Here is a 54,670-nt window from a genome sequence, read left to right on the forward strand (position 1 = left end):
TGTCTTCGTGTACGCCTCGGCGTCCGTCAGCACCTGACGGGCGAGGCCGGCGTCGCTCACCACCACACCGACCCGCGGCACCCGCACCACCGGGCCGCGGGCGGCGACCGCGCGCATCAGCCGGTACGCCACGGGATGCGCCGCCGTCTGCACCCGCCGCTCCCAGCGCTCCCCATCCTCCACCCGGGCAAGGTAGCGCCCGTCAGGGAAAGAAGGGAGACCGGGTGCCGCACCAGCCACGACGAACCGGTGCTGATCCGCGGTCGAGCACAGACTCAGGAGTACGCGACCGGCGATCCCGCCGGCCGGCAGGTGTGGACCCGCAGTCGGGGCCATCGACGCCCAGGGATTCCAGTGCGCTCGGGTACGCGCCCCGGATCACGGGCCTCTTGGGCCCGCGGTCGCCCGCCCCGCCGCCCCGCGGCCCCGATGGCGCCGCTCCGCGCTGCCGAGGACTTCGGTGAGGTGGTGGTCAGATTGCGTCCGGGGCTTCCGCGCGGTCCCGCACGATGATCTTGCCCGTGTTCTGGCCGCGCAGCATGCCCAGGAACGCGTCCACGATGCGCTCGAACCCGTCAACCACCGTCTCGTCCAGAGCGAGCCGGCCGCTCTGCAGATGCGGCACCGCGAACTCGTACAACTCCTCCTGCACGTCACGGTAGTTGCTGACCAAGAACCCCTCCATGCGGAGGCTCTTCTCCACGATGTCGGCGTAGTTGAAGCGCGGCGGCGGCGCGTCGGGGGTGTTGTACTGGCTGATTGTGCCGATGCGGACGATGCGCCCGAACTCGCGCAGTGCTCCCACCGCGGCGGCCAACTGCTCACCGCCGACGTTGTCGACGAACACGTCGATACCGCCTGGCGCGGCCTTGCCGAGCAGCTCGGCGGCGGGCCCGTCGTGATAGTCGAAGACGGCGTCATAACCGACCTCCCGCGTGAGATGGTCGGCCTTCGCCGCCGAGCCCGCGCTGCCCACGAGCAGTCCGGCGCCGAGCAGCCGTGCGAACCGCCCGGTGGCCGTGCCGACCCCACCCGCGGCGGCCGACACGAACAGGTCCTCACCCTCCTGGAGCCGGGCGATCCGGGTCAGGCCCACATAGGCGGTCAGGCCGGTGCCACCGAGGGTGCTCAGGTACGCGGTCAGGGGGACGCCGTCGAAGCGGGGCAACTGCCGGATCTCCTCGGGCGTGACCACGGCGTGCGTGCGCCAGCCCTTCCGGTGGAACACGATGTCGCCCTCGGCCAGATGGGGTGTGCGCGAGGCGATGACCCGCCCGATGGTACGGCCCTCCAACGGTGCGTCGAGCGCGAAGCCGCCGGGTATGTCGTCCATCATTTCGCGGTGATAAGGGTCGACGGACCAGTAGAGGTTTTCCACCAGCGCGCTGCCGACTGCGGGGTCCGGAAGCGTGGACTCGACGAAGGCGAAGTGCCCGGCGGTGGGAAAGCCGTACGGGCGGGCGATCTGGTGCACGGTGAGCGCGGTGTCGTTCATGACCGGACCGTAAAGCGGGAATGCGCCCGGCGGGCAGCCGGTTGGGCTCATGCGGCACCCCGTTCCATGAGCAGTTCTCATACATTGAGGTGAGCGCCCCGTGGCCCGCACGACCGATTCCGATCTCGGCCCGCCCGAACTCCGCGTCCTGGTGGCGGTCGCGGACGCCGGCGGCTTCTCGGCCGCGGCCGGCACACTCGGTCTGACCCAGTCCGCGGTCTCACACTCGGTTCGCGGCAGCGAGCGCAAGATCGGTGCCGTGCTCTTCGAACGCGGCCGCGCCGGCGCCCGCCCCACCCCTGCCGGGGAGAAGGCCGTGGCGTACGCCCGCCGCATCCTGCGCCTGCTGGACGTCCTGACCGCCGAGGCGCGCGGTGCGGCCGGGGCCGACGTGGCGGAGGGGCCGCTGCGGATCGCGGTCTTCCGCAGCGCGGCTCTCCACCTGCTGCCGCCCGTCCTCGATCGGCTGCGCGCCCGGCATCCCGGGATCGATCCGCGGGTGCGGATCGTGCGCGAGGTGGGGCGCGGCAGCGCGGGCGAAGTGGCCGACGGGAAAGCCGATATAGCCATCGCCACGCTGGGCGGCTCCGTGCCGCTTCCACCAGGTCTGGCCGCGAACGGGCTTTTCGAGGAGCCATATGCCCTCGTGTACGCGGCGGGACACGCTTCCCCGCGTTCGCTGCCGTTGGTCGACTGGGCCGAGAACTGTGGCTCGTACACCCGCGACTGGTGGGCCGCACAGGAGTGGATCCCGAAGGCGACCGTCGAGGCGGAGGACGACGGAGCGGTGCTGTCCTTGGTGAGCGGGGGCCATGGAATGGCGATCATGCCCGCGCTCTCCCTGGTCGGGGCACCGGACTCGGCCGAGATCGCCGACCTCGGCCCCGAGCGCCCGACACGCCAGGTCGGCTACGTCACCACGTCCCAGATGGCGGGATCCGCTGTGGTCCGCGCCTTCGTGAGGGAACTGCGGGCCGCGGTACCTCGGGACAGGAGCTTCCTCGGCTGCGATGCTTGATGCCCGGGTCCGCGGAAGTCTTTCCTGTCGTAGCGGGCGCTGGGGCCCCCGCGAGTCGCCGGTCGATGGGGTGCCGCGTGGCCCTGTCCGGGCTCAGGCGCATACGCACACCACAACCGTGCGACTCGCGCGACACACCGGTGAGCCGGTGACGGGCACCGAAGGTTGCCATCACCCGCGGTGGCGGAGTGGTGTGCCGGTCGACCAAAGGGGAAAGCCCCGCCGGACGCGGGTCCGGCGGGGCCTTCCTCAGTTCGGGTCAGCGGGAGCCGACGGGAGTGATCGAGGTGAGCCCTCCTTCGCCCGTCTCGCCCCGGAGCTCCGGAAACGCCGACAGGAAGCGGTCGGCGAGCGAGGAGCTCATCAGCAAGCGGTCCGGGAGGGGCGGCAGGTTCTCCCCGTCGTACAGCACCGGTGAGTCCCAGTCGCCGGGGTCACCCGCGCCTCTGCGGTCGACGACCACGGCCCGGGTCGGTACCGGAAGTGCGGCGGCCGTGGCCAGGACGGCCGCCTCCACCGTGTCCGACTGCTCCGTGGTGAGCCCGTCCAGCCACAGGGTCTGGATCTCGCAGCCGAGCGGTTCGTAGACGTACTGGTCGACCACGTCGATGTCGGCGGACAGCCACCAGTTCGTCGTCAGGGACGCGATCCGCAGTCCCAGCAGCCGACCGAGTTCCTCCGGACGCAGGAGGACGTCGTCCCCCTCGACGTCGAGCACCACGGCCGCGCCTTTCGCGGGGTGCACGAGACTCAGACCGTGCGCCTCGAACAGCTCCGCCTGTGCGGCGAGGACCGGCGTGGCTGCCGACTCGCGGTACCAGCGGATGTATCCGTCACTCATGGTCAGCAGTCCGGCAGCGTGAAGATGTGCACATTCTCGTCTCCGAAGACCTTCTTGGCCTGCTTGATGGCCGATTCCGGGGTGTTGTCGGCGAGGTAGTAGACCGCCTTTACGCCCGCCTCGTCGGCCGCGTACTTGTTGATCTTAAGCTTTTTGCCGAAGTCGGCCGGATTGGCCGCCTTGGCTCCACCGCCGACGTACACGTACTCACCGTTGGGGCCGATGACGTCGAGACCGCTCGAACCGACATTGGGCATGACGATCTTGATGTCCTGGCCCTTGTCGTCCTTGGCGACCTTCCCGCCGACGAGCTTGGCGATGTACTCCTCACGAGCCAGACCGAGGTCTCCCGCCTCCTTGCCGCCACCGCCCGACGCGGCCGCCAGGGCGCGCTGCGAACCGAACGCCTTCGCGGCACTCCTCGCCGCCGGGCCGCTCTTCTTCCTGTCGGTCACACAGGCCGGGAGCTTGTTCCATACGTCGTCGATGACCTCCTCGCCCTTCTCGACCAGCTTCTTGGCCTTGGCCGACTTGTCGAGGAAGTCCTTGATGCCCCAGATCGCCTTGCCGATCTTCGGGAGCTTGCTGACGATGGCGGCTGCCTTCGTCCAGGGCAGGTTCTCCACGACCGCCCACAGGCAGGTCGGGATGTCCGGGTCGTCCCAGCACTCCTTGATCTTCTCGGCGGCGATCTCAACGAGGAGCTCGGCGCCGTTCTCCATCAGGTAGTCGAGGAGGTCCTGCTGGGCCAGAGCCCGGGCCGCCTCGTACTCGGCCGGGCTGATGCCCGCCGCCTCGAGCGCCTTGCGCTCGGCCGCGTCCAGGGAGTAAGGGTCACCCTTCTCCTTGGCCTTGGCGGCTTCTTCGCGTTCCTTGCGTTCGAGTTCGCGCTGGTACTCCTCGGCGCGCTTGGCCGCCTCGTCGGCTTCCTTGGCGTAGGTGCCGGCGTTCTTGGCCGCGGTTTCGGCGGAGGCGGCGTGCTTCTCGGCCGACTCGGCGAAGGTGTTGGCGTCGGCGGCGTCCTTCTCCGCCTGGGTGGCCGCCCCCTGCGCGACACTCGCTTCCTTCTCGGCGAGGGTGGCGGCGCTGTTCGCGGCCGCTGCGTGGTTGTCGGCCTCGGCGGCGGCGCCACGGGCACGGGCTGCTTCGGCTTCGGCCTGGGTGGCGGCGTTGCGTGCGGCGGCCGCGTCGGCGAAGGCCTGGTTGGCGGCCGTGCGGGCGAGTTTGGCATCGGCCTGGGCCTGGGCGTCGGCCTCGTTGGCCCGTGCCGCGGCGGCCCGGGCCTTGGCGCCGTCGTCGGCGGCCTGGGCGGCGGACTTCATCGCCGCTACCGAGGAGCGTGCCGCGTCCGCGGACGAACGGGCCGCTGCCGCGGCGGCCTTGAAGGCGGGTGCGACCTGGGCGTTGGCGCGGGCGGCGGCGGCCTCTGCCGCTTCGGCCGCCTTGAGCGCTTCCGCCGCTCTGGCTTCTGCCTTGGTGACTTCTGCCTGGCCCATGGCCTGGGCGGCCTTGGCCACCTCGGTGGCGAAGTCGGCGTCCACGTCCGTGCCGGTGAACGGCGCGGTGAGGGCGATGGCGGTGTTGGCCGGGTCGGCGATGCCGGCGGCGGTGGTGCGGGCCGAGGTGGCGGCCTGGACGGCGATGGTGGCCTGGAGGCGGGCCATGGCCGCTTCCCGGGTGGCGCCCTCGGCCTCTTCCTTGGTGCGGTTGGCCGCCTGGAGGGCGTGGTTGGCGTGGATGGCGGCCAGGCCGGCCAGCCGGGACGCCTCGTGGGCGGCGATGCCGGCGCGGGCCTCCTGCGCGGTGGCCTCGGCCGCCTTGGCGTTCGCCCGCTGGGCGGCGGCCCGGGTGGCGGCGGCCTCGGACTCGGCCCTGTTGGCCGCCGCGTTCGCCGCGAAGGCGGCCGCTTCGGCCTTGTTGGCCGCGGCGTTGGCCCGTGCGGCGTGCGCGGTGGCCTCGGCGGCCGCCGCTCGTGCCCGCGCGGCGGCACCCGCCGCCTCGATGGCCGCCGAACGGGACCGTACCGCTGCCGCGGAGGCCTGGTCGGCCGCGCCACGAGCCGTGCCGGCCGCCGTCCCGGCCGCGGTCGCGGCGGAGCGGGCCTCGGTGGCCGCCGCGCGGGCGGTCTCGGCGTGCTCGGTGCCCTTGGCCTTGGCGGCCAGCGCCTCACTCGCCCTGGCCCGGGCGTCTTCGGCCTTGTGGGCGCGTTCGGCCTCCACCGCCTTGTTGCGGGCGGTGCGGGCCTTGGCTTCCTCGCCCCTGGCCAGTTCGTCGGCCTTGGACGCGATGCCTTCCTGGGCCTGCGCGGTGGCCCGCTTCTCGGCCGCCACGGCCGCGGCGGCCTGTGCGTCGGCCCGCTTGGCCGACGCGGTACGGGCCTCGGCCTCGGCACGCGCGCGTGCCGCCGCGGCGATGTCGCGTTCGCGTTCGGCCCGCACCCGCGCGGCCGCCGCCAGATCCCGCTCGCGCTCGGCGATCGCCCGCTGCGCGGCGGCGATCTTCGCCTGGCGCTCGGCCTCGATCCGCGCGTCGCGGGTCTTCTTGGCGTGCTCCCAGGCCTGCTTCTCGGCCTGCTCGGCCGCGATCCTCGCCTGGCGGGCCTTGGCCGCCGCGTCCGCGGCGATCTTGGCCTGCTTGGCTGCCGCCTCGGCCAGCCGGGCCGCCGCCTTCGCGTGCTCCTCGGCGTTCGCCCGCCACTTCGCCGCCTGCTGAGCGTGCAGCTCGGCCTGGTTCTTCGAATTGAGCCCGGCCGCGTCGGCGGCCGTGGCGTCCACCGCGTGCCGTGCGGTCGCCGCCGCCGTGGCCGCCGCGGTGGCGGCACCCTCGATACCCGAGGCGACCTCCGCCCACTGCACACCGTGGGTCAGCCCGGTGGCGACCAGCACATCGGCCTGCACCTTGGCCTGCCCGGCCGCGACCTGCGCCGCCTTCGCCGCACCCTCGGCTATACCCACCTGCCGGGCGACCTCGGCCTTGACCGGCGCGTAGTCCGACAGACGCTTCCCGGCCTTGTCGGCCGCCAGCATCCGGTCGGCCTCACGCGACTGCGCGGCCGCCGCACTCATCGCGTTCGACGCGGTCTTCAACGCCCTGACCGCATCCCCATGCGCGGCGATCAGCTTCGTACGCGCCTCGGCGGCGGTGGCCGCCTTCTGCGCCAGCTCCCGCAGCCGCTCCGCCGCCTCGGCCGCCTCCTTCTGCGCCTTCTCGTGCGCCGCCCGGTCATCCGCGTCCTTCTGCGCGGCGACCAGGTAACCCTTCTCCAGGAACTCGGCGATCACCTGGGCGTCACCCGTGGCCAAAGCGGCCTGCGCGGCCCGCTTCACCTCCGGGCCACCCACCGCGACGAGCATCTCGACCCGCTTGCGGTTCTCCTCGGCCCGCTGCTGCTCGTTCTGCTCGGTGGCCTTGTCCCGCTGCCTGGCGATGTCCGCACCGAAGGCCAGGAAATCGGCCCGGTCCCGGGCCGTGCCCTTCAGGACCCGTTCGACCTCCGCGTTGAAATGCGGACCACCGGTCCCGCGGAGCGCCTCGATCTTCCGCCGGTTCTCCACATCGGCGGCGTCCCGCTTGTCCTTGGCACGCTGCCGCGCCTCGGCCTCACCACGCTCCAGGAACTCCCGGATCGCGTTCGGATCGGTACTCGCCAACGCCGCCTTGGCGGCCTCGCGGACCTCTTCCTCCTCGTCGAACTCCGCGAAGTCCTCCACCAACTGCCGGTCACGCTCGTCACTGATCCGGTCCAGCTCGGACGTGGCGGCGGGCGCCGGGGCGGTGTCGCTCTTCGGCTCCACCGCCCCCGCGAGCCTGTTCAGAGACTGGAGCGTCCGCGTCAGCGACGCCTGCTCTGTGCGTACGGAGGTTGCGGCGGCGGCCTCACCGGCGACGGTGCCCAGCACCGCCACGGCGACCGCCGCGGACACGGCCTTCCGTACATGTACGGCCACGCCGACGCGCAGCCCTCCGGCTCTGGGCCGGACTCTTCCCCACACGGGAAACCCCCTAGACGAATGATCGAGAATCCCGCCCCGGTCACGGGCGGGTGGTCGGTGCGCCGAGCGGCGGGCCATCGGGGCACCGGAGCCGGCCGGACTCCCGGCCGGCTCCGGTAACGGGCCGGCCGGGTGCTTCCCCGGCGCTGTCCCGGGTTCAGCTCCGGGTGTCGCCCCGGGTTGGGCTCCGGGTGCTTGCCCGGGCGTTGCCCCGGGTTCAGTTCCGGGTGCGGCTCTCGCCGTCCTGGGCGCGGTCGAACATGGCCTTCCAGAACGCGGCCGCCTCGTCCGCCGCCTGCCGCTCCCCGGTCCAGGCGGCCTCGTGGTCGTCGGCGGTGCCGGAGATCGCCTGCCAGAGGCGCTCGGCGGACTCGCGGGACAGCCGGGCGACGGTCCGCCAGTTGTCCGCCTGCGCGGCCGCGGCGGCCTGTTCTGCCTGCCAGGCCCGCTGCGCCGCACCGGCGTGCTCGGAGACCGCCTGCCAGGCGCGTTCGGCCTCGGCGCGGGCGCGTGCGGCGTCCGCCGCGCCGGCCACGGCCGCCTCGGCCGCCGTGGCCTGAGCGATCAGCCGGGTCAGCGTGTGGTGGCGTACGGCCTCCGCGTCGGCGATCCGGGTCCGGTACGCCGTCAGGTCCAGCGCGGCCCCGGTGGCCCAGCCGTAGCCGAAGAACTCCGCCACGTCGGTGTCCGTGGCTCCCGGCCGCAGCGCCCACTGGGCCGCGACCCGCACCTGCTCGCCCGGGTCCTGCGCGCCAAGAGTGCGAACGAACTCGCGGTCGGCGGCGGCGACGTCCAGCCGTTGCAGCTCGCCCGCCTCGCGCGCGGCGCGGTCGCGGCGCTGTGCCTCGGCGTACCCGGACGCGACGAACGCGGCCTGCTCGGCGACGGTCCCCTTGAGGGCCCGCGTCGCGGCCGCCCGCACCTGCGGGGAGAACTCCGCCGTGTGCGTGGCGATCACCCGCTCGCAGAACGCCTTGTTCCGGGCGCGGGTGTCGCGGGCGCGCTGCTTCGCGGCGTCGAAGCCGCCTCCGGGGGCGAGCCACTCGAGGAGTGCCTGGTCCCCGCGGGAACTGCGCAGCGCGTTCCACGCCGAGGTGCGCACCTCGGCGGCCGGGTGGGTTTTCGCCATCGACGTGACCCGCTTGCGGGCCTCCTCGATGGCGGCGGCCAGCTCCGGCGACAGCGCCTGCTGCGGCGAATCGGCCGGTACGGCGGTGACGGTGGCCGCCGCCTGCCGCGGTGCGGCGGCCGGGGTGGTACCCGCCCACGCCGGTAGGCCGCCCGCGAGGGCGATCGCGCCGGCAAGCGTGCCGACGGTCACCGCCCGCGCGCATCTCCACTGACGACTCAACTCAAGACCCCCTCGGGAATGAAGTACGGTTCACGGCCGCCGGGGCGGGACCGTGCGTACGGTCCCGCCCCGGCGCGACGTTCAACGGCGCGTCCGTGCGCGCCGTCCGGCCGGTTCACGCGACCGGCCGGACCTGCCACAACTGGGCGTCGGAGCGGTTGCACGTGTAGAGCTGCGCGTCGATGCCGTTGTCCTGCTTGGCGCTCGGCACGTCGACGCACATTCCGTCGGCGTGCGCGGGCTGGAGCTCGTACAGCTTGCGCACGGGGTCGACCAGCATCATCCGCCAGCGCTGGTGTTCCCCCTGACCGCAGGTGAACTGCTGGACGGCAGCGCCGTTCTTGACGCCCTTCGCCTGGATCTCGAGGCACTTGCCGCTCTTGACGTTGCGCAGCTCGAAGGTTCCGCTGCGCGCGGCGACGGCGTTCCACTTCTGGGAGTCGGTTGCGTTGCAGGCGTACTGCTGGGCGTTGATGCCGTCCGTGGTCTTACCGCCCTCGATCTCGAGGCACTTGCTGCTGTGGGCGGCGGTCAGGGTGATGACCTGCTGGTCCGCCTTCATGCGGGCGATGGCCTCCGCCCGCGCCGCGGCCGCGACGGCCGCGGCCTCGCGGGCCGCCTCGGCGGCGATGACGGAGGAGGTGGGCGTGCCGGGGTCACCGTCGGCCTGGACGGCGGTGGCCGTGCCGGCGAGGACGGCGACGGCCGCGCCCGCGGTCAGGACGGCCCGGATGATCCGAGACATGTGGGGATCCGTTTCTCTCGCGTGTACGGGGCTCAGGCGGCCGTGACCGGGTGGATGCGCCACTGCTGGGCGGGCGAGCCGTTGCAGGCCCACAGACGCGCGGTCGCACCGTCCGTCTTGCTCGCGGACTCGACGTCCAGGCAGCGGTTCGTGTCGGCGGCGAGGTGGGCGGGCCGCAGCTCGTACAGCTCCTTGGCGATGTCGACCATGACCAGGCGCCAGCGCTGGTTGTCGGCCCCCACGCACCACCACTGCTGGACGGCCGTGCCGGTCTTGATGCCGGCGCCCTCCACGTCGAGGCACTTGCCGCTGTGCCCGAAGCGCAGCTCGAAGGTGCCGGCACCGGTGGGCACCATGTCGACGCGCTGGTTGACGGCGTCGTCTGCGCAGGTGGACTGGACGGTGTTGACGCCGTTGCGGAGGCTGGCACCGGGGATGGTGAGGCACTGGTCGCTGTGCGCGGCCCTGAGCTGGACGCCCGGGGCCACCGCCACGGCGGCGGCCGCGGCCCTGGCGTCGGCGGGGGCCACGGTGGCCGTGGACACCGTGGTGGCCGTGGGGGTCGACGGGGTTCGCGCCTCGTCGGCGACGGCGACGGTCACGCCGCCGGTGAGCGCGGCGATACCGGCCGCCACGGCCAGGGCGGATCGGACGATCCGGGACATGGGGTGCTTCCGTTCTTCTCAGGTCTGAAGGGAGAGAGCTCGGCGGGAGGCGGCCGGCGCGCGTGCGGGGCCGGCCGCCTCCGGCGCGGTCAGCGCGCGAGGGGGGTGACGATCTTCCAGGACGCGTCCTGGGCGAAGTCCTTCTCGGCGTCGAAGCGGTTCTTGGCGCTCTTGTTGGCCACGTACAGGTCGCCGTAGTACTCGCGCAGGAAGCGGCCCGGCTGGCCGGCCGACTCGAAGGAGGTGCCGGAGCCGCTCAGGCCCTTCTTGGCGCACCAGGTGGCGTCCTTGCGGAACTGCGTGCTGTTGTCGCTCGCGGCCATCCTGACCCGGAGGTCCTTGTGCGTGAGGAAGTGGCCGATCTTGCGGGAGGACTCGAAGGACCAGCAACCGGGCTGGCCGTTGAGCGCGGGGACGACGATCCAGGTGCCGTCCTCCCGGTCGGTCTGCTTGGACGCGGCGGACAGGGGGGCGATGAACGCCTCCCCGGCGTCGGGCGAGGACTGGCGGATGTAGAAGCCCGCCGGCTTGCCGCTCGCCGGCTGGAAGGACTGGCGCTTGGCACGGTGCTGCCCTTCCATGAGGAACCGCGCGACGTCCTCGTCGGTGCCGGCCAGGGCCTTCTTCGCGGCGGCGACCAGGTTCGGCTGGACGCCGGTCTTCTCGGCGGCGGCCTGGATCTGAATCGCGAGGCGGCGGTTGGCCTCGGCGATCTGCTTGCGGCGCGCCTCGTCGTCCTTCTTGTACGCCTCTTCGGCGCCGGTGTGGATGAACTGCTTCCACACGGCCGGGTCGGGGCTCAGGACCGCGCGCTGCGCCGCCGCGTAGAGCTCGCTGCCCTTGGCGTCGGCCGGGGCGACGCGCAGCAGTTCGCGGATGAAGTTGTCGTCACTGAGGGCGAGCATGGCGTCGGAGGGCGTGATGCGGAAGAGCGCGGCCGCGTTGGTGCGGGCGGCGATCTCCTTGCGGCGTTCGGCCTCCGCGCGGTCCTTCTCCTCCAGTTCCTTCAACTCGTTGGCGACGTCGCGCTGGTGCGCCTCGCGGGCGCCGTTGGCGATGAACTCCTGCCAGGCGGCCGGCTCTCCGGCCAGGGCCGTCGCGGCGGCGGCGCGGACCTCGGGCCCGGCGGCCTCGTGGCGCATCACGGCGCGGATGAAGTTGTCGTCGCTGAGGTCGAGCAGATCGGGGCTGTTGGGGATGCCGACGGCGATCAGCGCCTGGGACTTGGCGAGCCGGGCGGCACGCGCGGCGTCGGCCTTGTCCTTCTCGCGCTGCTTGTCGACGGCGTACGCCTCGTGGATGCCGGTGACGATGAACTGCACGTGGTCGTCGGCCGATTCGCTGCTCATCGCGGCCTCGGCGGCCTGCCGCACCGCGTCGAAGATCTCACCGCCGTCCCGGGCCTTCTGCCAGAGGGCGTGGATGAAGTCGTGGTCGCTGAGCAGCAGGACGTCCGGGCTCGGGTCCAGGCGGACGACGGCTGCGGCGTCCACGCGCTGCGTGTCGGTGGTGCCGATCCCGGCCGCCGCGGCCGGAGCGGCCGGCGGGGCGGCGATGGCGGCCTGCGGCGCGGCCACGGCGGTGACGGAGGCGACCGCGGTGGCGGTCACGAGCCCGCGCGTGACGGCTCTCCGCACGCGGGCGGAGTTCGAGTTGCTGTTCTTCATTCGGGTTTCGGTCCCCCTGCTAGGTCCCGCACGCGGTTCCCCACGCGTGCCAGGTGGTCGGGGCGCAGTCTTGAAGATCACCCTGGGGGAGTCAAAGTGGAATTGACAGCTCCTGTCCGATCACCCACCGGTATGGCTGCTTAATAGCTCACTTGAGGCCAATCTTTGACTGAAAGATGACTTGAACGGACTGGGTCAGAACTCACGAGTAACACGGAATGCAACACTCCATATGTGATGCGGCCAGAGAGTACGGCAGCGCGCAGCGCCTCCGGCACGCCTCCACCCCAGGCGGCACACGGCGCGTCCGGCCCCGGAGTCCGGCCCGATGTCGCCGGTCCGCATCCGTGCGGATCATGTGAGGAAAAAATGTGGGCCGGTACACATCAACAAAGCCACCTTCCTGATGCCTTATCATGTGCCGCCAAACGCACCTCTGCCTGCCGCACACCGGCCTGGGCCGTGCACGGGCCTGGTGAGAAGCCCCCGATGCCCCGGCTTCCCGGTCGCCCGGCTGCCCCCGCCGCGGGCTGACCCGACCCCCAGTCCTCACGCTCTCCCGCGGCCTGCACCACCAACTCCAGATGACCACGTTTCAGGAGAGAGTCCACGACCCGCGGATTGACTCCTCCGTAGGAGTCTGCCTGCCACTCAAGATCTTCGACGTTCACCGAAGCAGAGTAGGAGCCACCACTGACAATGCGGTGCGCAGCGCCAGGCGCTGACACAGACCGTGAGGCGGCACTCCTGGAGCGACACCAACTCCACTCACTCAAGCACCAGAGTCTGGCAGGAACAGCGCACCCGTCGAATGACGCTCCCCGCCATCTGGCGCCAGCGGCTGGACTCCGGCGCGGCGCCAGGCGTACGCCAACGACCTGGACGCCGAGCGCTCCCTGATCGCTGTCACGGCTATGCCCAACCGGTCGAAGGCGGACCAGGGCCCGGCCGAGTGGATGCCGCCGGCCGCCCGTCAGCACTGCGCGTACGTCGCCGACTGGATCGCGACGAACTGCGCTGGCAGCTCACCGTGGACGACGCCGAGCGCCAAGCCCTCGTCACGGCGGCCGCCCACCGCCCGGGGGCACGGTGACGTACGAGCCGGTACCGTAACCCGTCGTCGGGATCGCCCTCCGGGTGAGCGCCTTGTCAGCCCCGCCCCCGCCTCCGCCTCCCGCGATCTGAAGCGGAGGCACAGGCGTATACGGCCAGCGGCCGGGGCCCGTAGTGCGTGATGCCAGCCGGGTAGGGGAGCGCGCTCAGGAAGCAGACGGCCGGCACCGGCATGGGGACCCCACATTGGCTTCGGTCTTACCCGCAGCGCCCAGCACCCCGCAGCAGCCCGTCATGCTCCCCGCCGCAGGCTGCCCAGGGCGGGAGGCCGGGGCGTTCGCCTGCCGTCATCCGCCACCACGAAGGTCATGGCGGGCAGTTCGCCGCCTACCAGGGTGCAGCCCTGAGGGGGCGCCGTCATAGGGCGGGACGACCATGGAATCCTTGCGGCAGCGCCTGCCCGTGCAAGGGTCACCTCCCATCATGCCCGTCGGCCTGGCAGCGGGCCTCACTCAGTGGCGCAAGTACGACGACAGCCAGGGCCGGCTCCGGGAACGACAGGCGCAGCGCAAGAACCCGGTTGGTCATCCGGTACTCCCGCAGGGACGCCGCCCGCATGCGCGGCCCCGCCGCCTGCCGGTCCGCCGGCGGACCCGGCCGTCGCCGCGCTGCGCCGCGTCGCCGACGATCTCAGGCTGGAGCTGGCGGAAAACGCGTGGCTGGGACTTTGCTCAGGGCGCACCCCGATGTGCACGGAAATCGGGAACCCTAGCCTTCCTTTTGAGCGGGCCGGAGCACAGGTTTCCGGCGGCTCGGCCCTGTACGGACGAGGTTTCCAGCAGGGCGTCGCGTTGTTCGGTTGATCTGGGGGCAGCTCGTCAATGCTGATCGGATTGAGGACTCACCGTGCCGTCACCGCAGGTGTGGTGGCGGTACTTCTCGGCACTGGCTTCCTGGCTGGCACGGCTGGCCAGGCTGAGGCGGTGGTGCCTGTTTGCGTGAAGGCCACCTCGGTGTCATGGGGTGCAGGACACGGGCCTGTGCCGTCGACGTCGGGAGGCTCGCTCAACTGCCAGCTCGGGCCGGGCAACAGCGGTGCCGGGGTGAAGGCTCTGCAGGCGGCGTTGAAGCTGTGCCACAAGAAGAACATCGCAGTCGACGGAGTTTACGGCGACAGGACCAAAAGTGCCCTCGCGGCGGTCCAGCGAAACAGCGGCATCAACGACGACGGCCTCTACGGCCCGCAGACACGCAACATCATCCTTTGGGACGTCACCGAGAAGACGCCCGCAGGAGGCACCTGGAAGTACTGCGACCGGCTCTGACATACCGGACCCGCTCTTCCTGTCGAACCATCGCACCATCTACGGAGGTACACCCATGTCCATCATCACCGGAGCCCGGCGCGTCGCTGCTGCCGGACTCGGCTCCGTACTGCTCGCGACCGGAGTGGTCGCAATGACGGCCACCCAGGCCCAGGCCGCTACCCCCATCTGCACCAAGACCGTCACCAAAACGTGGACGGACGGGTACGGCTACAAGTTCTCCGGCCCCGTAGCCGCTTCTTCGACCGGATCCCTGAACTGCCAGATGGGACCGGGCAACACGAGCTCGGCCGTCAAGGCACTTCAGAACTCCATCAACCGTTGCTACAACTTTGCCCGGATTGACGTGGACGGCATCTACGGCTCCGGGACCAAGGCTGCCGTAGCCAAGGTGCAGCGCTACCACGGCATCTCCGACGACGGCCTCTACGGGCCGAACACCCGGGCGGTCTTCAACTGGATCATTGTCGGCTCCCAAGGACCGGCCTGCCAGGACTTCTGAGCCAGACACGGAACTCACCCGACAGTGAGGCAGATCCTTTCGTACGGCACGAGATTGAGAGGCCCGCTCTGTGGGTTGGGTGTCCGGGCCCGTCGTTCCCGGCTCTCAGCCAGGGCACATGCCGATGTCGTGGGTTCCCAGCGAGTAAGTGAAAACATGAAGAGGCTGGCACTGCCCAGTGGTGGTGCCAGCCTCTCGCTGGGTGCTCTCGGGCGGCTCGCGGGTGAACACCTCCTGTTCGGCGAGCTTCAGTGCGTGTGGGAGCACTCTCCCGCGCGCCGCCTCCAGTCAGTGAACCGTCCGTACCAACGCCACGGAACGGAGGCTCGTGTGGTCAAATCCCGGCCTGGGCCATGTCGGCAGTCAGGAGAACTGCTCATGGGAAGTCCGCTCGGTAGGACGGTGCCACCAGGCCCGCTTCGTAAGCGAGGATCACGAGTTGTACCCGGTCACGGGCGTCGAGTTTGGCGAGCAGGCGGGTCAGATAGGTCTTGGCGGTGGCGATGCTGATACAGAGCTGGTCGGCGATCTCGGCGTTGGACAGGCCCTTGCCGACCAGGGTGAGCACCTCACGTTCCCGGTTGGTGATGCCGTCAAGTTCTTTCCGTCGTGGCGGCGTCGCTGTGGGGCGGGCGGCGAACTCCTTGATGAGTCTGCGGGTGACGCTCGGTGCGATGAGAGCGTCCCCGGCGGCGACGGTACGGACTGCGGCGAGGATGTCGTCCAGGGCCATGTCCTTGACCAGGAACCCGGATGCGCCGGCGCGCAACGCTCCATAGACGTAATCGTCGTCGTCGAAGGTCGTCAGGACAACAACGCGTGCGGTGCTGGTGCCCGTGGTGATGAGCCGGGTGGCCTCGATGCCGTCCATGCCGGGCATCCGGATGTCCATCACCACCACGTCCGGGGCGAGGTCCCCGGTCAGCCGGACCGCTTCCGCGCCGTCGCCGGCCTCGCCCACGACCTGAACGTCCGCGGTGTCGGTGACGACCATCTGCAGGGCGGCGCGGATCAGGGGCTGGTCGTCGGCGAGTACCACGCGGATGGTCATCCGGCTCCTGCCTTCGCTTCTGCTCCGGTCCCCGAGGCGGCGGGCACCGGCAGCCGTGCGGCCACCCGGAAGCCGCCACCCGGACGCGGCCCGGCGGTGAAGCGGCCGTCCAGCAAGGCGACCCGCTCCCGCATACCGACCAGGCCGAAACCGGTCTCCGTGTTCTTCGTGTTCGTGCCGCCGCCCTTCCCCCGGTCGGCGACCTCGATGACGAGCTCGTCCTCGCGGTATTCGACTCTCACCTGGCAGCGATCAGCGCCCGCGTGCCGTACGACATTGGTCACCGCCTCTTGGACGATTCGGAACGCCGCGAGGTCGATGTCCGCGGGGAGCGGGCGGCGCTTGCCCTGCCACGACACCTCCACGCGGACACCGGCGGCCGTGGTCGTCGCGGCGAGCCGTTCCAGATCCGCCAGGCCGACGGCCGGCTGCAGAGTTGCCTGTGTACGGCCCTGGTCCTGGCCGGTTGGTTCCCCCTGATCCTGGTGAGCAGGCTCCTGGTCGGCCTCTCGCAGCGCGCTCAGCATCCGCCGCAACCCCGCCAGCGTCTCACGCCCCACGTGTTCCACGGTGAGCATCGCCTCCCGCGCCCTGGTGGGCTGTGTCTCAACAACTCGGGCCGCGGCACCGGCCTGCAGGGCGATGATGCCGATGCTGTGGGCAACCGTGTCATGCATCTCGCGGGCAATGCGCAGCCGTTCGGCCGTGACCGCCTGGGCGGCGGCCCGGGCGTGGAGCTCCGCGGTGTGGACACGGGCCTGATGTACCGAGTTGCCGATGAGCCACGCGATGACCACCGTCAGGGCCACAAATGGTTCGGAGGCGGTGCCGGATTCTCCCCCTGTGATCCACCGCAGGACGAGGTAACCAGCGAGCACGCCCAGCGCCCCTGCGGCCGCGGTGATCGCGGTGCGCCGCGGACGGGTGGCCGCGACGTAGCAGAGGGCGACATCCACCCCCAGAAACTGCAGGGGCAGAACTTCGTCCTGCCGCCAGGCCACCGACGAGACGACCGTGGCGGCGATCACCAGACCGTACGCCGCCGCGGCCCTGCGGCGCAGCAGCGCGCTGCCGGCCAGGACCAGCAGGAAGGCGAGGGCAAGCAGTGCCCGGGCTCCGAGCGAATCGAGACCGTCTCGGGGATAGCTGAGGGAGTACTCATGCGGGGGCGGCATGAGGACGTACTCGACGATGGGCTGCACTGCTGCCATGCACCAGACCAGCGCCGTCCACAGGCCCGGCGGTATGCGCTTGAGCAGCGGCAGCGGCAGCGGCAGCGGCGGTGAGGCGGGCATGCCGAGATCGTAAGCGCGGACCCTCAACCGGTCATCGGCCTGAGGTCGTACAACCAGGGTCGACACCCGCGACCGGCCAATGTCAGCACCGGTCCGACGACGAGCGGGGGCGCCGAACGGCACCGTGGGCGCCGTGATCGAAGTCAACGAACTCACGAAGCGATACGGCGGCACGACAGCCGTCAAGGACCTGACCTTCACCGTGCGCCCCGGTCAGGTGACCGGATTCCTCGGACCGAACGGCGCCGGCAAGAGCACCACCCTCCGGATGATCCTCGGCCTGCACGAGCCCACCAGCGGCACGGTCACCGTTGGAGGCCGGCCCTTCCGCGACCGCCCTCGCGGCCTGCGTCATGTCGGTTCCCTGCTCGACGCGCACGATGTGCACGGCGGACGCAGCGCGGCGGCCCATCTGTCGGCCTTGGCGCGCGGCAACCGCATCCCGCGGCGCCGGGTGGACGAGGTGCTGAGGGAGGTCGGTCTCGCCGAGGTCGCCCGGCGCCGCATCGGCGGATTCTCGCTCGGCATGAAACAGCGGCTCGGCATCGCGTCGGCCCTGCTAGGGGACCCGCCGGTGCTGCTCTTCGACGAGCCGCTCAACGGCCTGGATCCGGAGGGGGTGAAGTGGGTGCGTGAGCTGTTCAGGCGGCTCGCGGCCGACGGCCGCACCGTGTTCGTCTCCAGCCATCTGATGTGGGAGATGGAGCACACCGCCGACCATCTGATCGTGATCGGCCGTGGCGAGCTGGTCGCGGCGGAGAGCCTCGCGAAGTTCTCGGCTCGCGGCGCCCGGAAGAGCGTCACCGTGACCACTCCCGCCGCGACGGCCCTGAGGGACCTGCTGACGGCCGAGGGCGCGGTCGTGCACGCGGAGGGCGAGCAGCTCACCGTGACCGGCCTGACCGCGGTCCGGATCGGCGAGATCGCCCGGCGGCACGGTCTCCCGCTGCATCAGCTCAGTACTCGGTCCGCCTCGCTGGAAGAGGCCTTCATGGAGCTCACCGCCGACCGTGTCCAGTTCCCTGGAGGAGACCCCCGATGACCGCGACCACGAACACGACCACGGACGTTCCCGGCGGCGAACGCGCCGCCCGCGAACCCGCGCCCGCTTCCGCGACCTGGTCGCCGCCGAGTGGATCAAGCACCGGTCGCTGCGCTCGACCTGGATCGCCTACGGGGTCACCGCTCTGGCCGCCATCGGTTTCAACGCGGGCATCGCTTATGACACGTACAGCCACTGGACGCTGCAGGTGTCGAAGGACCGCGCCGCCTTCGTCGGAGACGGGCTGGCGCTGCAGCAGGCGTTCAATTCGAACGCAGCCCTGCTCATGGCGCTCGCCCTCGGCGCCATCGGCGCCCTGGTGATCGTCGGGGAGTACAGCACGGGCACCATCCGGACGACGTTCGCGGCCGTCCCGGCGCGCGGTTCGGTGATGGCGGCCAAGGCGGTCGTCGTCACCGTGGTCACGACCGTCTTCGGCATGGTTGTCGCCGGGGCCTCGTTCGCTCTGACGCAGGCCATTCTCGATCGCCGGGACGCGGGCGTCTCCATCGGCGACCCGGGAGCCTTCCGTGTCGTCCTGGCCTCCGCCCTCCTCGCGCCGGTGTGCGCGCTCGCCGGCCTCGCGCTCGGCGCCGTCATCCGGCACACCGCTTCCGCCGTGATCACTTCGGTGGTGGTCATTCTCGTGCTGCCGCTGTTCCTGACCGACGGCCGCCACTGGTCGGCGGTCGTCGGGCACACCCTGCCGTACCGTGCGTGGCTGCGGCTCGTCGATGTCAACTACTCCCCGATCGCCTTCCCGTGGACCACCGGCGGAGCCTGGACCGTCTACACGGTGTGGGCATGCGCCGCATGTGCCATCGCCGTCACCAGCGTCCACCGGCGAGACCAGTGAGTGGTCAGACGTTGCAGAGTGGCTGAGTAGGTGTTTTTTGAACGCTGGCCGCGAGGTGTGTCCGGCCGGATGATCTGGGGCGTGGCGTCTGGCGGGATGGGGCGGCGGTACTGCCGGGAGTGTGGTGATCCGCTTCCGTCGTCGATGGCGGCGGAGGCTTCAGCGAGGCGGGCAGCGGGTTGCTCGGACGTGTACGGACGGCTGGTCGCAGCCGGGGCTGGACCGGCCTGGCTTGAGCGGGTCCTTCCCGCCCACCACGGTTGTCGGGAACCACCGCCTGTTGCCTGAGTCAGCCGGTAGTCGGGTGGCCGCCGGACCACTACGACGTGGGTTGGGAAAGCGCGTTCCCGATGTGTTCGGGCTCGGAAGCACGAAGGTCTGCTTCCAGAAGCCCGAGGCGGGGACGAATCTCACCCCTCGGCCAGAAGATCACCCTCTACGGCGTCGGATACGACGACCGGTGCCCGAAGGGGATCGGCGACCGGAGGGAGACGCCTGCACCGCTTCCCACTGGGGACACCAACGAGTCGTCGACTGCCTCGGGCGGCAGCGCCTGCTACCGGAACTGTGCCGCTGCCCGAGCGGCCGGCGCCGCCCCGATTCGTATCGGTGGTGCCGGCTACCGGGGCGCTCTGGATGGCGACAAGGACGGCGTCGCCTGCGACTGACCGCGTCCGCCCCCACCGACGCGGGGTGTCTTCGTACGCCCGCACGTGCACCGGTCGGTACGCATCAAAGTGCAACAACGTTGATCTGATGCCCGTCTGCCCGGAAGGAGGCTCTCGGTGCCTCACCCATTTTTCAGTGCGCGGCACGGTCTGCTACTTCTCGGGTGATGTCGGCGTAGAGGCGGAAGAGGGCCGGGCGGGCTTCGCCGTGGTCTCGGTGGCGCAGGGCGGCCCAGCACCGGGCGATGAGCTCCCGGGCCTGGGTGCCGGGCCATGGCTGGGGCAGGAGTTGAGGCGGCAGGAGTGGGTCGGGTTCCATGGCGCGAGTGAGTTCGGCGGCCAGTTCGACCGCGATCGTGAGGAGTGCGGTGGGGGAGAGGCTGTCGGGGCCGGTGAGCCGGGCGAGGCGGGGCTGGGCGAGGCGGCTGAGGCGCTGGTAGCGGTCGGCGATCTCCCGCAGCGGCCACAGGTGGCGGGCGAGTTCGGCGGGCTCCTGGGTGGCGCCCCTTCGCAGGTCCGTCGTGGTGAGGAGGGTGAGCGCGCCATGGGCGCCGAGGCGGCGGGCCGCTTCTTCGACGTACGGTTCCCAGGTGTTGGCGCAGACGTACAGTCCGCCCTGGAGTGGGGCACCGCCGAGGTGGACGAGGGTCTCGCGCAGGGAGTCCCGGGCCGTGCGCGCCGATTCGGGCACCGCGAAGGCGGCGAGGTGCCAGACACCGTCCCAGGGCGCGAGCCCGGCGTCCTGCTGGAACGCGTGCCGCAGGAAGTCCGCGTTGGGGGCGAGGGCACGCATGGTGTCCGCGGTGGCGTGCAGCTCTGCCTTGCGACCTCGGCCCTCGTGGGTGAACCGGCCTTCGGCCACGAGGCGTTTGACGCACAGCCGCACCTGCTGGTCACTCATGCCCAGGGTGTTGGCGACGGTGTAGAGCTCGTCCGCGCCGACGGTGCCGTCCTCGCGGATCAGCGCGTGGACGAGCATGCGGGTGGGGATCTCGATGTGTTCGGTCATGGTGTGCTCAGTCCTCTCGGCCCGTTCGCCCCGACAGGGCGGTGCATGGTGGTCACCGCGCCGAACCCCATCAGCCCGCGAAGCCAGGGCGTGTGCTCGGTCCGTACGGCCGTGAAGCCGCGCCGCTCGTACAGGGCCCTGGCGCGCGGGTTGGTGTCGATCACGTCCAGTCGGATCTCCCGGCAGTCCTGCTCAGCCGCGACTGCGGCCACTTCTTCGATGAGCAGGCTTCCGACGCCGCGGCCACGTATGCCCGGGTCCACGGCGATGCCGTCCATGACGAGCTGCCCGGGGGCCGGGTGGCGTTCGAACAGGGCGAGGAGCAGGAGTCGGTGCAGTCCCCGCAGGTGTCCGTACGCGCGCAGCACGGCGGCGGCCGAGCCCCCGGTGAGAGCCCGGCCGCCGAGCTGGTAGCCGGCGAGGCCGACGAGCTGCCCGTCGAGGAACGCGCACACCGCGCGGTCGGCGTTCAGGTGGGCGGCGATGAAGGGCACCGCCTTGTCCGGCGGGTTCAGGGCGGGTCCCAGTTTGCGGCCGAAAGCGTCCCAGTACAGCTCAGCCGCCCGCTGCTCGGCTCCCGCTGGAACGCCCTGCCGTACCGTCACCGGCCCGGTGCCGGCACCCGTCGCGTGCAGTTCCATGTCCGTGCCCCCATTTCCTCGTCCAGCCTCCCACTGAAACTATCACTTCTTACACGACCGTTCCTGCGGTGATAGTTTCGGTGCTGCGTAACCCCGAGCAGAGGCGGTCAGATCTCATGTGCCCGAAGGTCCAGCCCCGAAGGCGCGGGCTCCGCGCCGCCGTGTGGTCACTCGTCACCGTCCTGGTCGTGGCCACCGGCCTCACCGGTGTGGTGCTGTGGCAGAACACCTACGACATGGAGGAGCAACGCGTCTCCATCCGCCACGGCGGTCATACCCTCAACGGCGTACTGGCCGCCCCCAAGGACGGCCGCAAGCGCCATGGCCTGGTCGTGTACGTCCACGGCGACGGCCCCCTCGACGCCACCCACGACGACGGCTACAAGCCCATGTGGGAAGCGAACGCCAAGGCCGGGTACGCCTCCCTGTCCTGGGACAAGCCCGGCGTCGCGGGCGCACCCGGCGACTGGCTCGACCAGTCCATGGACGACCGGGCCGACGAGGCGGTCGCGGCCATCGCCTGGGCGCGCGCCCGCCCGGACATCGACCGCGACCGGATCGGGCTCTGGGGCGCCAGCCAGGCGGGCTGGGTCCTGCCGAAGGTCGCAGCGAAGACGCCCGTGAGCTTCGTCATCGCCGTCTCACCCGCGATCAACTGGCTCCAGCAGGGCCGCTACAACCTCCTCGCCGAGCTGCGCGCCGACGGCGCATCGGCGGCCCGCACCAAGGCCGAGATCGCCAAGAGCGACCACACCCGCCGGCTGCTGGCACGCCACGCGACCTTCGAGGAATACGTCACAGAGATGGGCGGCGACGCGAACGGCATGACCGCCGATCGCTGGGGTTTCATCTCCAAGAACTACACCGCGGACGCCACGCGAGACCTCCGCGCCCTGCGCGGCGTACCGGTGCTGCTCACCCTGGCAGGCCATGACATCAACGTGGACACCGCCGACACGGAGCGCGGCTACCGCAGGGCGCTGGACGGAGGCGGTGCGTTGACGGTCAAGCGATACCCGGACGCGGCCCATTCACTGCTCAAACGGTCCATCGAGCAGTCGGGCCTCAAGACCACGCTTACCGCGCTCTTCTCCCCCCGTTCGCTCTTCGCGGACGGATTCCTGGACGACCAACGGCAGTTCCTCAAGGATCTCGGCCGGGGCGGCAATGCCACTCCATGACACTCCCGCAAGACCGGGCATGGCGCGTGGTGCACGTTCGCGTGTACCGCCCGGTGCACCTTGAAGCGAACGCCGACACGCAGGGCCTTGTCACCGAAGGTGTTCCCGCGAGGTGAGCTGCCGCAGGATCGCTGCGGCCCGCGAAAGGTCATCCCCCGGCCCCCTCATCGTGCGCAGCACAACCATGGTCCCGAAACAAGCAAGGCCCGGACGCCTGGTCCGGGCCTTGCCTTCTCGAAGTCCTCTGGGGCCTGTCTCACCGGCTCATTTGATCTTGTGGCAAGATCGCGGGATGCTACGACTAACCGACTTCATCATCGACTGTCCGGACACGATGAAGCTGGCAGCCTTCTACTCCGAGGTGACGGGGCTTCCGGTCAAGGAGGGCAGTAACGAGAACTGGGCTGGTATCCAGCTCGGCGAGATCGAACTGGCCTTCATCCAGGTGGAGGACTACCGCGCCCCGCAGTGGCCCGACAGCGAGCACCCCAAGCAGTTCCACCTCGACTTCGAAGTCGACGACATCGAGGCCGAACAGCGCCGCGTCCTGGCCCTCGGCGCGACCCTGCAGCGGGACTGCATCGGTCCCGACGGCTACGGCTTCCGCGTCTACACCGACCCCATTGGCCACCCCTTCTGCCTCTGCCGCAACAAGGGTGTCATCTGGACCGATCAGGGCCCCGTCTGGCCCAAGCGCGACCAGTAGGCCGTGTTTCGAAGTAGGTGGAGCCATTCGTTGACGGCGGTGATGTGGACGGTGGCCAGGTAGCTGACGGCGAGCTTGTCGAACCGGGTGGCTGCCACCCGGTGGCGTTTGAGGCGGTTGCTGCCGCACTCCACGGCGTGCCGGCCGCGGTAGTCGATCGGGTCGAAGGCGGCCGGCCGCCACGGCTGCCGCGCCTGCGCCGGTGACCGGCATGGTCAGCAGGCTCGGGAATGGTGCAGGCGATCTGGCGCCGACGCAGGTGGGCGCGGATGGCGCGGGAGGAATACGCCTTGTCGACGCGGACCCGCTGCGGCCGGGTCCGCGGTCGGCCACCATCCGGCCGGGCGATGCGGATACCGGCCATCACCGCCTCGAAGTGCGGGGCATCCGCGGCCTGCCCGGCGCTCAGGACCAGCGACAAGGGCCTTTGCCCCTGTTCGCAGGCCAGGTGCAGTTTGGTCGACAGCCCGCCGCGGAGCGGCCCCGCGCGTGATCGCCCGGCTCCGGAGTGCTCCCGCCTGGCGAACCAGGAATCTCCCGGTGCGCGATGTCGAGCAGCCAGGGCAGATCAACCTGAAGGATCAGGGCGCGGGAGCGGTTCAGGCGGCATCGACACTGCGGCCGGCGCGGCCCCCGAAGCGTTCCGCGAAGCCCTCGGCGTGCTGGCTGATGAAGGACCGAGCGCCCTCCACGAAGCGGACCCGCGTGAGGTCGGCGGCCAAGACCTGGCCGGCGTACGCCTCAGCGGCCACACGCTTCTCCGCCGCGGCGCGCTGCAACTGCTCGTACGCCTCGTCGCTGATCTAGATACGGATTTCCCGAGCCATGCCCCCACGGTATCCGGAGGCTCCTGACGGCGGCAGACGAACGGTCCGGCTGACTTTCTGAGCCAGCCGTTGGCCGGCGCGCCCTCGGGAACCCACTCAAACTGACCCGAGGAAGTAACCGTCGGGCAGGGCGTTTTGACCGTTGTTCCGCCCCGTTCTGCGTACTTAATGCGTTTCAGGATCCTCACCAGGTTGGTCTGGATTCGTGGGCGATGCGACGGGTCAAAACGCCCTCTTAAGGGCCCCGGCCCGCCCTTCACTTCGACAAGCCGGTGCTGAGAAACTTCAGACATGGGATCTTGGGGAACCTTGGGGCCGGCGCTGTTGTCCTTGGTGGGTGTTGTGCTGGGCGCGGGCGGGTCGTTCTTCGGCCAGTATCTGATGTCGAGGGCGAGCAGTCGGCAGGTGGACGTACAGGAATCTGCCGCGCACCGCGCGGAGCTCAAGGATGCCGTCCTGAAGTTCCTGAGCATTGCGTCACAGGTGGAGAAGGCGACAGCCGCGCGCTCACAGAGCGTCGAGACGGCATCCGCTCCCGCACTCGACCAACTCGTCGATGACCTGTGGCTCGCGCAGAAGGGAATCGACCTTGCGGCAAGAAGCGAGCCCCTGCGGGGCGCTACCTACCGTTACGCGGCCAGCCTCACTGCAGCAGCGCGAGGCGAGGTAGCTGAAGCATCCGCATTGGGCAGACTGCAGGCACAATTCATGGACGCCGCGTATGACGACATGTGGCCACGTCAGCGACGAACAGCCGAGGCGTCTATCACAGCTCAGTGAGCGACGGGGCAGCGCTGTCCGACTGCTGAGATCAAGGTATCGCAGCCATAAGATGCTCGGTGTAGGCGGTTCGGCAGACCTTCATCACGGGCGTGCTGCGTGACAGGTTCGGAGCGCCCTCTCGTCGGCGGATGGCATCCTCACCCGGATCTCCTCCCGGAAGTGGGCCGGCGCGAAGCCAAGGTCGGCGAGCCGTGCGTAGATGCCCCCGGGGCCTGTGTCCACCTCCGTGATGGCAGTCCCCGCGATCCTGTCTAGGACGGTCTTCTTTGGCCCCGCGACGACTTCGTCAGGCCCCGGGGAGGAACGGTTTGAAGTGGCCCCACCTGGCTTTCCGGAGGGCAGGGTGCCCCGCTGGGCCCGATGTCGGTGGCAGCGTCCAGCTTTTGCGCATGGCTGATCAGGAATGGACGGGCGTCCGTCAGCGGGTCGAGGCATTGGGGACGTCTCCCGAGAGCAAGGAGGTGTTCGGGGCCTTGGGGCACAAGTGGGTTCTGCAGGAGCCGCTCAGCCATGCTCAGCTCTCTGAGCTTGAGGCGCAGATGAAGGTGCGGCTACCAGAGGAATTTCGATCCTTCCTTGTTCGAGTCGGCGCGGGTGGCGCAGGTCCCGCCTACGGCGTTTTCCCGGTGCAGCGAGTGCAAGGCCGCTGGCGGTGGGAGGGCGATGGCGCCGAGCTGGCGGACCTGTCCCGGCTTGCCGAGCCCTTTCCGGAGCAGGGTCTGGATCCTGCTTTTATCGGGGCGAAGTAGAGCCAGGGCTTCGGCGTGAATGGGAGCCAGTGGTTCTTTGTGAGTTCGGGAGCCAGTCGGTGTGATGGTGTGGAACATGCCGCTTTCGGAGTATTCGCGAGTGGTTGCTCTGGTTGGCCGTCACGCTGTGCCTGTTGATCACGGTCCAGGTCAGGGAGACCGCTGGTGCACAGGTCACGTGAGTGGCTGTTCGAGAGGATCCGCCAGGCTCATCGCGAGCAGGGGCTGTCAGGGCGGGAGCTCGCCGCGCGGTTCAAGGTGTCGCGAAACACGGTGAGGAAACGTTGGAGTCGCCGGTGCCGCCGAAACGGAAGTCGCCGCCGCCACGCAAGAGCGTGCTGGAGCCGGTGAAGGGCTTCATCGACGCGATGCTGCGTGAGGACCTGGACGCGCCGGCGAAGCAGAAGCACACGATCCCGCGGATCATGGAGCGTCTGGCGGCGGAGCACGATTTCGAGCTGGCTCGCCAGACCGCGGTCTGGGAGTACGTGTCCAAGCGGCGGCCGCAGATCAGGGCGGAAGCCATGGAAGGGCGTCGGCACCTGGACGGGACGGTGCCACAGGCGAAGAGGCCGGGCGAGGAGGCGGAGGTCGACTTCGCGGACTTCTGGCTGGACCTGGCCGGGCAGCGCCGCAAGTGCGTGCTGTTCACCCTGCGGCTGTCCTACTCGGGCAGGGCGGTGCACCGGGTCTACGCGACCGCGTCCCAGGAGGCGTTCCTGGAAGGGCACGTGGAGGCGTTCACGGTGCTGGGCGGGGTGCCGTCAGTGCACATCCGCTACGACAACCTCAAGCCCGCGGTCAAGCAGGTGCTCTTCGGACGTTCCCGGCTGGAGTCGGCCAGGTGGGCTGGACATGCTCCAGGCCGAGCAGGCCGACCGGGACCTTCGCCGCCAGCAGCGGCTGCTGCGGCTGGCCCGTTTTCCCAGGCCCAAGCGGCTGGAGGACTTCGACTTCGCGAAGAACCCCAACGTCACACCCGAGGTCGTCGCCGACCTGAAGTCACCGACCTGGGTCCGTGAGGGCCGGCCGCTGGTGCTGATCGGCGACTCCGGCACCGGCAAGTCCCACCTGCTGATCGGCATCGGCACCGCGATCGCCGAGACCGGCCTGTCCGTGCGCTACACCACCACCAGCGCGCTGGTTAACGAACTCGCCGAGGCCGACGCCAACCGCCGCCTGTCCTCGGTCATCGCACGCTACAGCAAGATCGACCTTCTCTCTCTGCCTGGACGAGTTCGGCTACCTCAACCTGGACCGCAAGGGCGCCAAGCTGCTGTTCCAGATCTTCACCGAGCGCGAGGAGCGCAAGGCCACCGCGGTCGCCACGAACTCACCCTTCACCGAGTGGGACAAGACCTTCGGCGACGCCCGCCTCTGCGCGGCCATCGCCGACCGGATCACCTTCCGCTGCACGCTGATGCAGACCGGCACCGAGTCCTACCGCTACCAGACCACGCAGGAATCCCTCTTCACCGCCCAGAGCTGACAACCCGCCAGGCAGCACGAAGGACCTGGCCCTTACCGATGGCTGGCTCTGCGCACAAGAAGCGGTTCTGGCTCAGCTTTTGTTTGCGTCGTGAGGCGCCGTTGGTTCAGTGCTGGAGAACGCAGTCATCAGCTGCCAGGTGCAGGTGCCGAAGGGTTTCCAGTTCGGTGGTGGGGAAGGCGTGCAGCTGCCACTTCTGGAGGTAGCCGTCCTCGCCGTGGGTTCGCCACACCTTCTCGGCAGCCATCAGGACCGCATGTGCCAGGGAGGTGCGAGGACGTGTGGACGTCCACACGAGGGTGCCCTTCCCGTCCGGTGCGTCGCAGCTCGTCGACATGTCCGGGAAGCGACGGATCGTGATGTGCACGTCGCTGTTTCGGCGACGAAGAATCCACCGCGCCTCTGCCGGTTCGAGGTCGAACGAGAACCGCTGGATGCCATGGGGGCCGTAGAGGCCCGTCACGCCTTTCAACAAGTCGGCGAGCGCGTTTGTGCAGTAGCTGACGCTGTCCCGGTGCTTCGTCGAGCCGTCCCAGATCCTGCACGTCGCCCAGCCGGAGCCGCTCAGTTCCCAGCTGAAGTGCAAAGACCTCGTCACTGAATCCCCCTGATCGTTTGCGGACAACGCTACAGCGGTGCTGAAGACGTGGGACGGCCTGGTACGCCACTCATCCGTGCATACCCAGCCGTTCTTCGCGGCTTCCGTGTGTGGTTCGGTGTCGCCGCTTTCGGGCATGTCGAACCAGTAGAAGTGGTCCGCCGCGTTCACGTTGCGGAGGTGCGCAACGATGGTGGTCCCCTGCGAGAGCCGGCTGGGCCAGTGCGTCAGGCACTCCGAGGAACCCAACGGGCTCGATCACGACATGCTGTCGCAGTGCTCTCGCTTCGCGTGGGGTGGGCCCTGGCCAAGGTTTGTCAGGGAGGCAACCCGGGCCCGCGACCACACGTTATCGACGACACTGACCCGGTCCTTTCGGACACTCCACCCAGACCCGCCCGGTCACCCGATCAGTGGCTCCCAATCCCGCCGAAGTGGCTCCCGAACTCACCGAAGAACATCCGCCCCGGGCGAGTACGCCACCGCCACGAACGGCCTACACGCGGCTCCCGTTCACACCGAAGCAGTGGCTCTCATATGACCCGACAAAATCACCACCCCCGTCGTGGCCTGAACCGGGGTAAACACCGAGACTGCCCAGCTCCGTGGTGTGGGTCAGGATCAGGGCGCCGGCCATGGCCACCATCAGGACTGCAAGCACCTTGTACAGCGTGGCGGTACGCATCCGCACCGCCCAGGAAGCGCCGGCCCAGGCACCCAGCAGGCTTCCGGCGAGCAGGTTGACCGCGATCGCCCGGTGCGCGCCCAGGTCGGAGAGGGACACGGCGGCTAGCCGGGTCGGCAGCGCGGTCCTCACCACCATCAGGCTCATCGCCTTGTTCAGGATGACCGCTGACAGGGCCGCGAACCCGAACACGCCGATCAGTCGTGGCAGCCGGAACTCCGCGCCGCCCAGCACAATCGTGCCGCCCAGCGCACCGACCCCGGCCCCGCAGGCGAACGTCAGGGGCAGCGAGCAGACGGCCCGGCCGGGTAGCACAGGGGTGGTGGTCATCACGGACGGTGCCTTTCTGCGGCGGCGCCCTGTGCGCAGCCGATCGAGGCCCAGCATGTCTGCCCGGCGTCCACACGCCCACCCCACGTCCGGGGGATCTCAGGTTCCTCCGACGGCCTGGCACCCATCCTCGTCGGTTCGGCTGGCCGTGCCCCGGACGAGATACCGACCCGCGACCGCCGTCACAGCGGACTGGCCGCTCGTCGAACTTCCCCACTTCCTTGTGGGCTGGATCAAGTGAGGCGAGGAGTACCCCTGGTCGTTTTCAAGAATCGCCTTGAACCTGGCCGGTCCCACCCCCAAGGGCCGCTCGCGCCCGGATGCGGCGTCGACGAGCCTGGCCCCGTCGTGGGGCTCGGAGCAGGGTTCTGGGGGCGGAAGGTGTGGCGACCGACCGAGCATGGGCGGCCGGGGGCCACGCGGCCCACCTCGGAGCGTCCCGAGAGCGACCATCGCCACCGCCACACCCACCGGTGGGCGGGGGCGCCGGTCTGCGTACTGGACGTGAGCCCTGACCCAGCGGCAATGGCCGGCGGTCCTGCGGGATCCGGCGGGGCGCTGCGCGTCATCGGGCTTTTGTTGGCGGTTCGGTGTCGGCGCCATGCCGGGCGAGCTGGGCGTGGATCGTCTTGCCGTGGCCGTGGCCGTGGCCGTGGCCGTGGCCGAGGCCGGGGGTGATGGTTAGACTGCGGGTGAGGCGGCGGACCATGTGCCAGCCGCTGCCGCCGCTGCCGCCGTTCAGATCCGGGGTGCATTCGCGTGGACGTGCTGGGCTCGGGTCACTAACGGCGGCGGTCACCACGTCGGGGCCGGCGGACAGTTTGAGGGTGAACCGGCCACGGCCGTGGCGCAGTGCGTTGGTGACCAGCTCGGACACGACAAGGGTGAGGGTGTCCGCCGTCTCGGCGTGCGCGCGGCGGGCTCAGGCCATCGGCAAAGGCCCGGGCGGCGTCGCGGGCGTGCCGGATGCCGGCAGCGCTGTTCCCGTGCACTACGGCCGATGGTGGCTCTGACCTGCCAGTGGTGGTCGTCGTGTCGCTCATCGCGCACCCCTCTGATGCCGTTGGCACCGCTCAGTCTGCTGGGTGCGTATGCCCGCCTTGCACGCGCTCAGACGTGAGCTCACGTACGGGTGACAGAAATATGACCACCCCCATGACGGAAAATCTGCCATGGCTGGAGTAGAAATCTGTGTCCCTCCAGGTTATGATTCCACCCGTAGCCAGACAGTAATCGAGGCGTGGCAGAGACGAACTGCCGCGCATGCAGGACGGCACGGCGGTGGAGCGGTGGATCCGAAGGCGTAACAGGGTTCCACCACTGGCCGCCGGGCCGGGCGGCCCAACGGGGCCGCCAGCAACACGCAGGATGAAGCACCACAAGAGGTTGATCAGAAGAAACAAGGAGGAATAACGCCATCAGGATCGCCCGGGCCGGACCTAGGGTCCGCTCGGGTACCGCAGGCCCCGGATTGGAAGGTGGTCCCCGGTCACGCATCCGCGATCCCCGCACTCCCCGCCCTCTCCCGGGCAGCGGAGCTGCGGAAACAGAAAGCCGGCACAGCACAAGGCCGGCAGATGGTGTTGAACCCCTCGGGGCCCTGGTGCTGTACGGCACCAGGGCCCCTCGACGCGTTACACAACGAGGTGACATGGCCGCAGAAAACCCGCTCAACCGACTCGATGACGACGACTACCCCGCCTACACCATGGGGCGCGCCGCCGAAATGCTCGGCACCACCCCCGCCTTCCTCCGCGCCATAGGTGAAGCCCGACTCATCACGCCGCTGCGCTCGGCCGGCGGCCACCGCCGCTACTCTCGCTACCAGCTGCGCATCGCCGCCCGCGCCCGCGAACTCGTCGACCAGGGGACCCCCATCGAGGCGGCCTGCCGCATCGTCATCCTCGAGGACCAGCTCGAAGAGGCCCAGCGCCTCAACGAGGAATACCGCCGCTCGGCCAAGCCCAGCGGCTGACGGGACTTTCACGGCGAGCGCTCGCGTACGTCTGGGGGCTGCCGCATGCGCCCGGTGGCGCCCCTGAGGCGACGTGGGAATCCATGTTGCCTCCTGGGTCTCAAGCCCAGCGACTTCCGTGACTGGACACAGGGTGTTGTCCTCGCCGACGAATCAGGACTCGTCTTCCAGAGGGCGAGTCCGCTGAACCACCGGTCCCGAGCGGTACTGGCCACGTACGTGCCACGAAGCCGGGTGTCTTCCCACGTCTCGAAGGTTTCGTTGCCAGGGCATCGGTCCAGCGATCGTGTTTGCCCGATGCCCCTGCTCGGCCGGCTGTCTGCCCCGCGTTCTGCTTGGGGACCTGTGTTTCGGTCCTGGAGCCAGCCGAGCGCTGCGTGACTACCGCCGTTCCCGCTCCGGAGCCGGAGGACGACGACGTCAACAGCCAGGAGGAGCTGTTCTTCGAGGATCTGACCCGCGAGCAGGTTCGCGACTGGCGAGTGCGGGCGCTGAAGGACCACCAGGTCGTCGTCGACCACATCGACTCCCAGCAGACAGCCGGTCGGCGACGTGACCCATTCCTCCCTGACACGTTGACCCAGGCGACGGTGCACAACCCGGCCCCACGCCGGGCCGCGTGTGATGGCCCTGACTCCCGCCCGGTGTCAGGGCCGTCGCTGTTCACAGACGCGGGCGCGGGGCGATCGGATCGAACACCAGGCCCGATGCCGCTTAGCGGCGCCAAGGGAAGATCGTTTCCGCAGGCCAGGCCCAGCGGTCAGGGGGCGCCGGAGCGCAGAGGTCCGCGCGACCCCGCCATCGGTGACGTTGACGAGGGCGGACCGCGGAAGCGGGCACGGCCCTGGTCCCGCTGGATCTGCCGGAGGGAAGTGTGCGGCGGGACCGGCACCACGCGCGGTGGCCAGCACGATGACCTCGCCGAGATGTGCGGCGCCCGTCACGAGCAGAAGACCCACGACGTTGCCTGACGCGGCACTAGGGCCTGTCCGGCGGATCATGTGACTGTCTGGCCCCTGGGTCGTCGTTCTGCTCGTGGGGCGGAGCGATCTGACGAACGACGAGTGGGCGAGACTCGCGCGGCATCTGCCGAAGCCGGGTCGCCGTGGCGGGCGGTGGAGCGATCGCCGAAGGGTGATCAACGGGATCCTGTTCCGGATCCGCTCCGGCGTCCCGTGGCGGGATCTGCCGGAGCGGTTCGGGAACTGGAAGACGGTGTACGAGCGCCATCGCCGCTGGTCCGCGGACGGAACCTGGGATCGGATTCTCCAGGCCGTCCTGGCCGATGCTGACGCCGAAGGACGGATCGACTGGAGCATGGTGAGCGTGGATTCCACCTCGTGCCGGGCTCACCAGCATGCGGCCGGGGCACCGCGCAGGGCGCCGCGGATCCCGAAGAGGCGGTCGATTCCTCCTCAGCACCGGCCCGATGAGGGACGGCCGTTCCCGCGGCGGCCTCACCTGCGAGATCCACCTCGCCGGGGAGGGCGGCCGCCGGTCACTGGCCCTGCTGATCACTCCTGGTCAGTGGGGCGACAGCCCCCAGCTCATCCCGGTGCTGGAACGCATCCAGATCAAGCGCCCTGGCAGCGGGCGTCCCCGGATGCGACCGGACCACCTCGGTGGCGACAAGGCATACAGCTCCCACCGCAATCGCCGCTATCTGCGCAGACGTCAGATCAAGCACACCATTCCCGAACCGAAGAGCCAGGGGGCCAACCGGCAAGCCTGCGGCAGCAAGGGTGGTCGACCCACCGGCTTTGACAAGACGCTCTGCAAGTGCAGGGACGAAGTGGAGCGGACCATCAATGCCCTGAAGAGCTTCCGGGCTGTGGCCACGAGGTTCGATCAGCGCGCCTACGTATTCCATGGCACCGTCATCGTCGCCTCGATCCGACTCCGGCTCCGCTCGTGATCCGCGACTGACTAGTCGTCCGAGCCGGTGGTCGAAAGCGGCACCTCGGCAACGAAAAACAGGAAACAGGGTTTGGCCGAAAGGTCGTGGAAGCCGTCGGGGAAGAGTTCGCGGGCGGCCGGGTCGGGCTGCGGCTCGCTGATGCTGGAAAGGCGGAAGCCAGCGGTGGTGAAGGCATCGGTCATCGCGTGCAACGGCCTGCGCCAGAACTTCATCGGGACGGTCTGCCCGCCGAACGCCCAGTCGAAGGTATAGCTGGTGGTCGCGAAGTAGTCGGGCTGAGGTTCCTGGATCGTGTAGGCCACAAACGGGTGGTCCACCGACGCGATCAGCCGCCCGCCGGGCCTGAGCACGCGCCGCAACTCGGCCAGTGTCGGCCCCCAGTCCTCCAGGTAGTGCAGGACCAGCGAAGAGACACGACGTCGAACGCGCCATCGTCGAACGGCAAGTGGTCACGAAGGTCGACCTGGTGCACGTCCGCGTCGTCGCCGAGCCGTCGCTTGGCCAGTGACAGCATCCTGGCGCTGGTGTCGATGCCGGTGACGACGGCACCGCGGTCGCGAAGTGCTGCGGACAGGGGGCCGGAGCCGCAGCCGGCGTCCAGGATCCGGCGGCCGGCCACGTCTCCGGCGAGGTCCAGCATCGCGGGCCGCGCGTAGTACGCATTCACGAGGTTGCACTCGGTCTCCGCCGAGTACGCCTCGGCGAAACTGTCGTAGTCATTCACCCGGGCCAGATCCGCAGACCTGGCGAGGCGCTCGGGTCCATCGGTTAAGCGATCCATCGTCGCAGCCTAGTAGTCACAAGATCCGCCGGACAGGCCCTAGTGCTCTGACCGCGAAGGTTCGCCGGGTTGGGGGGTGCAGCCCGTGAGTGAGGCGGCTGGCGGTGAAATTCATGAGTGCTTCGGTCACTCGCCGCCTAGGGTCTGCTGCATGGCTCTCGCTTACGATGCAGCCGGAGACGGTCCTGCGCTGGTTCTACTGCACTCCGCGGTGTGCGACCGAAGGATGTGGGATCCGCAGTGGCCGGCCCTTGTCGATGCCGGATACCGGGTGGTGCGCTGCGACTTCCGGGGCTTCGGCGGGACTCCCTTGCCGGACCGGCTGCACAACGATGCAGAGGATGCGCTGGACCTGTTGGATGCCCTCGGAATCGAGCAAGCGGCGCTGATCGCCTCCTCGTATGGCGGACGTGTTGCCGTGGAGATCGCCGCGCGCTGTCCGGACCGGGTATCCGCCATGGCGCTGTTGTGCGCCGGACTGCCGGGGCATGGACCCTCCGATGAATTGCGCGCGTTCGGTGAGCGGGAGGCCGCGCTGCTCGAGGCGGGCGATATCGCGCGGGCTGTGGAACTGAACGTGGACACTTGGCTTGGGCCGGACGCCGACCAAACAATCCGGCAGGAGGTGCGCGGGATGCAACGGCACGCCTTCGAGGTGCAACTGGCCGCCCCCGAGGGGGCCGGCCGGAACGAGGTGGGAATCGATCTGTCAGCGATCAAGGCGCCCTGTCTCGCTCTTTCGGGCGGCCATGACATGGCGGATTTTCGGCAGATCGCGGCCCGGCTCCCGGGTCTGCTCGCCGACGCCCGGCACCTCGAACTGCCCTGGGCCGGTCATCTTCCCAGTCTGGAGCGGCCTGCCGCGGTGACGGACCTGCTGACCGGCTTCCTGCGCGAGACGGTCCCTGCCGGCTGAGCGTGATTCCCGGGTGTCACGTGTCCCGGTCAGGCCGCCTGTGCGAGGCGGAACCACCACCCTGACTGCGGCGGAGGCCGGGGACGTGGAGAACTAGTGGTGATGTACTTCTCCGACTCCTTCAGCCTCATCGGTCTGCTCGCGACCGCGGCCACGTTCATCGTCTGGTTCCACCGGGCGTGCGTCAACGCCGGGATCTTCAGCCCCCAAGAGCATGGCCGCGGCCCCGGCTGGGCGATCGGCTCCTGGTTCATCCCGTTCGCCAACCTCTGGATCCCCCGCGCGATAGCGGGCGACATCTGGGACGCGAGCGAACGCGACAAGCGCGTCCCGCGCACGGTCCTCAACGCCTGGTGGACCCTGTGGTTGCTCTCCTGCGTGGTCAACCGCATCGCCGGCCGGGCATGGGGGCCGCGCCGAGGAAGCCGACGCCGTCCAGCAGGCCGCTCTCGGCCTGGTGGCGGGCAGCGTCATCGACCTCTTGGCAGCCATCCGGGCGATCCTGTTCGTCCGGCGGCTGACGGCCATGCAGCACCACAAGGCGCTGGCCAGCCCCTCACATCAGCCGCTCGCGGCGTCCTGACCGGGAGGGTACGTTCCTCTTCCGCTGCCGGCGTGCTGTGGCCGAGCGGACCTCAGGCGGTTCGGAGGCGCGTGGCCCGGGGAGCAAAGCCGGCCTCCTCCACACCGCACGCCTGGAGAAGCTGAGGGAGGATGCCTCCACGCATCCGCGTGCCTGCTCATCCCCGGCCTCACCGCTCATCAAGCCAGGGGCCGCGAGTGTGACGCCGTCGGAGTGCGTCTCACTCGACGCGAAGGCGAAACTCTGTGACAAGGCCTCAGCGCCGACGACGAAGACCACCGCAAGCTCTACGTGGTCCTGCCCCGGGCCAAGCGCATGACCACGGTCGTCTCGTAGGAGCACCGTCGACGGCCTTTTCGGCGCAGCAGTCGTTGGCGGTGGGCTCGATGAGAGCCAGCCACTGACCGGCCCCGGCTGCGACACAGCCGCAGGTGCCCATGCCGACGCCGACTACGGCGAAGACAATGGAGGACGTACTGGCTGACATCGAGTACGCGGCCCAGGGACAGGGGCGACCGCATGTGCGCGCCACCAAGGAGCGCGAACACTGCGAAGCGCATGGCGTGACTTTTTCTGCCGAGGTGCCGGGCAATGCCGAACTCCTGCGAATCATCGAGCGACTGGAGCAGCGCGCGTGGCGGGTCCAGGGCGGACTGAGCACCACAGGCTCTGTGAGCTCCGGGCCGTGGATTCTCCTCCTCGGAGCGAGAGACGTACCCGCGGACTTCCAGGCCGAGGCGCAGTCCGAGAAGGGTGCCTTCATCATTTCGGCACTCAAGCGGTGCCGAGATCGTCCTGCTGCCGAGCGGGTAGTCCACCCCGCATAGTGATCGCCGCGCCTGGTGCAGGCTTTTGCACTTCACCTCCGCCCTAGTTCTCGGGCAGCAGGCACTGCCGGTTGGCCACCGACCGGCTACGGCTGCCGCGCCGCGACCTCCGGCCTGCTGTACGTCCGCCGCACGGCCGCACGGCCGCCGTCCGTCGGCCCGGTCGTCCCCGCGGTCCCGGTGTGCAGTGCAGGCGCCCAGGCGCTGTTCTGTCGCTGCTTGGGATCCGCCGCGCCGTCGGCCCGCTCGTCCCGCCTCGCCTTGTTTCGTCCCGCGCTCGCCCGCCCGGTCCTGCTGCCGTGCGGCGGCTGGCGGGGGTTGTGCTGCTCGCGTGTTGCCGGGTGCCGGCCGGTTCCGTTCCGTTCGTGCTGATCGGCTGTTCTTGAACGATTATTGAAGGTGCGCCTCTCGCCTTGGCGTAGGCGTGTTGCGGGTTCACCGGGTACGTCGTCATCGCAGTGCAGGCGGAGCATTCTCACCGAGGTGCGAGTGACTTTGACGGGCAGCCGGGTTTGTCGGGAGCTGCGGGGTGGCGGTTAGCGTGCGGGCATGACGATGACGAGGAAGCGGCGGGTTCTGTACCGGCAGGGCACTGGGTTCTGGCGGATGACGGCGAAGTGGGTTCTGGTCTTCGGGGCCCTGTACCTGTTGGACGGCGGGCTGCTCCGATCGTGGGGTGACGCTGTGGTCTGGCCGATGATCGGGATCCTGCTGTGGGCGCCGTTCGGGATCGGCGTCGTCTGGTATCCGAAGAAGGACCAGCGGGTCACGCTGACGACGCGTGAACTGCGTGTACGGCGCAAGCGGCTGCCGATGGAGGAGGTGAACCTGCTGCACGTGGCGCGGCTGTGGTTGGAGGGGCGGTCGACCGCGGACGACCAGCCGGTGCTGGAGTGGATACGGTTCGACCGGGTGGTGTGGGTGCCGCTGCGGGACGGCCGGGCGTTCGGCGTGGAGTTTCGCGACCCGGCCGCCTTCGCCAAGGTTTTCGGCGCCTTCGCGGTCGCGGCGTGCGGCGGGCCGGAGATCGTCCGCGCGAAGGCCGCAGCGGCAACCTACCCGGAGCCGCGCCCGATGCGGGCCCGCCGCGCCGCCGACGGCTCCTGGCCGGACCTCCTGGACATCTTCGACTGAGAGCCGGAGGCGCACGGTACGGGGCAGCGGTCCGTCAGGGGGCGAGGAGAACTGCACAGGGCCAGCGTTCTCAACCATCTGCCCCGGGAGGAGTTTCGCTACAACCACCTCCTGCTGCTTGACGAACCTGCCTGCACCACCGAGCATGCGCCTGACCTGTACCGGAACCTCTCGCCCCCTGACAGCGGAAGAGCCCGGGGGCTCTGCGTGGAGGACGAGGCCCCCGCCAGGCGTTCGGCCGCTGCCCAGGTGAACGGCCAGCTTGGGGAGTACTCCTGTGAAGCCTGGATGCTCGTGGACCACGAGAAGGGCTGCGCTGCCAGGCGCGGCGCGGTCCGCGCCCCGGGAGCACCCGCTCCATCCCGGGCCCCGTCACGGGGACGTAGTACGGCCGCGCCTCTGTGTTAGCTGGGCTGGAGCGCGAAGCCTTCGCGGGAGACAACGATCTGGCTGGTGCCGGCCACGGGGATGGTCGCTGCGAGGTAGCGGCGCTGGACGGACTCCGTAACGAACCCCTCCGCGTCACCGCCATCCAGGAGGTGCGCGAGCGCGAGGAGCAGCGCGCGCTCCTCCATGTCCGCTTCGAAGCGCCGCACTTCGTACCCCGTCGCTTCGTCGAACCACGGGCTCTTCGGCTGGGTCTGCCGCAGCCGCTTGTGCTGGCGGCGCGCGTCGTCGGTGGCGATGCGGCGGCGCAAGATCTCATCGACGATCGCGTCCGCTGCGTCCTTCGGAGCGGCGAAGCCGCCCGTCGTAGTCCTCATGCCACATTCAACGAGCGTGCAGCGTCGGCGGATGCCCTGGAACCGGTCCCCGGGTTCGCTCATCCGCGGCCGGGAAACGCGAACCCTGCCACGTACCGTCTGCCCGCTGATGTACTGGCCGTACACAACCAGCCGAGTCAAGCGGAGGGTGGCGGTGGCGCAGGACATGAAGCCGGCGAAGGAGTGGGAGGGCTTCGACTGGGTGGTGTGGAGGCTGGAGGTCCAAGACCCATCGCAGCTCGCCGGTGAGAACCCAGGCCCGGACGAGCGGACCCAGAAGACGATGACACAGTTCGCCACCTCACTCGGCTGCGTCCACGAGCTGTGCGTCGACCACGACTCCTACGACAGCGGAACGCCCTATTACGCCTGGTGGTCCGCCTGCCCGCAGCCGAGCACGCCCGGCGCGGCAAGGACGGTCTGCCGCTGGTACGCGGCCCAATCCGCACGTACTTGGACGGCCAGGTGCCCGACGGCCTCACGTGGGAGGTCACACCGGACCGGGAGCTGACAGCCGACCACGCCGCCAGCACGCCCCTGCGGACCGCCTACGCCGACGTGCCCGACCCCTTCGAACTGGCACTGATGCCGCTGCGCATCGACGGCGCCGCCGAGCTCGATCCGCGGGCGGAGGTCTGGAAGTGGGAGGAGCACTTGTTGGTCGGAACGGTCGATCTGTGGCTGTGCAACGATCCCGACCGCCCCACGTCTGGCTGGTGGTCAGCGTCGGAATGTGGACAAGGAGGCGGCGGCGGGGCGGATGACCGGCGGCGCCTTTTGTTCCCGTCGGTCGCGGATGTCATCGGGCGGGAGCTCCAGGATTTGAGCGCGTTCAATATACTGCGGTGCGGCCCATCGTGGCCTGCATACGGGTGGCTGCCCGGGTGCCTCGGGGAGGGGTGGGCGTGGGCCGACATGTGTGGCGGTTGGCTGCTTTCACGGCTGCGGCGGCGGCGCTGACGGTGTCGTGCGGCCATGCGGCGGCGATCTACGCCGCAGAGATTTCAGCGGATCAGGTTGTGGGGCGATGGACCAGCGAGGCAGGTACATCCCTGACGTTCCATGCGGATCGCACCTTCACCAGCGAGCACTTCGGCGAGTTGCCGGTCGCATCAGACTGCAGCGACCGGCGGCCCTGTCGTCGGGCCGTTGGGCGTTCTACGCATCCACTGAGGCCGGCAGAACCGCTGACGAGACCGCCACACCCGGCACGGTACTGTCGCTGGCCTTCTCCGCCGGTGACTGCACGGTGGACACCTACCTCTTTGGTGACAAAACCGACCCTGCGATGTGCCCGACAGGTGACCCGGATGAGGGCTGCCCTTCAAACGGCTATCTTCACCGAATTCCGAACCGGCCATAGACGCTCAGTCGCCACCCGTTCCGCACCGTCTACTACCACACTGGCCAGTACCCGCCGGCCCGTGCGGCCGGCGAGGAGGTGACCCACGCCGAGCTCGACGAGACCGGGCAGCCGCTGCCCTTCGCGGTCGGCATCCCCGTCCAGGGCACTGAGCCCCAGGACGAACTGACCGACTGGGTGCTGTCCGGCCGATCATGACGGCCCGACCGCCAGACGGCCTGACGGGTGGGGGATCATGGTCGTGAACCAGCCGACGGTGACACAGGGGTAGGGGAATCATGGTCGCGTTCCACGCGTCCGCGCTGGACGGAGTCGCCCGTAACCCGGCGCTGCCGACACCGTTGCTGCTGCGCTTGCTCGCCTTCGACGGCGGCGGTGACGGCCCGCCCCGTCACGCCCTCCAGCGGGCTGGACTCCCCGAGCCGGCCGTCGCGGTGATCCTGGCTCACCCGAACCCGGGCGCTCGGATCGACTTCGCGATGAGCACCAGGGCCGAGACCGCGCAGCGGGCCCGGCTCGCGGACGACCCTTCGCCCAAGGTGCGGGCCGCCCTCGCGTACGGACCCGAGTGGCGCGACCCGCGTACGACGGTCGCGCCGCTGCCGGACGACGTGTGCGCCCGCCTGCTCGACGACCCCGACCCTTCCGTACGGACGGCCCTGCTGGACTCACCCCATCTCGCGCCGTCGTTCGTGGCCTCCTTGGCCACGCACCGCGATCCGGCAGCGCGCCGAAGCGCGGCGCGCGCATGGGAGAAGCTGCCGCCGGGGGAGCGGTCGGCGCTGCTGGGCGACCACGACCCCGAGGTGCGGCGGGCCGCCGCGCTGGGGGAGTGCCGACGGGACGCACGCGTCACCGCCGAACTCCTCCGCGATCCGAAGTCCGCCGCCGAGGCGCTGCGTCGCGGACTCCTGCACCGCGCCGACGCCGAACGATACGTTGCCGAGCGGACGCACCTGGCGGCCCTTGCCGAGAACCCGTCGTTGCCCGCCGACCTCGTGGAGCGGCTCGCCGTCGACCCCGACGAGGCCGTACGGCTCGCGGTCTCCCTCAGGCCCGAACTCGGCGAGACGCGGCGCATGGCGATCGACTTCACGGTGGGGGCCTTCGACAGGGGCGACGGCGTGCAGTGGGTACGGGACGGGCTCGCCGACACGGAGGTGCTGCGACGGGCCGCGGCCTCCGCCCACCCGCTGCTCCGGCGCGCCGCCGCCCGGAGCCCCCACCTGCCGCCCGACCTCATGCGCCTGCTCGCACGCTCCGAGGACCCCCTGGTGGAAGACCTCTTGAGTGTGCACCACTCCGACACGCCGGAGGAGGTCCTGATGCGTGTGTACGCACGGCTCGGCGGCACGTTCTCCGCCTGGATGGCGGAGACGCACCCCCGCTTCCCCCGCGAGGGTCTCGCCGCGCGTTACGCGGACCACCCGGACGGCAACTACCGGCGGCTGGCCGTCCGGGACCCGGCCGCCACACCCATGCTGATCGAACGGCTCAGCCATGACCCCGCGGTCTGGACACGCCAGGCGGCGGCCGGTGACCCGCGCCTCCCGCTCCACCGGCTCCGCGAGGCGCTTCATGTCCCCGAACTGGCCTCCAGCGCGGGTGCCAACCCTGCGCTCCCCGAGGACGAGATGGCCGCTGTCCTGAACCGGGCCGGCGTTCCCGCCTGACCACCGAGCAGAACCGCCCGGCCCTGCGCCGCTCCTCTACAGCTCGGGCGGTCCCCAGATACGAAGGCCATGATCGACCGGACATCCCCTAGCCGCGGCTCCTTCTCCGGGCCGCCGCCCCGTCGCGGGGTGGCGGCCCGGTCCTGGAGGCCGACCGGCTCGGCATCGAGGCCTTGCAGCGCCGGGCCCCGCCGCCCACGATCGCGGCACCTCGGCGTCGGCTGGGCCCCGCGCACTTCGTGGCGGTCGACGTCTTGCAGCGGGATGGTGAGGAGCTGCTGCACCGGCCCTGCGCCGACCGCCGCGCCCGTCTTGAGGCCAGAGTCGGCCGCCTACTCGCAGCAGACTGCCCAGCAGCCCGCGGTAGCCCCGCTCTAGCGGCCATGCGCCTCTCTGAGCGCCCTGCAGGACCTCGTAGCCCCCTCCGTCGGCAAGCGCAACCGACGACGGGGCCCCTGTCACGAGGCCCTTCGACGCCGTGTTCCTGTGCCGATCCGGGTCCTGGGTGCCCTCGTGGTGTGACGACCAGTCACGCAGTTCCTCAAGGCCTTCCCCGGCCGGTCCCACTTGTTTCCCGGCACCGAGTGGAAACACCCGCGGCCCGACCCTCTCCCGCTCGCGCGCCACATGGCACACCTTCTCACCGACCTCCGCGCGAGGGTCACCGACGCCGCCGCCGTAACCCCGGCGGCCCAGCCGGCGCCGCGGCAGCCACAGGCCCCTGAGCAGCACCCCCACGCACCGCAGACAGCCGGCCGCCGGCCCGGCACCTGACCCAGCGCGCTCCCGGTCCAGCACCGCCGTGAGGGTTGCCCGCCGGCTGCGCGGGCCGGTGGGGGTGACGCCGCCCTGAGCGACCGGCAGTTACTCCCTGGTGATCGGCCACCTCGCGGTGTAGCGTCGCTGGCAGATGTCGTGGTTCGCAGTTTCTGCCCGCGCTGGTCTTCACCGCGGCGGCGGTGTCGCGGATCGTCAGCCGCCCCTCGGCGACAGCGGCGACGAGGTTGGCCGCGTCGTCCGTGGAGACCTTGATCAGATGGCCGCTGACCTGAAGGTAGGCAGCGGCCACCATCGCGGCGAACAGCTCGTTGCTGTGCTCAAGCGCTGGCACCCGGGCAAGGCAGTGCAGCAGAGCGGCGGCCCGGTGATGAGGCTCGGGATAGACCAGGGTGCCCATGACCGTGTGGTGATGGCGGGCCACCGCGGCGGCCATGGCGCGAAGTCAGTGACGTCCGGATCACCCGGAACACGGGCCTGAGTGACGTCCCGGCGAACCCCTCGGCGTGCTCGGCGGCGAACGCCTTGGCGGCCTCGGCGAACCGGGCGCGCGTGAGGTCAGCGGTCAGCAGCCTGGCGGCGCACTGCTCCGGCTGCGCATTCCCGTCAGCCGCGAGCCGCTCAAGCTGCTTGTCGGGCTGCTGCGGCAGCGTTGTGCGTCGGCCGTGGCCGCCGCTTCCTTGCTGTGGTTAGGCTCGCCCGATGGACGTGGATGGGTTCGCGAGGGGTGCCGGCCCGGCGATCCGGGACATGATCGCGGCTTTGGGCGGTGATCTTCAGGTGTTCGACCGTGACCCGTTGACGGCCGTGCCGCTTCTGGATGACTTCGTCCTCCGTTCACCGTGGGCACAGTTCGAGGAGGACGACTGGGTCTGGCTGCATACCCAGTTGACGGCTTTTGTCGCGGAGGTGCTGGTCCGTGTGTATGGCGGTGTGTGGAAGGCCCGGACCGACCCGGGTGCGCCGCTGGGGTGGGTTCCGGTTATCGAGGTCCTTGGAGCTGACGGGCTGCCGCGTCAGGTGCCGGTCATGGCGGTGGTGTACGAGGAACTGCATCCCGTTCCGCAGCGGATTCCACGTCTGATCGAACGTGCGGTTGGGCTTGCCGGGCATGGCCCGCGCCCGCAATCAGGCCTAACCAGCAGCATCCGTACGGTGTCGAGCTCGTGGCGGCCGGAGTGGTGAGCCAAGCCCCTGGCCGCCGGTTGATCGGGATGGCAGGCTCTGCCTCCACCCGAACGAAGAGCTCCGCGATGACCGACAAGCCGGAGACGGAACGCACCGACTGCTTCGCCCTGCCGAGCCCGGACAACACCCGCATCGCATACGTGAAGGCCGCAGGCCGGATCAGCGAGACCTGGCACACCCCGGATTGCCCCGCCCTCGCCATCATGGAGATCAACTGGGAGGAAGGAAGCAAGCGGGTCAAGGAACAGGACGAGTGGGCGAAAGGTGTCTTTCCCGCCGCGCATGGGCGGCTCAGGCACGCTGCCGCCGCGATACCCGCCGACGCAGCAGCCCAGCCTTTCGTCGCCGCCCTGACCGAGTTGGTCCAGGCACAGGCCGACACCACCGGCTTCGTCGTCCTGCACCGCTGGGCCGAAATCCTCGAGCGGCACTCACCGCCGCAGCTCCCTGACCCAGACCACCACCGGGGGTAGGCCTACCGTCCGCTCACCCCGGGGTGGAGGGGCGCCGGATGTCCGCGTACACCCGCGCCCGCACGCCGGGTTCGCCGGGGACGCGCCATACCGGGGTGATCCCGGAGGTCGCACACTGTTGCTGGGAGGCCCTCCATCACCGCGGCGAGGGTGTCCTCGTCCGCGGCGGCGGCGTCCAGGACCACGAGCCACGGCTCGGCGATGTGCTGTTCATCGATCTGCATGCTCCCGCCGACGGCTCCGCCCAGTTGTCCGGTTCGCCGGCCGCTGGGGAAGCATCCGCACGAGGGACTGCGGCCATCGACTGGCCCGGCGTCGGTCGCGCGGACCGTGCCTGGACCGTAGACATGAAAGGGGCAGCCGCTGTTCCGCTGACAGGACCGGAGTGGGCTGCGCCCCCTTTGTCGGGGAGCCGTGCCAACCCCCCGAGCGGCACGGCTCCCTGCGCTGCACGGCGTCCTGGCAAGCAAGGTCGAGCACCTGCTCGACAACCGCCTCCAGGCGCTCGCCGCCGGCCTGACATGAGCCGCCCATTGCCTCGAACGGGTGGGTCTCCGGTCGGCGTGCTGGGCGAGCCCTGCCGCCGTCAGCGCCCGGCCGGTTCGGGTTCGGCGCGTCCTCGATCATCCGCCGGATCCGCGACAAGAACGGTCGAGCCCCCCTGGTCCCCGCCTACGACCACTGCGAACGCACCTGGCTGCCGCCTGCACCACTGCTGTTCCAGCGACACCGCGGTACAAGAACTGGGCGATCAGCTCAGGCGCCGTCCGGAAGATGCTCATCACCGCGCTCGCACACACCGGGATGACGGACTCCGCCACCGGCGGACCGTTGCATTCCACGCTGCACGACTTCCGCCGGCTGTTCATCACCGACGCCGTCCTCGACGGCCTGCCCCGGCACATCGCCCAGGTCATCGCCGGACACCAGGACATCAACGTCACCTTCGGCTACAAGGCGGTCCATCTCGGCGAGGCCGTCCAAGCCCATCTGGCCGTCCTGGCTCGTCGACGAGCTATGCGGCCAACCGGAGAATACCGGGTCCCGACCGACGAGGAGCGGAGCGAATTCCTGGGCCCCTTCGAGTGGCGCAAGGTCTCCATCGGCACCTGCGGCCGCTCGTTCAGTACCCCCCCTGTATCCACGAGCACGCCTGCGTCCGCTGCCCGATGCTCTGGCCCGACCCGCCGAACGCCACCGATTGGTCGAGATCCGCGACAACCTGATCGCTCGCATCGCCGAGGCCGAGCGCGAAGGCTGGCTCGGCGAGGTTGGAGGACTGCGTGTCAGCCTCGCCGGCGCAGAGGGCACACTGTCCCGATTCGACAGGTGCCGCGACCATCGGACCATCGTCGATCTCGGCATCCCCACCCCGCAACCAGCCTCCACGGCCCTGCCGCCCCGGCCATGACTGCCCACCATAATCAGGAGGAGCAGGGAAGAAGTGAGCTGCAACAATGTGCATATGACCAGCCAGGAGATCCTCTTCGACTGTCGGCGCCACGCTGATCGTGGCGTGCTCGAAGTCGTCCCGTGCATCGACGGAACACCCTTTACCAACTTGGTCGACCAGTTCGAGATGAACGCTGGAATGCAACCAGCCGGAGACGCCTACGGAGGTCTTATCCCGCAGTTCTTCCGATTCGGCCCGATGGAAAACCATTTCCATGGACGATCCACCGGAGCGATGGGGCCGAAGACGCCCGTGCTCGGCTGCGAATGCGGTGAGTGGGGATGCTGGCCGCTGATGGCCGGCATCACAGTTACTCCTGACCACGTGACCTGGGACGCCTTCGAACAGCCCCACCGCAAGACACGCGACTACTCGGGGTTCGGCCCGTTTCAGTTCGACCGCCTTCAATACGCTGACGCCGTGAAGGTCCTGACTGCAGCACTGGGCTCTGACGATACGTGAGCACATCTCATCGACTCATCACGCGAGGAGGGAGTCGTGTTTGACCACATCATCGGTCTAAGCCCCGAGGACGCCGCACGCTGGACCGATCTGGTCGAGCAGTCCCGACCAGTCCTTGAGAGCGACGGAATGGAGGCTGTCCAGATCCTCCTGGCCGAGCGCGGTATGAGCATCATCCAAGCGATCGCAATCACCCGGGCGCTACTTGGGAATGCCGAGACGCCGCTTCGAGTCGCCATCGACATCGTGGCCACAAGCAAGGCCCGACAATAAGTTCAGAGAATGGGGCATAGAGCCGTTCTACTGCCGACCCGGCATCGAGGGCGCCCACGAGAAATGCGGGGTCGAGGGGCAGATCGGGCTGCGGCGAGGGTGTCCAGGACCACGAGCCCTGGGCTCGGCGATGTGCTGCTCATCGATCTGCATGCTCCCACCGACGGCTCCGCCCAATTCCCGGTTCGCCGGCCGCTGGGGAAGCACCCGCACGAGGGACTGCGGCCACCGACTGGCCCCGCGTCGGTCACGTGGAGCGTGCCTGGGCCGTAGACGGGAATGGGGCAGCCACGTCTTGTTGACAGGACCGGGCGGGCTGCGACCCCCATGTTGGGGAGCCGTGCCAACCCCCCGAGCGGCACGGCTCCTTGCCAGGAGCGAGGACCTGGTCGTGAGGTGTGCGCTGCGGGGATCGACGGGGCCAGCCCGCAGGATGTCGGTGCCGACAGGCTCTGGCCGCTGTCGGGCCGACGTCGTACGCCGGGGCCGCCTGTCCTCGTCCCGGGTAGCGGATGATCGCGTACGCTGCGCTTTCGCAGTATTCGAGGGGGGACCATGCGTAAGATCCACAAGCTGTTGCTCGCTGCTCTGGCGGCTGTCATCGTCGCCGGTGCGGTGGTGTTCGTCGTGCAGGACCGCAAGGAGGCGCAGCGTGCGGCGGAGCGGGAATCGCTTCGCCTGGCTGCCGAGAGCATCTTCCAGGGCAGGGCTGACAAGAAGGATGCGCTGTGGCGACAGTACGCCGCTCCAGCGGGGCGTGTGTGGAGTGAGGCACGGGCGAGGGTCACGCTGAACCGGGTGGAGATCCAGGGGAAGCGGGCGAAGGTGTGGATTCAGGAGATCACGACGCCCTACACGACCAACAGATCCGGCACCGATCCGCAGCCGGACATTCCCTACGCGGGAATGTACGTCTACGTCTTCGAGCCGGCCGGCAACAGTTGGACGTTCGTCAAGGACGTCACGAGGCAGGAGTTCGGCATCTGAGTGGTCAGCGTGCCGCAGCCACCGATCACGACCCTGACGGCCGTATCCGCGTCGATGCTGAACGTGTCATTGAGGCATCGTTCGCTCTCACGGATGCCGCTGGTTACCAGTTCTTCTTGACGCCGGGATCCGGAGCGGCCATGGCACCGCTCCTCGGCCTGTTCACCAAGGTCGTCACCGAAGCCGAGGTGATCGGGCGAGTCGGCTCAGGACCGCTGGCGATCGGTCAACGGCGCCCGACTAGTCCCGCTCGTCCGCGCCGGAGCCCGCTTCGAACGCGGCCTGCTCGTCGAGCGCCCTGAGATCATTGCAGCGTGACGGTGACTCTCGCCCGCCTGCCGATCGACGCGGAACTTCAGATCGACCACGTGCGGAGAATCGAGGAGGACGAGGTGATCGTCGCCGTGCGCTGCATCCGCGGGCCGGTCCGTCTCAGCGCGCGCTTCCACCACATCCGCGACATGTCGGCGCCGATCGACCTGGAGCTGACCGGGATCCTCTTCTACGGGCGTCCGGTTGACGAACTCGACCCGGTCTGCACGGCTCTCGTCACTCTCCGGGGGACAGGAACGCTCCTTCTCACCCCAGGGAGCACGGCCCGCGGCTGGCAGATCATCCAGGGCACCAACCCTTCGGCATGACTCATCCGCCCACTGGTTTTGACAATTCCGCCGCTGTCCCATACAGCCAAGTCATGGCTCACAGGCGCATCGTCGCAGGCAGCGGTTCTGTCAACGTCAGCAGGTCTTGCGATCGAACCTCGCCGCCCGTGATCCGTAGGGGAGCTCTAGGCCCGCCCACTGCTGTGTCCAGTCGCAATCACCCGGCGTGTACAGCGGGCGGTCGGTAGGCTGCGGCGAAGCCGAGGGACGGCCTGGGGAGGATGGCACTCACCACGTGGTGAGGCTGCTACGGGGCCTGTTCCTGCGGGGTTCTCGTTCTGGGGAGGAATGTCATGAAGGCAAAGGCATCCGTAGTGGCGGGTGCTGCGGTAGCTATGGCCGCATCACTGCTTTCAGGACCGGCAGCAGCGGCACCCGCCCCTGGGTGGCGAGACTTCTCCGGACCGGCGGACGGTTACGGTGACCTCGTTGTCATCAATCCGGACAGCAGCGCCTCCTTCTTCTGGGGTTCGGGCTCCGGTTCGCTGCGCACCCACCCCGTCTACTGGGGCGAAGGAGTTGGCTTCAACCATTTCGTCCCCTTCAGCGATCTCACCGCCGACGGGTGCAACGACCTCCTCAGCCGCCGGACCAACGGCGACCTGTTCCGCGAGGAGATCCTCTGCTCTCCGGGCATGGGCGGCCAGGTCGAGACGAGCCGGCGCCTGGGTTCTGGCTGGAACCAGTTCAACGTCCTCACCTCACCGGGAGACCTGACCGGCGACGGCCGAGCCGATCTCATCACACGCCAGGCCACGACGGGCGACATGTACCTCTACGCCAATGACGGCGCGGGTGCACTCAAGGCCAAGGGCCGCATCGGCACGAACTGGAAGCTCTATCGTGCCGTGCTGGGAGCCGGCGATATCACCGGAGACGGCATCGGCGATGTCCTCGCAGTCGACCGGAACGACTCACTGTGGCGCTACGACGGAACCGCCGTCGGCACACTCAAGCCCCGCACCCTGGTATTCGGCAACCGCTGGGCCACCGGCCGCAACGCGTTCGTGGGCGTCGGCGACATCACCGCAGACGGGCACCCTGACCTGATCACCAGGAACTCACAAGGACAACTGCTGCGCAACACAGGCAGCGGTACCGGCACATTCCGCTCCACCGTCAAGATCGCCACCACCGGCTGGGAGCGCTACAAAGGCCTGTTCTGATCAAACGTCGGCTCACCGAGACCGAAACAGCCACGCTTGATGACGCCGAGCGCCAGGTCCTGGCGACTACGGCCGCGCAGTGTCCGGGGGCCAGGGTGACGTACGAGCCGGTACCGTAACCCGTCGGCGGGATCGCCTCGGGGTGAACGCCTTGTCGGCCCCGCCACCGTGCCTCCGCCTTCCGCGCTCTGGAGCGGAGGCACAGGCGTATACGCCCAGCAGTGCAGGTGTCGGCACCCGCCCGGTACGACGTGGGATAGGCACGGGGCCGGGCCCCGTAGTGCACTGCCAGGCGGTCAGGGGAGCGCGCCCAGGAAGCAGACGGCTGGCACCGGCATGGGAACCCACGCTCGCTTCGGCCTTACCGCAGCGCCCAGCACGCCGCAGCAGCCCGTTATGTTCCCCGCTTCAGGCTGCCCAGGGTGGGCGACCGGGGCGTTCGCCTGCGGTCATCCGCCACCACGAGGGCCATGGCGGGCAGTGCCCCGCCTCCCATGTGCAGTCCTGAGGGGGCGTCGTCATAGGGCGGGACGACCATGGAATCCTCGGTACGACAGTTCATGCACGCGTTGGCGCATGCCGACAACACGCGGGCGTTCACCGACGAGGTCGACCGGCGCGTCGGCGCCGGTGACCTCGACTGGATCGGTGAGCTCGGAGCGGCGATGGTCGGCGCGACGGATTCCGAGGTACGGCAGTACGAGTCGGTGTACGAGCACCTCCAGCGCGCGCTCGCCAGGACCCCGGGCCGGGACACCATCCGCCAGCTCCTCTGCTTCCCCCTCGTCCTGAGGCCCGGTGGCCCGGCCGAGGAGTTCCGCACCCGGCTCCTGGCCATGGAGCTCGCGTTCCACCAGTCGGCCGAGGACCTGGCCCGGGAGGTCTTCGAAGCCGCGCCCGGCCAGGAAGTCCTGTACGAATTCCGTGCCTGCCTGCTGCATGAGCTCGTACGGCGTCCCGTGTCCGTCGACGAGCATCCGGCGCTGCGGTCCTTCGCAGCCGCCTTGGCCGTTGACGGCCACCCGCTCGCTCAACTGCCGTGCCACCTGCTGCCGCTGGAGCAGATCGAACGCGATCCCTCCTGGTACCCCATGGGCCCGGTCTCCCGGGTCCCGAAGGATCCGCTGATCACGCCCCCGCTCGCCCGCCGCCGGACAGCCGGCACGAAGGTCACCGAGGTGGACGACTGGGAGCAGGACATCGCGATGAGGACGGTCGTGGAGGACTGGTACACGGCCTCCAACGGGCGGGTTGCCGCTCACGTCTCCCCACTCGCCCCCACGGACTTCGGCGCGCTCTTCGCCCGGCTGCCCCTGGAATGCCGCAGGGACGCCCCCGAGCTGTGGACGACCACCGCCGACACCGTGCTGGGCATCCTGCGGGCGGCTGCCGCCGGCGGCGGCGCGTACGCCTTCGGCCACTTCGGCGCGTACGGCCGCCTCGCCGCCTGGCAGTCTCTCGCCGGCCTCGTCGGCCTCCCCGCCCACACCCCGGTCCCGGAGATCGCACGGCGGGCCGAGCAGACCCACTGGTTCCTGCCCGACACCGAGGCCGACTGGTTCGAGTACGTCGCCTGGGACCTCGCCATCACCGCGCTGCGCCCCAGCGGGCGGGAGATCGCGGTGCTGGCCGCCACCGACACCGACTGAACGCCCGCTTCAACAGCCGGCTTGGTTCACCAGACCTGCTGCTGTTCCCCACCCGACGCGGCTGATGCCGACAGGACGGTCACCCATTCGCCCCGCGTCTCGGTGTAGATCGCCCTCAGTCCGACCTCGGCCAGCGGCGTCGCCTCATCACGCCTGGCTTCGTTGATCTCTAGGAACAGCGTTTCTCGACGGGTTCCGGAGTCAGTTGGTGATCACTGGGTGCACGAGTGTCGACCAGAAATGACGGCGTTGCCGTGGGCGCGGCGAGAAAAAGGGAAGGCGGATGCCAACGGGCCGTTGGCAGGATGTCCACGCTCAACTCCCGATGGGAAAGGACCCGACGACCGTGGCTCGTGCCATCACTCTGATCCGCTCCGCCTCCCTGTCCGACGTCGCCGAGTACGCCTACGCAGCCACGGCGCCCGCCGACTCCCGCCTGATCTTCCTCGCCGGGGCGTGTCCCCTGAACGACGACGGCTCGACCGCAGCGATCGGGGACTACGCGGGTCAGGCACTGAAAGCCGTCGAGAACATGCAGGTCGCTCTCGCTGCCGCCGGCGCGTCACTCCAGGACGTCATCAGTACAAGGGTTCTCGTCGCATCGGCCCGGCGGGAGGACCTGGTGTCTGCCTGGCAGGTGGTCCGGGACTCGTTCGCTGACCACGACGTCCCCAGCACCTTGATGGGCGTCACTGTCCTCGGCTATAAGGACCAGCTCGTCGAGATCGAGGCCGTCGCCACGGTGCTCGACTCTTGAGGTCTATTGACACAACGCTGGCGGCCGAGCGCGCCCTGGACCGGAAGTGCCTGGCGGTAGCACCGCGAAGCCGCAAGCGGGTCCTGCTCGCCCCGTGACCAATGTCAGTGGCTCCTGGGACCATGCCTTCGTCCGAGACAGCCGTATCAGGAGCGATCCATGGGAACGTGGGGAACCGGCCCGTTCGACAGCGACCTCGCCGCAGACTTCGTCGATGAACTTGAGGGCCTCACCCACCAGCAGGTCATCGACATGCTGGAGCGGGCATTCCAGCGAGTCACCGACTCGGGAGAACGGGTTGATGGCGGAGACGGGGCCGAAGCCGTTGCCGCCGGAGCTCTCGTCGCCAGCACCCTCCCGGACAGCCCCATCATGATTGACCCCGATGACGGCCCCAGCCAACCACTGCCCCAACTGCCAGCCTCGCTTCGCGCGTCGGCAAGACTCGCACTGGACCGGGTGCTCCAGGACGGATCAGAAATGGCAACCGGCTGGGTGGACAGCGCCGACGCCCGCCAGTGGCACCAGGAAGTTCAACAGATCCTCCAAGCACTCGAAACACCCACGATCACTAATCGCGACCGCTTCACGGAAGTCGTGCCAGAACCCGACTTTCGACAGCGGATGTACGCGGCTTTGAGCAGCACGCCGACTTGGCGGTGTTCGATGTTCACGAGTACCGACAGCACACGCCCGGGGCTGGGGGCGCGCTGAGGGATCCCCTTGGCCGGCGCCGGTGGCCGGGCGCCATCCGCCGAGGAGAATCGCTGCATGTTGCTGGACGCCGGCCATCAGGTCGCCGTGGCCGCTCACGCGTCCTTCGCCGCACTCATCGACGGGTGTGGTCTCGACTACCGGCCTGTGCCGGGAGACCCGCAGGGGCTGATCCGGGACTGGTCCCGGGCGGCGTCGCGGGAGGAGGCCCAGGCGCTGACGAGGGCGTACGCGGACGGGCTCGCCGACGGGGTGGCGAAAGCCGGCGGGCGGGGCCGGCCTGCTGCTCACGGCCTCCGGCCCGGCGCCGCTCGGCTGGACGGCCAGCGAAGCGCTCGGCATCCCTGTCATCGGCACGTATCTCGTACCGGCTTTCGCCACCGGAGCATTCGCGCTGCCCAACGCACGCAGCACCGCCGGCGGCCCGGGGCCGGAGGACAACCTCGCCGCAGGTCGGGACGTGGTGAGGCGCGCGGAAGGGGTCTTCGCGGGCGCCGTGACCCGGCTGCGCGCCCACCTCGGGCTGCCCGGCGCCGGCGCGTCATCGTCATCGGGGGACATCCGGCCGGTCTTCCACGGCTTCAGCCCGCTGGTGGTGCCGCGCCCCGGGGACTGGCCCTCGCGGGTCGAAGTATCGGGCTACTGGTGGCCCGCGCGGCCGGACGGGTGGCAACCCCCGGCCGAACTGGTCGACTTCCTCCAGGCCGGTCCGCCGCCGGTGTCCATCGGGTTCGGCAGCATGGCGCCAGGGCAGGGGGAACGGCTCAGTGAGCTGCTGGCTGCGGCTGTACGGCAGGCGGGGGTGCGTGCGGTGGTGCAGGCGGGGTGGGCCGAGCTAAGTGGCTGGGGCGACGACGTCTTGGCCATCGGCGACGTCCCGCACGACTGGCTGTTCCCTCGTACCGCCGCCGTCGTCCATCACGCCGGGGCGGGTACGACCGGAGCCGGACTGCGGGCCGGAGTACCCACTGTGGCCGTTCCCGTCATGGCCGACCAGCCATTCTGGGCATCTCGGTTGTACGAGCTGGGGGTCGCCCCCCGCCTGTGCCGTTCCAGGACCTGACCGCCGAAGCCCTCAGGGACGCGATCACGGTCTGCCTGTCCGAGCCGGCCCACCGACGCCGCGCGACCGAACTCGCTCACCGCATCACAGCAGAGGACGGCGCCGCCGCGGTGCTCACCCACATCGGCTCAGGGGGCGCCGGGTGAATCCGAGGAATGCTCCACCACCGTGCTGCGGTGCCAAGCCGTCCGAGGTACTCCGCCGTATCCGGTGCTGCCGAAACTCGCGAACAACTCGAACGCCACCGTCCCCCGGACGCCTCCCAAAGTCGTGATAAATGCTGCCTGAAGTCGGGTTCTGGCACAGATCTTGGGCAGCAATCACGGAGTGTGATGAGACGCTGTGTCCTCCTGACACCAAGACCGGTTAGGGTCATCAGCATGGCCGCCTTTACCCCTGACGCCGAGGCAGACCTCGATTTCCGCCTCGTGCAGAACACTTTTGTCACGCTCTTCTGGCGCCGGAATCTGCTGGAGGAGTGCACAGCATGGCTGGACGGGCACGGCTACCAGGTCACGAGTCTGGATGCGACCGCCTGGTCATCGGAGGGAGACCTCCTCAGAGGGATCGGCGCCGCGCTGGACTTCCCCGACTACTACGGACGCAGCTTTGACGCGTTCAACGACTGCTTCGGCGATGTCGCCTCCTACGCCGCTTACGGGATCGCCCCGGAGGCCACCGGCCTGGTCCTGGTCTTCACCGACTTCGACGTCTTCGCCGCAGCGCAACCGGAGAGCGCGCAGGTCATCCTGGACATCGTCGCCGACAACGCCCGCCGGGCAGCGTTGTTCGGACGCCGTGTGATGTGTCTGGTCCAAAGCTCCGATCCACAGATCAAATTCGCACCGGTCGGTGCCATGCCCATCATGTGGAACGACGCTGAACAGTCCAGCGGCAGCCGGCGGGCGGGCTGACCCACGTTGCTTCACTCCGGCGCAGGGGCTTGAGGGAGCACCCTCCGACTCCGGTCGCGCTGGGTGATCACGAGATGTTGACCAGAGTCATCCGGACTGGCGGCTGTCACAGACCAACGCCGTCGCGAGGGGTTATTGGAGCAGGATCATTTTGCGGAGCAGTTCGAATCCGGCTCGGCCGTAAAGCTGCCGCTTGATCTTCTTGATGCGGTTGTCGGCGCCCTCGATGCTGCCGGAGCTCCAGTTGAGAGTGAGCCCGGCTGTCACGGCGTCGAGGTCCCGGCGCATGTGGACGGCGAAGCCGGTGAGGCCGGGTAACTGGCTGGCGTCAACTGCGTCGATCCAGGTGGGGAGTGTGGAGCCGAGGCGGTCGGTGAGTATCTCGCCGAAGTCCCGGACGTGTCCGGCGGCAGTGTCCAGTTTGGAGCAGTGGGCCAAGACCTCCTTCAGACCGGCCCGGTCTTCCTCGGTCAAGGTCGTGGGGTGACGGGTGAGCCAGCCGGTCACCTGCCGCACCGTCGGCGGCCGGGGCGGCGCCTCAAACGGAGCCCCGCGCAAGGTCGCGATGTGCGCGCGGACCATGCCGTAGGTGACTGGGGCGTGCTCGGCAACAAGCTCGCTGTGCAGTCGGGTGACGTTGGTACATCCCTCGGCGAATCGCCGCTCCAGGTAGGGCTTGTCGGGGTCCAGTCTGCTGGGCCGGGGCCGGTTCTCGCGGAAGGTGTCCTGCCAGCGCGCGGCGTTTGCGTACCGGAGCACGGTGTTGAGGCCCCAGCCCAGGTGCCGGGCAATCGCCCGACGTGAGTGACCTTGGGCAAGGAGCTCGCGGACCAGGGCATGCGCGCAGGCAGCAGCGATGGGCGGCGACGCAGGTTTCCACGGCTCGACCGAGGCCCTGCCACAGGTGGAACCGGTCGGCGACCTGCTGAGCGTCGGGGGCACCGCGGCGGGCACCCTCGGCATAGGCGCCTGCCCGGTCCCGGCAGATGATCTCCACGCCGGGGTGGCGGATCAGCCAGGCGGCCAGCGGCCCGGCTTCACGGGTCGGCAGCACATCGACCACGCGATGGTCTTCGACGCTGGTCAAGACGGTGGAGTAGGTCTGCCCGCGACGGATCGCGAAGTCGTCTATGCCCAGCACGCGCGGAGTACTGAACCGTGGATCGGGCAATGCCATGACCCTGCGTAACAAAGTCATACTTCCCGCGCCGAAGCCCAACTGGACGGCCAGTCGAGCGTCGGCCCGCCCGGCAAGGGCGAGCCCCACTCGCTCCAGGGCATGGTTGAGCCGAGTGGTGAACCGTGCGTGCGGGGAGGCCAGCCGGGAGAACGGCTCGGCGAACGTCCGGCGCGGGCAGGCCCCGGCTCCACAGATGAAGCGCCGAACCGTCAGCCGGATCACAAAGCCCTGCTCAGCGATCGGAAGATCCCTCAGCCTCCGCTGGTAACGGTCATGGACTCGGTCCGATAAGCGGCCGCAGTCCGGACACGCAGCCCCGGCCGCGCGGCCTCTCGCCACCACCTCGACCGTGCCGAACACGGCCGTAACCGCCTCGACGTCTACCTCGTCGATCCCGTCGAACACCAGCGAGTCCCAGAACGGTGCATCGGTCTGCATGACCAGCACCATCACC

General features: G+C 69.5%; 56 protein-coding genes and 7 pseudogenes (2 of these 63 only partly in view). 35 read left to right on the forward strand and 28 right to left on the reverse strand.

The window, feature by feature from the left end:
• Positions 1 to 183, reverse strand: partial view of a cytochrome P450 gene (locus tag AB0J57_RS32095; protein WP_366131903.1) — the 5' end (the start) only. Its footprint begins 954 nt before the window's first position; 183 of the gene's 1,137 nt are visible here — the first part of the coding sequence; it begins with the start codon at positions 181 to 183; its stop codon lies beyond the left edge, outside the window.
• 289 nt (positions 184 to 472) lie between these two features.
• Complete coding sequence (locus tag AB0J57_RS32100) at positions 473 to 1,495, reverse strand: NADP-dependent oxidoreductase (RefSeq protein WP_366131904.1); 1,023 nt, start codon at positions 1,493 to 1,495, stop codon at positions 473 to 475.
• 100 nt (positions 1,496 to 1,595) lie between these two features.
• Here AB0J57_RS32100 and AB0J57_RS32105 point away from each other — a divergent pair, with 100 nt between their 5' ends.
• Positions 1,596 to 2,513, forward strand: coding sequence for a LysR family transcriptional regulator (locus tag AB0J57_RS32105; RefSeq protein ID WP_366131905.1), 918 nt, complete (start codon positions 1,596 to 1,598; stop codon positions 2,511 to 2,513).
• A gap of 259 nt (positions 2,514 to 2,772) precedes the next feature.
• Here the strand turns inward: AB0J57_RS32105 and AB0J57_RS32110 are convergent, their stop codons facing one another.
• From AB0J57_RS32110 to AB0J57_RS32135, 6 genes are all read right to left on the reverse strand, one after another.
• Positions 2,773 to 3,354, reverse strand: coding sequence for a hypothetical protein (locus tag AB0J57_RS32110; RefSeq protein WP_366131906.1), 582 nt, complete (start codon positions 3,352 to 3,354; stop codon positions 2,773 to 2,775).
• Between the two features lie 2 nt (positions 3,355 to 3,356).
• Entirely contained in the window at positions 3,357 to 7,301 is a 3,945-nt protein-coding gene (locus tag AB0J57_RS32115) for an ALF repeat-containing protein (RefSeq protein ID WP_366131907.1), read from the reverse strand.
• 262 nt (positions 7,302 to 7,563) lie between these two features.
• Positions 7,564 to 8,667 (reverse strand): hypothetical protein, encoded by a 1,104-nt coding sequence (locus AB0J57_RS32120; protein ID WP_366131908.1) that lies wholly within the window; start codon positions 8,665 to 8,667, stop codon positions 7,564 to 7,566.
• Between the two features lie 145 nt (positions 8,668 to 8,812).
• On the reverse strand, positions 8,813 to 9,442 hold the full coding sequence (locus AB0J57_RS32125; RefSeq protein ID WP_366131910.1) for an RICIN domain-containing protein: 630 nt from the start codon (positions 9,440 to 9,442) through the stop codon (positions 8,813 to 8,815).
• A gap of 32 nt (positions 9,443 to 9,474) precedes the next feature.
• A complete protein-coding gene (locus AB0J57_RS32130; RefSeq protein ID WP_366131912.1) occupies positions 9,475 to 10,107 on the reverse strand; it encodes an RICIN domain-containing protein in 633 nt (210 codons plus the stop codon).
• 89 nt (positions 10,108 to 10,196) lie between these two features.
• A complete protein-coding gene (locus AB0J57_RS32135) occupies positions 10,197 to 11,774 on the reverse strand; it encodes an AbfB domain-containing protein (protein WP_366131913.1) in 1,578 nt (525 codons plus the stop codon).
• An 827-nt stretch (positions 11,775 to 12,601) separates the two neighbouring features.
• Here AB0J57_RS32135 and AB0J57_RS32140 point away from each other — a divergent pair.
• The 3 genes and pseudogenes from AB0J57_RS32140 to AB0J57_RS32150 all read left to right on the forward strand — a co-directional run.
• A pseudogene (locus AB0J57_RS32140) lies at positions 12,602 to 12,887 on the forward strand (DUF1524 domain-containing protein); the annotation flags it as partial.
• An 821-nt stretch (positions 12,888 to 13,708) separates the two neighbouring features.
• A complete protein-coding gene (locus tag AB0J57_RS32145) occupies positions 13,709 to 14,152 on the forward strand; it encodes a peptidoglycan-binding domain-containing protein (RefSeq protein WP_366131915.1) in 444 nt (147 codons plus the stop codon).
• Positions 14,153 to 14,207: 55 nt separating this feature from the next.
• Positions 14,208 to 14,654, forward strand: a complete 447-nt coding sequence (locus AB0J57_RS32150) for a peptidoglycan-binding domain-containing protein (RefSeq protein ID WP_366131916.1) — start codon at positions 14,208 to 14,210, stop codon at positions 14,652 to 14,654.
• A gap of 376 nt (positions 14,655 to 15,030) precedes the next feature.
• On the opposite strand, the gene AB0J57_RS32155 is transcribed toward AB0J57_RS32150, so the two are convergent.
• The gene (locus AB0J57_RS32155; RefSeq protein ID WP_366131917.1) at positions 15,031 to 15,705 is read right to left on the reverse strand and encodes a response regulator transcription factor; all 675 of its coding nucleotides are present in this window, start codon (positions 15,703 to 15,705) and stop codon (positions 15,031 to 15,033) included.
• Positions 15,702 to 17,000 (reverse strand): sensor histidine kinase, encoded by a 1,299-nt coding sequence (locus tag AB0J57_RS32160; RefSeq protein ID WP_366131994.1) that lies wholly within the window; start codon positions 16,998 to 17,000, stop codon positions 15,702 to 15,704. The genes AB0J57_RS32155 and AB0J57_RS32160 overlap by 4 nt, the downstream gene beginning before the upstream one ends.
• Before the next feature lie 133 nt (positions 17,001 to 17,133).
• Here AB0J57_RS32160 and AB0J57_RS32165 point away from each other — a divergent pair, with 133 nt between their 5' ends.
• From AB0J57_RS32165 to AB0J57_RS32175, 3 genes are all read left to right on the forward strand, one after another.
• A complete protein-coding gene (locus tag AB0J57_RS32165; protein WP_366131918.1) occupies positions 17,134 to 18,042 on the forward strand; it encodes an ATP-binding cassette domain-containing protein in 909 nt (302 codons plus the stop codon).
• Positions 18,011 to 18,898: an ABC transporter permease subunit gene (locus AB0J57_RS32170; RefSeq protein ID WP_366131919.1), complete on the forward strand. Its 888-nt coding sequence runs from the start codon at positions 18,011 to 18,013 to the stop codon at positions 18,896 to 18,898. The genes AB0J57_RS32165 and AB0J57_RS32170 overlap by 32 nt, the downstream gene beginning before the upstream one ends.
• A gap of 350 nt (positions 18,899 to 19,248) precedes the next feature.
• Positions 19,249 to 19,566 carry an excalibur calcium-binding domain-containing protein gene (locus tag AB0J57_RS32175; RefSeq protein WP_366131995.1) on the forward strand — a complete coding sequence of 106 codons (318 nt, stop codon included), beginning with the start codon at positions 19,249 to 19,251 and terminating at the stop codon, positions 19,564 to 19,566.
• A 133-nt stretch (positions 19,567 to 19,699) separates the two neighbouring features.
• Here AB0J57_RS32175 and AB0J57_RS32180 read toward each other — a convergent pair whose 3' ends face one another.
• Complete coding sequence (locus AB0J57_RS32180; protein WP_366131920.1) at positions 19,700 to 20,575, reverse strand: PaaX family transcriptional regulator C-terminal domain-containing protein; 876 nt, start codon at positions 20,573 to 20,575, stop codon at positions 19,700 to 19,702.
• A complete protein-coding gene (locus AB0J57_RS32185) occupies positions 20,572 to 21,216 on the reverse strand; it encodes a GNAT family N-acetyltransferase (protein ID WP_366131921.1) in 645 nt (214 codons plus the stop codon). The genes AB0J57_RS32180 and AB0J57_RS32185 overlap by 4 nt, the downstream gene beginning before the upstream one ends.
• A gap of 116 nt (positions 21,217 to 21,332) precedes the next feature.
• On the opposite strand from AB0J57_RS32185, the gene AB0J57_RS32190 reads away from it, so the two are divergent.
• Positions 21,333 to 22,397 carry an alpha/beta hydrolase gene (locus AB0J57_RS32190; protein WP_366131922.1) on the forward strand — a complete coding sequence of 355 codons (1,065 nt, stop codon included), beginning with the start codon at positions 21,333 to 21,335 and terminating at the stop codon, positions 22,395 to 22,397.
• Positions 22,398 to 22,689: 292 nt separating this feature from the next.
• Positions 22,690 to 23,103 carry a VOC family protein gene (locus AB0J57_RS32195; protein WP_366131924.1) on the forward strand — a complete coding sequence of 138 codons (414 nt, stop codon included), beginning with the start codon at positions 22,690 to 22,692 and terminating at the stop codon, positions 23,101 to 23,103.
• Here the strand turns inward: AB0J57_RS32195 and AB0J57_RS32200 are convergent.
• On the reverse strand, positions 23,057 to 23,665 hold the full coding sequence (locus AB0J57_RS32200) for a transposase (protein WP_366131996.1): 609 nt from the start codon (positions 23,663 to 23,665) through the stop codon (positions 23,057 to 23,059). The two genes, AB0J57_RS32195 and AB0J57_RS32200, sit on opposite strands and share 47 nt — an antisense overlap.
• A 37-nt stretch (positions 23,666 to 23,702) precedes the next feature.
• A complete protein-coding gene (locus AB0J57_RS32205) occupies positions 23,703 to 23,855 on the reverse strand; it encodes a hypothetical protein (protein ID WP_366131926.1) in 153 nt (50 codons plus the stop codon).
• A 366-nt stretch (positions 23,856 to 24,221) separates the two neighbouring features.
• On the opposite strand from AB0J57_RS32205, the gene AB0J57_RS32210 reads away from it, so the two are divergent.
• Complete coding sequence (locus AB0J57_RS32210; protein ID WP_366131927.1) at positions 24,222 to 24,710, forward strand: hypothetical protein; 489 nt, start codon at positions 24,222 to 24,224, stop codon at positions 24,708 to 24,710.
• Positions 24,711 to 24,765: 55 nt separating this feature from the next.
• Here the strand turns inward: AB0J57_RS32210 and AB0J57_RS32215 are convergent.
• Positions 24,766 to 24,959: pseudogene (locus tag AB0J57_RS32215) on the reverse strand (UTRA domain-containing protein); the annotation flags it as partial.
• Between the two features lie 143 nt (positions 24,960 to 25,102).
• Here AB0J57_RS32215 and AB0J57_RS32220 point away from each other — a divergent pair.
• The 5 genes and pseudogenes from AB0J57_RS32220 to AB0J57_RS32240 all read left to right on the forward strand — a co-directional run bounded on the left by AB0J57_RS32220 (position 25,103) and on the right by AB0J57_RS32240 (position 26,951).
• Complete coding sequence (locus tag AB0J57_RS32220; RefSeq protein ID WP_366131928.1) at positions 25,103 to 25,462, forward strand: SMI1/KNR4 family protein; 360 nt, start codon at positions 25,103 to 25,105, stop codon at positions 25,460 to 25,462.
• Between the two features lie 165 nt (positions 25,463 to 25,627).
• On the forward strand, positions 25,628 to 25,813 hold the full coding sequence (locus AB0J57_RS32225; RefSeq protein WP_366131929.1) for an HTH domain-containing protein: 186 nt from the start codon (positions 25,628 to 25,630) through the stop codon (positions 25,811 to 25,813).
• Positions 25,747 to 26,484: a hypothetical protein gene (locus AB0J57_RS32230; protein WP_366132004.1), complete on the forward strand. Its 738-nt coding sequence runs from the start codon at positions 25,747 to 25,749 to the stop codon at positions 26,482 to 26,484. The genes AB0J57_RS32225 and AB0J57_RS32230 overlap by 67 nt, the downstream gene beginning before the upstream one ends.
• Positions 26,375 to 26,692: pseudogene (locus AB0J57_RS32235) on the forward strand (ATP-binding protein); the annotation flags it as partial. The gene AB0J57_RS32230 and the pseudogene AB0J57_RS32235, both read left to right, overlap by 110 nt.
• On the forward strand, positions 26,691 to 26,951 hold the full coding sequence (locus tag AB0J57_RS32240; RefSeq protein ID WP_366131997.1) for an ATP-binding protein: 261 nt from the start codon (positions 26,691 to 26,693) through the stop codon (positions 26,949 to 26,951). The pseudogene AB0J57_RS32235 and the gene AB0J57_RS32240, both read left to right, overlap by 2 nt.
• A gap of 106 nt (positions 26,952 to 27,057) precedes the next feature.
• Here the strand turns inward: AB0J57_RS32240 and AB0J57_RS32245 are convergent, their stop codons facing one another.
• From AB0J57_RS32245 to AB0J57_RS32255, 3 genes and pseudogenes are all read right to left on the reverse strand, one after another.
• Complete coding sequence (locus AB0J57_RS32245; RefSeq protein WP_366131930.1) at positions 27,058 to 27,720, reverse strand: hypothetical protein; 663 nt, start codon at positions 27,718 to 27,720, stop codon at positions 27,058 to 27,060.
• A gap of 325 nt (positions 27,721 to 28,045) precedes the next feature.
• Entirely contained in the window at positions 28,046 to 28,564 is a 519-nt protein-coding gene (locus tag AB0J57_RS32250; protein ID WP_366131998.1) for a TSUP family transporter, read from the reverse strand.
• 565 nt (positions 28,565 to 29,129) lie between these two features.
• Positions 29,130 to 29,607 (reverse strand): annotated as a pseudogene (locus tag AB0J57_RS32255) (ATP-binding protein).
• A gap of 608 nt (positions 29,608 to 30,215) precedes the next feature.
• Here AB0J57_RS32255 and AB0J57_RS32260 point away from each other — a divergent pair.
• Both AB0J57_RS32260 and AB0J57_RS32265 read left to right on the forward strand, forming a co-directional pair.
• Complete coding sequence (locus AB0J57_RS32260) at positions 30,216 to 30,539, forward strand: MerR family transcriptional regulator (protein ID WP_366131931.1); 324 nt, start codon at positions 30,216 to 30,218, stop codon at positions 30,537 to 30,539.
• A 1,035-nt stretch (positions 30,540 to 31,574) separates the two neighbouring features.
• Positions 31,575 to 32,454, forward strand: a protein-coding gene (locus AB0J57_RS32265) for an IS5 family transposase (protein WP_366131932.1) whose coding sequence is annotated in 2 segments (ribosomal slippage) — positions 31,575 to 31,978 and positions 31,977 to 32,454 — 882 coding nt in all. Because the reading frame shifts where the segments join, the coding sequence is not laid out codon by codon here.
• An 11-nt stretch (positions 32,455 to 32,465) separates the two neighbouring features.
• Here the strand turns inward: AB0J57_RS32265 and AB0J57_RS32270 are convergent.
• Together AB0J57_RS32270 and AB0J57_RS32275 are read right to left on the reverse strand one after the other, a co-directional pair.
• Positions 32,466 to 32,816, reverse strand: a complete 351-nt coding sequence (locus tag AB0J57_RS32270) for a hypothetical protein (RefSeq protein ID WP_366132005.1) — start codon at positions 32,814 to 32,816, stop codon at positions 32,466 to 32,468.
• Positions 32,817 to 32,840: 24 nt separating this feature from the next.
• Positions 32,841 to 33,238: pseudogene (locus tag AB0J57_RS32275) on the reverse strand (class I SAM-dependent methyltransferase); the annotation flags it as partial.
• Positions 33,239 to 33,389: 151 nt separating this feature from the next.
• On the opposite strand from AB0J57_RS32275, the gene AB0J57_RS32280 reads away from it, so the two are divergent.
• From AB0J57_RS32280 to AB0J57_RS32295, 4 genes and pseudogenes are all read left to right on the forward strand, one after another.
• Positions 33,390 to 34,154, forward strand: coding sequence for an alpha/beta hydrolase (locus AB0J57_RS32280; RefSeq protein ID WP_366131933.1), 765 nt, complete (start codon positions 33,390 to 33,392; stop codon positions 34,152 to 34,154).
• Between the two features lie 102 nt (positions 34,155 to 34,256).
• Positions 34,257 to 34,547 (forward strand): annotated as a pseudogene (locus tag AB0J57_RS32285) (DUF4328 domain-containing protein); the annotation flags it as partial.
• A gap of 654 nt (positions 34,548 to 35,201) precedes the next feature.
• Positions 35,202 to 35,564 carry a hypothetical protein gene (locus tag AB0J57_RS32290; RefSeq protein WP_366131934.1) on the forward strand — a complete coding sequence of 121 codons (363 nt, stop codon included), beginning with the start codon at positions 35,202 to 35,204 and terminating at the stop codon, positions 35,562 to 35,564.
• 549 nt (positions 35,565 to 36,113) lie between these two features.
• Positions 36,114 to 36,698, forward strand: a complete 585-nt coding sequence (locus AB0J57_RS32295; protein ID WP_366131936.1) for a hypothetical protein — start codon at positions 36,114 to 36,116, stop codon at positions 36,696 to 36,698.
• Between the two features lie 404 nt (positions 36,699 to 37,102).
• Here the strand turns inward: AB0J57_RS32295 and AB0J57_RS32300 are convergent, their stop codons facing one another.
• Complete coding sequence (locus tag AB0J57_RS32300; RefSeq protein ID WP_366131938.1) at positions 37,103 to 37,462, reverse strand: hypothetical protein; 360 nt, start codon at positions 37,460 to 37,462, stop codon at positions 37,103 to 37,105.
• Positions 37,463 to 37,834: 372 nt separating this feature from the next.
• Here AB0J57_RS32300 and AB0J57_RS32305 point away from each other — a divergent pair, with 372 nt between their 5' ends.
• Both AB0J57_RS32305 and AB0J57_RS32310 read left to right on the forward strand, forming a co-directional pair.
• On the forward strand, positions 37,835 to 38,422 hold the full coding sequence (locus AB0J57_RS32305; RefSeq protein WP_366131939.1) for a hypothetical protein: 588 nt from the start codon (positions 37,835 to 37,837) through the stop codon (positions 38,420 to 38,422).
• 681 nt (positions 38,423 to 39,103) lie between these two features.
• Entirely contained in the window at positions 39,104 to 40,498 is a 1,395-nt protein-coding gene (locus tag AB0J57_RS32310; RefSeq protein WP_366131940.1) for a Mucin-2, read from the forward strand.
• A 661-nt stretch (positions 40,499 to 41,159) separates the two neighbouring features.
• On the opposite strand, the gene AB0J57_RS32315 is transcribed toward AB0J57_RS32310, so the two are convergent.
• Positions 41,160 to 41,711, reverse strand: coding sequence for a hypothetical protein (locus AB0J57_RS32315; protein ID WP_366131941.1), 552 nt, complete (start codon positions 41,709 to 41,711; stop codon positions 41,160 to 41,162).
• A 266-nt stretch (positions 41,712 to 41,977) separates the two neighbouring features.
• Between AB0J57_RS32315 and AB0J57_RS32320 the strand changes: the two genes are divergently transcribed.
• Together AB0J57_RS32320 and AB0J57_RS32325 are read left to right on the forward strand one after the other, a co-directional pair.
• Positions 41,978 to 42,460 (forward strand): hypothetical protein, encoded by a 483-nt coding sequence (locus AB0J57_RS32320; protein ID WP_366131942.1) that lies wholly within the window; start codon positions 41,978 to 41,980, stop codon positions 42,458 to 42,460.
• A gap of 68 nt (positions 42,461 to 42,528) precedes the next feature.
• The gene (locus AB0J57_RS32325) at positions 42,529 to 42,936 is read left to right on the forward strand and encodes a hypothetical protein (RefSeq protein ID WP_366131943.1); all 408 of its coding nucleotides are present in this window, start codon (positions 42,529 to 42,531) and stop codon (positions 42,934 to 42,936) included.
• Between the two features lie 13 nt (positions 42,937 to 42,949).
• Here the strand turns inward: AB0J57_RS32325 and AB0J57_RS32330 are convergent, their stop codons facing one another.
• The 4 genes and pseudogenes from AB0J57_RS32330 to AB0J57_RS32345 form a co-directional block, all read right to left on the reverse strand.
• Positions 42,950 to 43,036 (reverse strand): DUF6207 family protein, encoded by an 87-nt coding sequence (locus tag AB0J57_RS32330; protein WP_366131999.1) that lies wholly within the window; start codon positions 43,034 to 43,036, stop codon positions 42,950 to 42,952.
• Between the two features lie 67 nt (positions 43,037 to 43,103).
• Positions 43,104 to 43,160: pseudogene (locus AB0J57_RS32335) on the reverse strand (hypothetical protein); the annotation flags it as partial.
• 532 nt (positions 43,161 to 43,692) lie between these two features.
• Entirely contained in the window at positions 43,693 to 43,926 is a 234-nt protein-coding gene (locus tag AB0J57_RS32340; RefSeq protein ID WP_366131944.1) for a hypothetical protein, read from the reverse strand.
• 133 nt (positions 43,927 to 44,059) lie between these two features.
• Entirely contained in the window at positions 44,060 to 44,278 is a 219-nt protein-coding gene (locus AB0J57_RS32345; RefSeq protein ID WP_366131945.1) for a hypothetical protein, read from the reverse strand.
• A gap of 123 nt (positions 44,279 to 44,401) precedes the next feature.
• Here AB0J57_RS32345 and AB0J57_RS32350 point away from each other — a divergent pair, with 123 nt between their 5' ends.
• The 10 genes from AB0J57_RS32350 (at position 44,402) to AB0J57_RS32395 (ending at position 53,036) form a co-directional block, all read left to right on the forward strand.
• Complete coding sequence (locus AB0J57_RS32350) at positions 44,402 to 44,851, forward strand: hypothetical protein (protein ID WP_366131946.1); 450 nt, start codon at positions 44,402 to 44,404, stop codon at positions 44,849 to 44,851.
• 36 nt (positions 44,852 to 44,887) lie between these two features.
• Positions 44,888 to 45,124, forward strand: coding sequence for a hypothetical protein (locus AB0J57_RS32355; protein WP_366131947.1), 237 nt, complete (start codon positions 44,888 to 44,890; stop codon positions 45,122 to 45,124).
• Positions 45,125 to 45,679: 555 nt separating this feature from the next.
• A complete protein-coding gene (locus AB0J57_RS32360) occupies positions 45,680 to 46,111 on the forward strand; it encodes a hypothetical protein (RefSeq protein ID WP_366131948.1) in 432 nt (143 codons plus the stop codon).
• Between the two features lie 314 nt (positions 46,112 to 46,425).
• Entirely contained in the window at positions 46,426 to 46,752 is a 327-nt protein-coding gene (locus tag AB0J57_RS32365) for a hypothetical protein (protein ID WP_366131949.1), read from the forward strand.
• Between the two features lie 314 nt (positions 46,753 to 47,066).
• Positions 47,067 to 47,939: a VCBS repeat-containing protein gene (locus tag AB0J57_RS32370; protein ID WP_366131950.1), complete on the forward strand. Its 873-nt coding sequence runs from the start codon at positions 47,067 to 47,069 to the stop codon at positions 47,937 to 47,939.
• Positions 47,940 to 48,499: 560 nt separating this feature from the next.
• Positions 48,500 to 49,588, forward strand: a complete 1,089-nt coding sequence (locus AB0J57_RS32375) for a DUF6183 family protein (protein WP_366131951.1) — start codon at positions 48,500 to 48,502, stop codon at positions 49,586 to 49,588.
• A 346-nt stretch (positions 49,589 to 49,934) separates the two neighbouring features.
• Positions 49,935 to 50,345: a Rid family hydrolase gene (locus tag AB0J57_RS32380; protein ID WP_366131952.1), complete on the forward strand. Its 411-nt coding sequence runs from the start codon at positions 49,935 to 49,937 to the stop codon at positions 50,343 to 50,345.
• Between the two features lie 159 nt (positions 50,346 to 50,504).
• On the forward strand, positions 50,505 to 51,059 hold the full coding sequence (locus AB0J57_RS32385) for a DUF4259 domain-containing protein (RefSeq protein ID WP_366131953.1): 555 nt from the start codon (positions 50,505 to 50,507) through the stop codon (positions 51,057 to 51,059).
• A 460-nt stretch (positions 51,060 to 51,519) separates the two neighbouring features.
• Positions 51,520 to 52,122, forward strand: a complete 603-nt coding sequence (locus AB0J57_RS32390) for a glycosyltransferase (RefSeq protein ID WP_366131954.1) — start codon at positions 51,520 to 51,522, stop codon at positions 52,120 to 52,122.
• Between the two features lie 380 nt (positions 52,123 to 52,502).
• Positions 52,503 to 53,036, forward strand: coding sequence for a barstar family protein (locus AB0J57_RS32395; protein WP_366131955.1), 534 nt, complete (start codon positions 52,503 to 52,505; stop codon positions 53,034 to 53,036).
• Between the two features lie 132 nt (positions 53,037 to 53,168).
• Here AB0J57_RS32395 and AB0J57_RS32400 read toward each other — a convergent pair whose 3' ends face one another.
• Together AB0J57_RS32400 and AB0J57_RS32405 are read right to left on the reverse strand one after the other, a co-directional pair.
• Positions 53,169 to 53,618, reverse strand: a complete 450-nt coding sequence (locus tag AB0J57_RS32400; protein ID WP_366131956.1) for a transposase — start codon at positions 53,616 to 53,618, stop codon at positions 53,169 to 53,171.
• Positions 53,575 to 54,670, reverse strand: partial view of an ISL3 family transposase gene (locus AB0J57_RS32405; protein WP_366131957.1) — the 3' portion only. Its footprint extends 35 nt past the window's final position; the window shows 1,096 of its 1,131 coding nt (coding positions 36–1,131); its start codon lies beyond the right edge, outside the window; the stop codon is at positions 53,575 to 53,577. Before AB0J57_RS32405 ends, AB0J57_RS32400 begins: the two co-directional genes overlap by 44 nt.

Source organism: Streptomyces sp. NPDC049837, assembly GCF_040674455.1.
In the GTDB taxonomy this organism is placed as follows: Bacteria; Actinomycetota; Actinomycetes; order Streptomycetales; family Streptomycetaceae; genus Streptomyces.

Excerpts from the sequence above, each read along its gene's own strand:
- AB0J57_RS32100 (WP_366131904.1), bottom strand. The coding sequence starts at position 1,495 with ATGAACGACACCGCGCTCACCGTGCACCAGATCGCCCGCCCGTACGGC.
- AB0J57_RS32110 (WP_366131906.1), bottom strand. The coding sequence starts at position 3,354 with ATGAGTGACGGATACATCCGCTGGTACCGCGAGTCGGCAGCCACGCCG.
- AB0J57_RS32125 (WP_366131910.1), bottom strand. The coding sequence starts at position 9,442 with ATGTCTCGGATCATCCGGGCCGTCCTGACCGCGGGCGCGGCCGTCGCC.
- AB0J57_RS32130 (WP_366131912.1), bottom strand. The coding sequence starts at position 10,107 with ATGTCCCGGATCGTCCGATCCGCCCTGGCCGTGGCGGCCGGTATCGCC.
- AB0J57_RS32135 (WP_366131913.1), bottom strand. The coding sequence starts at position 11,774 with ATGAAGAACAGCAACTCGAACTCCGCCCGCGTGCGGAGAGCCGTCACG.
- AB0J57_RS32145 (WP_366131915.1), top strand. The coding sequence starts at position 13,709 with ATGCTGATCGGATTGAGGACTCACCGTGCCGTCACCGCAGGTGTGGTG.
- AB0J57_RS32150 (WP_366131916.1), top strand. The coding sequence starts at position 14,208 with ATGTCCATCATCACCGGAGCCCGGCGCGTCGCTGCTGCCGGACTCGGC.
- AB0J57_RS32155 (WP_366131917.1), bottom strand. The coding sequence starts at position 15,705 with ATGACCATCCGCGTGGTACTCGCCGACGACCAGCCCCTGATCCGCGCC.
- AB0J57_RS32160 (WP_366131994.1), bottom strand. The coding sequence starts at position 17,000 with ATGCCCGCCTCACCGCCGCTGCCGCTGCCGCTGCCGCTGCTCAAGCGC.
- AB0J57_RS32175 (WP_366131995.1), top strand. The coding sequence starts at position 19,249 with ATGTGTTCGGGCTCGGAAGCACGAAGGTCTGCTTCCAGAAGCCCGAGG.
- AB0J57_RS32180 (WP_366131920.1), bottom strand. The coding sequence starts at position 20,575 with ATGACCGAACACATCGAGATCCCCACCCGCATGCTCGTCCACGCGCTG.
- AB0J57_RS32185 (WP_366131921.1), bottom strand. The coding sequence starts at position 21,216 with ATGGAACTGCACGCGACGGGTGCCGGCACCGGGCCGGTGACGGTACGG.
- AB0J57_RS32190 (WP_366131922.1), top strand. The coding sequence starts at position 21,333 with ATGTGCCCGAAGGTCCAGCCCCGAAGGCGCGGGCTCCGCGCCGCCGTG.
- AB0J57_RS32195 (WP_366131924.1), top strand. The coding sequence starts at position 22,690 with ATGCTACGACTAACCGACTTCATCATCGACTGTCCGGACACGATGAAG.
- AB0J57_RS32210 (WP_366131927.1), top strand. The coding sequence starts at position 24,222 with ATGGGATCTTGGGGAACCTTGGGGCCGGCGCTGTTGTCCTTGGTGGGT.
- AB0J57_RS32220 (WP_366131928.1), top strand. The coding sequence starts at position 25,103 with ATGGCTGATCAGGAATGGACGGGCGTCCGTCAGCGGGTCGAGGCATTG.
- AB0J57_RS32250 (WP_366131998.1), bottom strand. The coding sequence starts at position 28,564 with ATGACCACCACCCCTGTGCTACCCGGCCGGGCCGTCTGCTCGCTGCCC.
- AB0J57_RS32260 (WP_366131931.1), top strand. The coding sequence starts at position 30,216 with ATGGCCGCAGAAAACCCGCTCAACCGACTCGATGACGACGACTACCCC.
- AB0J57_RS32280 (WP_366131933.1), top strand. The coding sequence starts at position 33,390 with ATGGCTCTCGCTTACGATGCAGCCGGAGACGGTCCTGCGCTGGTTCTA.
- AB0J57_RS32290 (WP_366131934.1), top strand. The coding sequence starts at position 35,202 with ATGGAGGACGTACTGGCTGACATCGAGTACGCGGCCCAGGGACAGGGG.
- AB0J57_RS32295 (WP_366131936.1), top strand. The coding sequence starts at position 36,114 with ATGACGATGACGAGGAAGCGGCGGGTTCTGTACCGGCAGGGCACTGGG.
- AB0J57_RS32300 (WP_366131938.1), bottom strand. The coding sequence starts at position 37,462 with ATGAGGACTACGACGGGCGGCTTCGCCGCTCCGAAGGACGCAGCGGAC.
- AB0J57_RS32310 (WP_366131940.1), top strand. The coding sequence starts at position 39,104 with ATGGTCGCGTTCCACGCGTCCGCGCTGGACGGAGTCGCCCGTAACCCG.
- AB0J57_RS32315 (WP_366131941.1), bottom strand. The coding sequence starts at position 41,711 with ATGGCCGCCGCGGTGGCCCGCCATCACCACACGGTCATGGGCACCCTG.
- AB0J57_RS32320 (WP_366131942.1), top strand. The coding sequence starts at position 41,978 with ATGGACGTGGATGGGTTCGCGAGGGGTGCCGGCCCGGCGATCCGGGAC.
- AB0J57_RS32325 (WP_366131943.1), top strand. The coding sequence starts at position 42,529 with ATGACCGACAAGCCGGAGACGGAACGCACCGACTGCTTCGCCCTGCCG.
- AB0J57_RS32340 (WP_366131944.1), bottom strand. The coding sequence starts at position 43,926 with ATGGGCTTGGACGGCCTCGCCGAGATGGACCGCCTTGTAGCCGAAGGT.
- AB0J57_RS32345 (WP_366131945.1), bottom strand. The coding sequence starts at position 44,278 with ATGGTCGCGGCACCTGTCGAATCGGGACAGTGTGCCCTCTGCGCCGGC.
- AB0J57_RS32350 (WP_366131946.1), top strand. The coding sequence starts at position 44,402 with ATGACCAGCCAGGAGATCCTCTTCGACTGTCGGCGCCACGCTGATCGT.
- AB0J57_RS32360 (WP_366131948.1), top strand. The coding sequence starts at position 45,680 with ATGCGTAAGATCCACAAGCTGTTGCTCGCTGCTCTGGCGGCTGTCATC.
- AB0J57_RS32370 (WP_366131950.1), top strand. The coding sequence starts at position 47,067 with ATGAAGGCAAAGGCATCCGTAGTGGCGGGTGCTGCGGTAGCTATGGCC.
- AB0J57_RS32375 (WP_366131951.1), top strand. The coding sequence starts at position 48,500 with ATGCACGCGTTGGCGCATGCCGACAACACGCGGGCGTTCACCGACGAG.
- AB0J57_RS32385 (WP_366131953.1), top strand. The coding sequence starts at position 50,505 with ATGGGAACGTGGGGAACCGGCCCGTTCGACAGCGACCTCGCCGCAGAC.
- AB0J57_RS32395 (WP_366131955.1), top strand. The coding sequence starts at position 52,503 with ATGGCCGCCTTTACCCCTGACGCCGAGGCAGACCTCGATTTCCGCCTC.
- AB0J57_RS32400 (WP_366131956.1), bottom strand. The coding sequence starts at position 53,618 with ATGGTCCGCGCGCACATCGCGACCTTGCGCGGGGCTCCGTTTGAGGCG.